Source organism: Hydrocarboniphaga sp. FW305-C-57, assembly GCF_058783045.1.
The window spans coordinates 1-55330 of record NZ_JBYSYG010000007.1; the positions used below are offsets into that span (position 1 = coordinate 1).

Consider the following 55330-nt stretch of genomic DNA (forward strand, 5'->3'; position numbering starts at 1 on the left):
GCCCTGGTCACGCGGCGCAATCAGTTGGTGAGCATGCTCACGGCCGAACGCAATCGACTGAGCATCAGTCACGCCAGCGCGCGCAAAAGCATCCGAGAGGTCATCGAACTGCTCAAGCGACAGCTCGAAGTGGTGGATCGGCAGATGCAACGGCACGTCAAAGCACATCACGAAGACAGCGCGCAGTTGCTGCAGTCGGCCAAAGGTATCGGAAGCGTGGTCAGTGCCACGCTGCTGGCAGCGCTGCCGGAATTGGGAACGCTGTGCCGCCGCAAGATCAGCGCGCTAGTCGGTGTCGCGCCGATGGCATGCGACTCCGGCATGATGCGTGGCAAGCGGATTTGCTGGGGCGGTCGGGCCGATGTGCGGACGGCGCTCTACATGGCGACGCTGTCCGCCGTGCGAACCAATCAGGCCATCAAACCGTTCCATGAGCGCCTGATCCGCGCCGGCAAGCCACCCAAGCTGGCCTTGGTCGCCTGCATGCGCAAACTGCTCACCATCCTCAACGCCATGGCCCGAGACGGCAAAGCTTTCGAACTCCAACCAGCCTCAGGCATCTTGACCTGAAACACAGTTGCTCTCCCGCACGCGGGAGAGGGGGCGGCAGGTGCAGGCGCTTGCGGCGGATGGTTCGTTGCCGGCTCTTCCCCAACTTGCACCCCGTTCCGGTTCCCGATACAACGCGCCCCTCTTGCCGCAAGCGGATCGTCGATCAGTGGAATTCCAGCTTCTCAGTACCTCGGGGGCCGCTCGTCGTGGCCGATTGACGTTCGAGCGTGGCGTGGTAGAGACGCCCATCTTCATGCCGGTGGGCACTTACGGAACGGTCAAGAGCGTGTCGCCCGAGGAGCTGCGCGCGGTCGGCAGCCAGATCATCCTCGGCAATACCTTTCACCTGATGCTGCGGCCCGGTGAGCAGCTCATTCGCGATACCTTCGGCAGCCTGCACGGCTTCATGAACTGGAACGGGCCGATCCTGACCGATTCGGGCGGTTTCCAGGTCTGGAGCCTGGCCGAGCTGCGCAAGATCAGCGAGGAGGGCGTGAAGTTCGCGTCGCCGCTCAATGGCGATCGCATCTTTCTGACGCCCGAGCGCTCGATCGAGGTCCAGCATGCGCTGGGCTCGGACATCATCATGCAGTTCGACGAGTGCACGCCGTACCCGGCAACGGAAAAGCAGGCGCGCAGCTCGATGGAGCTGTCGGCGCGCTGGGCGGCGCGCTGCAAGACGGCGCACGAAACGCTCAAGGCGAACGGCCCGGGGCCCCATCCCCGGGCGCTCGGCGGGCAGGAACCGCCACTGGCGGTTCCTGAAATCCCCGCCTCGCTGTTCGGCATCGTACAAGGCGGCATGCACGCGCATCTTCGGCTCGAATCGCTGCAGCATTTGACCGGCATCGGCTTCGATGGCTATGCGGTCGGTGGCCTTTCGGTCGGCGAGCCCGAAGTCGAGCGCCTGCAGGTGCTCGATGCGGTGGGGCCCAAGCTGCCGGCCGATCGTCCGCATTACCTCATGGGCGTCGGCACCCCGCGCGACATCGTGCAGGCGGTCGGGCGTGGCATCGACATGTTCGATTGCGTGATGCCCACGCGCAACGCGCGCAACGGCCATCTGTTCACGAGCCAGGGCGTGATCAAGATTCGCAACGCGGCGCATCGCATGGATCCGGCGCCGCTCGATCCGAATTGCGATTGCTACACCTGCCGCAACTACTCGCGCGCTTACCTGCACCACCTCGACCGCTGCGACGAAATGCTCGGGCCGCGGCTCAACACCATTCACAACCTGCACTATTACTTGAACCTCATGCAGCGCATCCGCAAGGCGATCGAGGATGACCGCTTCGAGGCTTTCGCTGCTGATTTCCTGGCTTCACCCGAGGGGCGGCCGGCCAAGTCCAAGTTGTCGGTCGCGGTGGCGGACGCAGCAAACGGCGATACAGCTCAGACGGGCGACACTGGCGATCGTTGATCTTCTGACGTTGATCTCTTCGGGAGGCCGGGCATGAAATGGCGTGAAGGCAGGCGCAGCGACAACGTCACCAGTGGTGGAGGCGGCGGTGGTTTCAGGCTCGGGCTCGGTGGCGTCGCGGTGATCGTGGTGCTCGGGCTGTTTTTCGGCAAAAGTCCGATGGAAATGCTCGGGCTCGTCGCCCAGCTCGAACAGGGTGGCGCTCCGACGCAGCAGCAGCCGCTGCCCGACAACGAAACCACCGACTTCGTGCGCGCCATCCTCGGGTCGACCGAGGACGTTTGGGGCGGTTTGTTCGCGCAGAGCGGGGCGCAGTACCAGCCGCCGACGCTGGTGCTGTTTTCGGGCTCGGTGCAGACGGCTTGCGGTGGCGCGAGTTCGGCGAGCGGGCCGTTCTACTGCCCGGGCGATCGTCAGGTCTATCTCGATACGAGTTTCTTCGACGAAATGCGTCAGCGGCTCGGCGGCGGAGGGGATTTCGCCAACGCCTACGTGATCGCGCACGAGGTCGGCCACCACGTGCAGACGCTCACGGGCACCACGCAGAAGGTCCAGCAGGCGCGTGCGGCCGGGCAGAGCGTGGAGGGCGACGGCGGCCTGCTCGTGCGCCAGGAATTGCAGGCCGATTGCTATGCGGGTGTCTGGGCGCATGTGGCCGAGCAGCGCCTGCACTGGCTCGAAGCAGGCGATGTCGAGCGAGCGCTCGCCACTGCGAGCGCGATCGGGGACGACCGCCTGCAGCGCGAAGCGCGCGGCACCGTGGTGCCGGATGCGTTCACGCACGGTACGTCCGAGCAGCGCGTGCGCTGGTTCCGCCAGGGCTTTGATTCCGGCGACCCGCAGCGCTGCGACACGTTTGCGGCGGCGGACCTCTAAATCAGCGAAATGGAAATGTAGGGCGGGTTAGCGCGAAGCACGTAACCCGCCGGGTGTCCATCGACAGCATCGATTGAGTATCGAATGATGAGCGTGGCTTACGGCCTCCGGCCTGACCCACCCTACGATTGAGCGATCGAGGCTTGAAGTTTCCTACTGCTTCAGAAGCCCGATGAACGAATCGACCTTCTGGTCGATCAGCGCTTTCACGTTCTTTTCGAGCGTGAACTGCAGTGGCTTGGTGAACGGCTCGGGAATGTCGTTGGGCATGCCCGGAATCTCCGCATAAAGCCGCTCGCCGGGTGCTTCGACGGGCGCCTGCAGCTTGCCGGGCAAGCCGACGATGCGATGGAAGCGAATCGTCGAGAACGCGGCGTTCTGCGTCTTGCCGAGTCCGCTGTAGTTGTAGAGGCCATTGCCGCGCAAGGTCTGCGAGGTGCCGGTGACACCGTCGTCGAGCTCGTACGGCGATACCACGATCAGCATCTGCAAGCGGTTCTGCTTGATGATGGCGTCGAACTCGTTCTGCCAATCGCCGAAGTTGCCGGACTTGCCGTTCCAGCTTTTCTGCCATTCGGACTTGTAGCGCAAGAGCCGGGCGCTCGGGCGGATCAGCACCGGCTGGTAGGGCACGCCGCTCAGGATGCGCTTGCGCAGGGATTCGGTGACGTAGCCCGGAAGATCGAAGCTCGGGATCAGCGTGCGGCGAAAGTCACCGCGGCCCAGCGTGCCCGCGTGCGTCAGTGCGATCTCGTTGTCGAGCGCCACCATCAGGCCCACGCGGCTGCCGTTGGGCAGGCGGGTGCTGACGGGCGGCTTCCAGGCCGGGTTTTTGATCGACGCCTGGTCGTAGCCTTGCTCGGCCGAGCTGAAGATCTTCACGCTCCCGATCTTGTCGTCGGGGCTCGGCGTCGACGAGCAGGCCGACAGCAACAGGCACAGCAACGCGGCAACTACACCGTAGCGTTTCAGCACAAGCATCCATTCTCTCCCGGGGGCGTGGGCGACATCCGTCGCCCGGTTCAGGTACTGATGGCCCGATTGTGATGAGGCTCGGGCTCTGCGATCGTCGCCAAATGACCAAGGGTCGAACTCGCCGCCCGGATGGTCCCGAGGCCATCTCGAATGAGCTTTTTGCTCGCTTGCGGAAAGACTTGTCTCTGGCTTGCGGGCGACGTTATCGCACGTTCCGACGCCGGCGTCAGCATTTCTGCGTACGAAAAATCCAGACAGGAGTATCGGCTTCACAACGAAGAAGGCCCGCGCGTGAGGCAGGCCTTCGATGGCGCCGATGGATCGGCTGCTACGGCTGCTACGGCTGGTGCGGCGGCTTGACGATGAGAACCGACTGCTTGCCGTGGCTCAGCAGATGCTCGCTCGTGCTGCCGATCAGAAAGCGCTCGAACGCGCCGCGCGGATGATGGCCGGCCACGATCAGCTCGGCCCCGATCTGTTCGCTGAGCTCCTCGAGCGCGATGTCGACGTTCCCGAACACCAGATGGCGACGCGGCTCCGGTACCCGATAGCGGTCGGCGATGCTGTTGAAGCGCTCGCGATGCAGGGCCTGGAGCTCCTCGGTCAGCACCGGCGTGGCCGCGACGCCTTGCAGACCGGCGTCCTCGGGCATGTTGATCACCGGCTCGACTGCATGGGCGATGTGCACTTCGGCGCCCGTCGCGGCGGCGAGCCGCTCGGCCTGCGAGATGACCAGCGCGTTGAGATCGTCGGCTCCTTCGGCCTCGACGGTGTCGACCGCGGCGAGCACCCGACGCGGCAGCCGATCGCCCTCGGTGCCGACCACCAGGAGCGGAACCGGACACTGGCGCGCGAGTGCCTGGTCCTCCGGCGTCGAGAACAGCCGGCGCAGCGCACTGTTCTTGCCGGGCTGCTTGATGACGAGATCGGGGGCGAACGTGCCGATATCCGCGAGCAAGGACTCGGGCCTGGCAGGGCCGGCGATCAGATGCCCACTGGCTTCGATGCCCTCGCTCCGCAACAAGGTCAGCGTCGAGGCGAGCCAGCTCGCGGCGTCGGCATCGGCTTCGCCGCTCTCTGTGACGGCTTGCAGGACGATGCTGGCCTGGGTCCGCCGGGCCAGCGCGATGCCCTGCGCGAGCGCCGGGCAAGGACCGCTGCCGGCCGGAACGATGAGCAGAATGCGTTGGTAGGAAGCGCCGTTGTTCGTCATGACCCGTTCTCCGGTCTGGGAGTCACCGCACCATAGGCGCGGGCAACTGTCTGCCGACGGAATGAGCGCTCGCCGGTGCACGGGGGATTTACGCCCATTTGCGTCTGCAAGGGTGGGCAAGATCACGATTTCCCATTAGCCTTACCGGATGCATCCAGTTCCGACCGGCCGCCGAAGAGCCCAATGACATCCGAGCTGTCCGACAAGCTGCTCGATCGTGTCGCCAGAGGAGACCGTTCGGCGACGCAGGAATGCATCCGCCGACACGGTGCGTTGGTTTGGTCGCTGGCCCTGCGCTCGACGCACGGCGACAGGGCCGAAGCCGAGGATGCGGTCCAGGAGATTTTCATCGAAGTGTGGCGCGCGGCAGGCAAATACGATCCGGCGAAGGGCAGCGAGTCGCTGTTCGTGGCGATGATCGCCCGGCGTCGCCTGATCGATCGTTTCCGCGCCAAGGCTCCCGAGACCACCGACATCGACGAGGTCGAGATCGTTGCCGACGACGATCCGGCGCAGGCGGCCGAACTCGGCGCCGACTTCCATGCGGTGCGCGCCGGCCTGGCGCAGCTCAAGCCCGAAGAGCGCAAGGTGCTCGACCTGGGTTTCGTCTACGGCATGACGCAGTCGGAGATCGTCGAACGTACCGGCATGCCGCTCGGTACCGTCAAGTCGCACATGCGCCGAGGGCTGATCCGGCTGCGAGAATGGCTGCAGGTCGGCCCGGACGGCCAGACGGGCGGGGGAGTCTGATCATGAATCAGAAACCTGACCGCACCGAGCAGGACGACGAGCTGCTGAGCTGGCTCACGCAAGACAAGCGCAAGACGCTCGACGTCGACAGCCTCGACGACGAGCAGCGCGAGCTCGAAGCCGCCGCGGCGCTGTATGCGCTCGCAGGGACCGACATCGAGCCGATGCCGGCGCATCTGCAGGACAAGCTCTTCGCGCTGGCCGATCAGCATCTCGACCCGGCCGCGGTGCGCCCGGCTGCGTCGCAGCCGAAGCAGCAAAGCTGGTGGAGCAGCCTCAGGTTGGCCTGGGGTACCGCGGCATTCGCGACCGTGGCGGCGGTTGCGCTCGGCGTGAGGCTCGCGAGCCTGCCGGTGGCCGAAGCGCCGCCGAAGCTGGCCGAACTCAAGGGCACGCACATTCCGCTGCAGCCGGGCCCGGACCAGGCCGGCCAGGGCGTGCACGGTGAAGTGATCTGGGATGCGCAGCGCGGCGGCGGCTATCTGAAGCTGGCGGGCCTGCCGGTCAACGATCCGCAGCGCGAGCAGTACCAGCTCTGGATCTTCGACGGTACGCGCGACGAGCGTTATCCGGTCGACGGCGGCGTGTTCAACATCGTGCGCAACGGCGAGGCCGAGCTCTGGATTCGCGTGCCGATTCCGGTGCGGCAGGCCGCACTATTCGCGGTCACGGTCGAGAAGGCCGGCGGCACTGTGGTGTCGGATCGCGGCCGCATCGTCGCGATCGCCAAGCCGGGGGCTTGAGACGCGGGAGACGCGAGACGCAACAGCGGTTTGTTCAGCACTGCTCTTCTTGCTTTTGCTTCTACGTCTCCCGTTCCCTGTCTCCCGGCTTATCAGGGAGCGCCCAGCGTCAGCGACTGGATCAGCGAGCTGAGCCGGTCGAAGCCGACCGGCTTGGTGACGTGCGCGGTGAATCCGGCCTGGCGGCAGCGCTTGACGTCGTCGTCCATGCCGTAGCCGGTCATCGCGATCGACGGGGCGTTCTGATGCGTGAGGAACACCTTGACCACGTCGGTGCCATCGCCGTCGGGCAGGCCGATGTCGCTGATCAGCAGGTCGAAGCGGGCGCCGGCCGATTTCTCGTTGGCTTCCTCCACGTTGGCGGCCGATTCCACCGTGTGACCCGAGAGCGTCAGCAGCGTGGTCATCGCCAGCGTGGTGTCCTCGTTGTCTTCGACGAGCAGGATGTTGAGCGAGCGGTTGGCGGCGGGTTGCGACTCGACCGGCTTGGCCGCGCGCTCGTCGAGCCGCTCGGTCAGCGGCAGCGTGAGCGTGAAGCTCGCGCCCAGACCTTCACCCTCGCTTTCGGCGACCAGTGTGCCGTTGTGCTTGACCGCGAGCGCATGCGCGATCGCCAGGCCCAGCCCGAGGCCGCCGAACTGGCGATTGATGGTGCCGTCGGCCTGCTCGAACGCGGAGAAGATGCGCGGCAAGGCGGCTTCGGTGATGCCGATGCCGCTGTCGGACACGCGCAGGGCGAGCGTTCGCGAATCCGGGTTGAAGGTCTCGACGCTGATGCGCCCGCCGGCCGGCGTGAACTTGATCGCGTTGCGCAGCAGGTTGGAGGCGATCTGCTGCAGCCTCGCCGAATCGCCGTCGACCTTGGCCGGATCGGCTCCGAGCCTGATCTCGAACTGATGGCGCTTGTCGGCCGCGTCGACCTGAGCGCCGGCCAGGATCGGCTGCAGCGTCTCGTGGAAATCGAGCGGACGCAGCTGCAGGCTCATCTTGTCGTGCGAGATGCTCGTGAGATCGAGCAGATCGTCGATGAGCCGTGATTCGAGCTCGATGTTGCGGCGGATCAGCGGCAGCAGCTCGGCGAGCTTGGGCGGCAGGTCGCCACGCTGCTCGATGAAGCTGGTCGCCGCGAGGATCGGCGTGAGCGGAGTGCGCAGCTCGTGCGAGAGCATCGCCAGGAAGCGGTCCTTGGCCGCGTTGGCGGCTTCGGCTTCTTCCTTGGCGGTGCGCAGGGCATCGGCCGCGCGCCGGGCTTCGGTGGTGTCGCGGATGATCTTCGAAAAGCCGATCAGCTCGCCGGCGTCGTTGCGAATGGCGGTCGTGACGATGCTGGCGAAGAACTCCTCGTTGTCGCGGCCGCGCATCCAGGTTTCGCGCACGTGGCTGTCCTGGTGCTCGGCGATGCCGATCGAGGCCATGACCTCGCGATCGCCGCTGCCGTCGGTCCCGAACAGTCGGCCGGCCGATTTGCCGACGACGTCGTCGGCGCGAAAGCCCAGCAGGCGCTCGGCCGCGCCGTTCCAGCTCAGGATGCGGCCATGCCGGTCGAGGCTGATGACCGCGTAGTCCTTGAGCGCGTTGACCAGCAGCCGAAAGCCGGTTTCGTATTCACGCAGCGCGCTTTCGGCGCGGATGCGGTTGCGGCGCTCGTCGGTTTCGGTAACCGCGCGGCGGACCGTCATCGGCAGTCGCTGCAGGCGCTGCTTGATGACGTAGTCGGTCGCACCCTGCTTGAGCATTTCGACCGCGTGTTCCTCGCCGAGCACGCCCGACACGAAAATGAAGGGCGTCTCGGGCGCTTCGGCACGGGCGATCGACAGCGCCTCTGCGCCCGAGAACGTCGGCAGCATGAAGTCCGACAGGATCACGTCGAAGCGTTTGCTCGCGAGCTGGGCGCGAAACGCGGCTTCGGTGTCGACGAGCGTCAGCTCGAGCTCGCAGTCGAGCATCGCCAGCCTGGCTTCGTTGAGCTCGGCGTCCAGACGGTTGTCCTCCACCATCAGGACGGACAGACGCCTGGGCCAAACCGCTGAAGACGGAGGGTTCATCGGGTCCGATGCCTTGGCCTTAGCTCACGCCCTTGCGCAGCACGCGGGCCGAGCCCGGCGGCGGCTCGTTGAGCACGGCCCAGAAGATGCCCAGATCGGCGATCGCCTCGACGAAATCGCGAAACGCGACCGGCTTGACCACGTAGGCGTTGACGCCGAGCTCGTAGCTGCGCAGCAGGTCCGGCTCTTCGCGCGAGGAGGTCAGCATGACCACCGGAATGCTCTTGAGCGATTGGGTCGAGCGCACCGTCTGCAGCACTTCGATGCCGTCGACCTTGGGCAGCTTGAGATCGAGCAGGATCACGGCCGGGTTGCCGGCGACACGGTTGGTGTACTCACCGCGGCTGTGCAGGTAGTCGAGCGCTTCGGCGCCGTCGCGGGCGACGATGACTTCGTTGGCGAGCTGGCTCTTGGCCAGCGCGATCAGGGTCAGCTCGAGGTCTTTTGGGTTGTCTTCGACGAGCAGGATGGGTTTGAGCATGGAGGTCATCCACTGAGTCCGGGAGGCGTCTTGGCTTCCGGCGGGCTTGAGCCGGAGGCCGTATTCTTGTTTGTTTTGGGCAGCGAGAACGAAAACGTGGCCCCTTGATCGGGCTCGCCGACGGCCCAGACGCGGCCGTCGTGCCGCTCGATGATACGACGCACGTTGGCCAGGCCGATGCCGGTGCCTTCGAAGTCTTCCATGCGGTGCAGGCGCTGGAACACGCCGAACAGCTTGTTCGCATACTTCATATTGAAGCCGACGCCGTTGTCGCGCACATGAATGACGTGATGGTCGGGCTGGTCCTCGGCTTCGATGCGGATCTTGGTGGCCGGGCGCTTGCGCGTGTACTTGAGGGCGTTCGACAGCAGATTGCGCAGCGCCAGCTGCAGGAAGGCGGGGTCGGCGTTCACGGTGGGCAGTTCGCCGATCTGCCACTGGACATCGCGACCCGCGGTTTCCTCGCTCAGATCGTCGATCGTGCGATCGATCAGCGATCTGAGCGGAAAATCCGATCGGCGCAGGGCCGAGCGCCCCATTTGCGAGAAGCTCAGCAGGTTGTCGACCAGCGTGCCGGCGAAGTGGGCGGACTCCTCGATGTTGTGCAGGAACCGAGTGCCGCGCTCGCTGAGCACATCGCCTTCGAATTCGCGCAGCAGATCGGCGTAGCCGACGATGTGCCGCAGCGGAGCGCGCAGGTCGTGTGAAACCGAATACGAAAACGCTTCGAGCTCGCGATTGGAACGCGAGAGCTCTTCGGCGAGCGAAGCCAGTTCTTCGGCACGGCGCAGCACCACCGCGAGGATCGCGCCGCGGAATTCGAGTGCGCCTTCGAGCTCGCTGCGCCGCCACGGCAGCGAGCGGCCGCGCACGGTTTCCGCCCAGCTTTCGAAGCTGCTGCGCGGGCGCAGGCCCCGCACGGGCTCTGATGACGACTCGGGGTCCATCGTTTTGGCCGGGTTGCCGGCCCAGCGCACGGTCTGCACGACCTCGGGACGGAACCAGATCAGGAAGTGCCGGTGCAGCTGCGAGATCGAGATGGCGAGCACGCCCGAGATGTGATGCCCGAGCGAGGCGGCATCGGGGTATTCGCTGGCCAGTTGATGCGTGCTGAAGATGCCCTCGACGGTTCGATCGCCGATCCAGTCGATCAGCGCGAAGATCGCCGGTTCGTCCGGTGCATCGCCGAGCCGCAGGCAGCGGCCACCCGAGACGATCGCGGCGCCGCTGGCTTCGGCGAAGCCCAGAAAGGCTTCCGCGTTCGCGGCCAGACCATTGACGAAGTTGTCGCTCTCGGCCATCGAGGACAGCAGCGACACCATCTTGCGGCGCAGGTCGAGGCTATGCGTGGCCTCGCTGCGCTCCTCCTTGGCTTCGATCTGCAGCGACAGGATTTGTCCGAGATGTTCGCAGGCGGTGCGGATGTCGAACGGCGTCTTGCGCGCGCTGTGGTGGTGGCAGGAGATCAGGCCCCAGAGCTCGCCGCGCACGATGATCGAGATCGACATCGAGGCGAGCGTGCGCATGTTCTTGAGGTACTGCACGTGCACAGGCGAAACGCTGCGCAGGCCCGAGTAGCGCAGATCGGTGGGCTTGCGGGTGATCGGATTGAGCGCCGGAACCAGCGGTGAGGGCAGGTAATGGGCGTCGGCGATCAGGCGGATGTGATTGCTGCGATACAGTTCGCGCGCCTGCCTGGGGATGTCCGACGCCGGAAAGTACAGGTCCAGGTAGGAGTCGTACCCGGGCTCGATGCTTTCGCCGAGCACGTGGCCGTGCCCCTCTTCGTTGAAGCGGTAGACGAGTACCCGGCCGAACCCGGTGATGCGGCGCGTTTCGCGGGCCGCGAGATCGCAGAGCTCGATCACCGAATCGGTCTGCTGCAGGCTCGCGACGAACGAGCGCACCAGCGGATACATCGAGGCGAAACTGCTTTCGCTGTCGGCGGACGCGGGCTCGAGTTCGAGGATCAGCAGGCCATCGTGGCGATGCACGATCGCATCCATGAGCCGTCCGTGGGCGTCTACATGGCCGAGGTAGAGCGGCTTGTCGATCAGGCCACCTGCGGTCACCGCACGCTGCAGGCGATCGACGCCCGATTGCGCAAGCAGATCGGCGATCGGCCGGCCGAGCAGCTCGTCCGGCGCCTTGCCGGAGAGCTCGCGGACGTTCTCGCTGAGCTGGACGATGGCGAGCGTGGATTCATCGAGACAGAACCAGTAGCCGTGCGGCTGGATGGCGCCCGGAACATGGATGGGCTCGCGATCGCAGGCCTCGAGCAGGTCCTGCGGCAGCGCATCGACCGTGGCCTGCGGCCCTACACTCACGCAACGCTCCGCAGCGGCTGGGCAAACCACTGGCCGAGGTCGGCGAAGCAATCGCGTGCGGCGGCGATGGCGGCCTCGTATTCGGCGGGAAGCAGACGGTCGGCCATGCGATCGCGGAAGGCTTTCCACATCGGTCCGGTCTGGGTTCCGTGGCCCAGAAAGTAGGCATTGCCTGCACCCGGCGCGAGATTGAGCTGGCGCGCGATGTGCGGGCCCAGCACACGGCCACCGAGCGTGGAGCCTTCCATCACGTAGAAGCGGCCGAACCAGCGCGCCTTGCTGCGCATGTCGTCGAACGCGGCATGGCGAGGCACTGCGTCGATCGTCGCCGGACTCACGCCGAGTTGCAGCAGGTCGGCGACCAGCTGCGAGCAGCGCAGGCGCGGCTTGACGAGATCTTCGAGTCCGGCCGGGGCGAACTGCTGCAGCGCGCGTTCGTAGGGCTCCACGTAGCCGAGGAAATGCTGCAGCGTCTCGACGTAACGCTCGCGCGTCAGCCCGGGCCGCATCAGATCCAATTGATCTTCGAGGGCCTGATGCTCTACTGCCGTTTCTTCCTTGAGACTGGCAAACAGGTCCATGCACGGGCCGAAAGCAGGTGTCGTCTGAATGATAGCTGTCCAATGTTCCTAATACGAATTCGATTGCCGCAAGGATGCAAAGTGCGCTGTGTCGAGCCTTTGTCTATCGCGAAAAAAGCAGAAAGGCCGGCGTGGCCGGCCCTTCGTTCAGCACATCGATACCGCAGGGTTTCAGTCTTCTTCCGGCGGCTTCGGCGGTTCCGGGCGCTTGGCGAGCTCTTCGGCGAGCTCGGTACGCTGGGCCGGCGTCAGCACGCCGTAGACCTGGGTGCGCAGGCTGGCCATCTGCTGCACCCGGTTGCGGGCCTCGGCGGCCTCGGCATCAGCGAGCTGTGTGGTCAGCGTCTGGTACTGCGCGGTGCCCGGCGTGGCGAGCTCGAAGCTGCGGCGCAGTTCGAACTGAGCCTTGCGATCGGTCTTGTCCTGCTCGCGCTGACTCTTGAAGAAGCCGCGAATCTGCTCGCGCTGCGAATCGCTGAGATCGAGATCGCGCAGCTCGTGCATGAACGGGCCGCCGCGATGCGGCCCGTGACCGGGACCAGGGCGGCCGGGGTCGCCGTCCTTGCCGGCGATGGCGGCGGAAGAAAGGGCAAGACCGGCCGCCAGAGCGGCGATGGTGATGGAACGGCGCATGATCGAACTCCGGTTGTTGCGGGATGAGAGCCTGGCTGCGCTCGCAAGCGGCGATGGCCTTGGCTGCGGAAGCATTGAAGCGCGCCTCACCATCGAGAAACGTTGCGAGCGCGTAAAGATGAGTAAACGACTGGCCCTGCGCGGGCTTTCGTCTTGCGACAACGGCAAGACGCAGCAAAAGTAGCCGCATGAACCGAATACTCATCGCAGACGACGACCGCGAACTGTGCCGCCTGCTGGCGGATTATCTGGGCCGCGAAGGCTTCGACGTCGACATGGTGCACGACGGCCAGAGCGCGCTCGCCCGCCTCGCCGATCCGGCGCGTCGTCCGGATTTGCTGATCCTCGACGTGATGATGCCGGGCCGCGATGGCCTGCAGACGCTGGCCGAGCTGCGTGCGCGGCATGCCTTGCCGGTGATCATGCTGTCGGCACGCGGCGAGCCGGTCGATCGTGTCGTCGGCCTCGAACTCGGAGCCGACGACTATCTCGCCAAGCCCTGCCTGCCGCGCGAGTTGCTCGCCCGCATCCGGGCGCGCCTGCGCCAGTCGACGCCGAGCGTGCCGGCGGCCTTGCAGATCGGGCTCATGCGTTTGCAGCCGGCCGAACGTCGCGGCTTCTACGGCGATACCGAGCTGGAGCTCACGGGTGCTGAATTCTCGCTGCTGCTCGCGCTGGCGCAGCGGGCCGGGCAGGTGGTCGACAAGGCGGTGCTCACGCGCGAGGCGCTCGGGCGCGAGATCGAACGCTTCGATCGCAGCGTCGACGTGCATCTGTCGCGCCTGCGCCGCAAGCTGGGCGATGTCTCGGGCCAGCAGATCCGCATCGAATCGATTCGCGGTGTCGGCTATCAACTCGTGGTGCCGAGCGCCGAGGAGCGCGGGGCGTGAGCCGGCTCTATCTGCGATTGCTGCTGTGGTTCTGCATCGCCAACGTGCTCACGCTGCTGATCAGCGTGTTTTTGACCGAGCGGCTCACGCGTCATGCCTACGGCGTCGAACCCGATTGGCCGGCGCTCGCCGCGCAGGCCAATCGTGCGTATGAGCGCGGTGGGCGCGAAGGGCTCGAGCACTGGATCAACGAGCGCCGCGAAGCCGGTTTCGAAGCGACCCTGTTCGAAGGCGAGCGCAATCTGTCGGGCCGCCGTCCTCCAACGCCGCGTCTGCTGCACGAGCTGCTCGCTTCGGACAACGTGGAGATTCGACTGCGCCCCGATATGCGTGTGATCGGTCAGCGTGTGGTGGGCCACGATGGTGTGGCGCGACAGTTCGTCGCGCTGCGCCGTCCGCCGCCGCCGCCGCGTCTCGATCAGCTGCTGGCGATGCAGATCGGCCTGTCGGTGCTCGTGATCGGCGTCGTCGGCTGGTGGCTTGCGCGCTCCATCGCCAAGCCCGTCGCGGCGGTCGGCCAAGCGGCCCGGCTGGTGGCGGCCGGCGATCTGTCTGCGCGTGTGCCGGCGCGCTTTTCGCGCGGGGCGGACGAGGTCGGCGATCTGGCTCGCGATTTCGATCGCATGGCGGCGCGCATCGAAGCCTTGGTCGCGCAGGAACGCGGCGTGCTGCAGGACGTGTCGCATGAACTGCGCTCGCCACTGGCACGGCTGCAGCTGCTGATCGATCTCGCGCGCGGTGCTCCGCCGGACGAGGCCGAAGCGCATTTCGCGCGCGCGGAACACGAGATCTCGCGCCTCGACAGGCTCATCGGCGATGCGCTCGCGCTGTCGAGGCTCGAATCCGACCTGCCCGGAGCCGAGCGCGAATCGGTCAATCTCGGCGATCTCATCAACAGGCAGGTCGAGGATTTTCAGCTCGAGGCCGATGCCCGCCGCATTCGTCTCGACGCCGATCCGGCGTTCGGCGTGTTGGTGTCGGGCAGTGCGGTCTTGCTCGGCCGGGCGCTCGACAACCTGATCTCGAATGCAATCAAGTTCAGTCCGGACGAAGGCCGTGTACGCGTCTCTTTGCGCACGGGTGGGGCGCACGCCGAGCTGTCGGTGCGCGACTGGGGCCCGGGTGTTTCGGACGATGAACTCGCGACGCTGTTCCGGCCGTTCTTTCGCGGCAGCAATGCGGCGCGCGCCGAAGGCCACGGCCTCGGCCTTGCGATCGTCGAGCGCATTGCGCAGGCGCATCGCGGCAGCGTCGAGGCCGTCAATGCCGAAGGTGGCGGGCTGGAGGTGAAGCTGCGGCTGCCGCTGCCGCTGTGAGGCGTGAACGCTCGATCGAGCCTCACATCATCGGCAATTCGAAATGCAGCGCCGCGCCGTGCGGCTGGACGTTCTGCGCCCAGATGCGACCACCGTGGGCCTCGATGATGCCCTTGGTGATGTAGAGCCCGAGCCCGGTGCCGCCGCGACGGTCGGCCGTCGTCGAGAAGTAGGCGTCGAACAGGCGCGGCAGATCGGACTCGGCGATTCCGGGTCCGGAATCCTCGACGACGAAGTGCAGCACGCTGGGGCCAGCCTGGCCTCTGACGCTGATGCGGGAGCCTTCGTCGCAGAACTTGATCGCGTTGCCGATGAGATTGCCGAAGACCTGCAGCAGACGCTGGCGATCGCAGCTCAGCAGGCTCGGCATTTCGCCGAGCGTCACCTCGAGTGCGAGCTTCTTGGCGGCGGCGCGGCGCTGCTGATGTTCGGCCGCTTCGAGCACGATCTCGCGGATGCTGCAAGGCTGGCGATTCACCGACAGACGGCCGGTGCGCAGCGTGGCCATGTCGAGCAGATCGCTGATCAGCCGCTGCATGCGGTCCACCGAGCGATTGAGGATGCCCGCGAGTTCGAGCGACTGCGCGTCCTGGCGAACTTCGCCGACTTTCTGCAGCAGCTGTGCGGTCATCGCCACGGCGTTGAGCGGATCACGCAAATCGTGCGAAACCACGGCCAGCACGTCGTCACGCAGCTGCACGGCGCGGGCGAGCTCCTGCTTGCGGCGGTACAGGCTGAAAAAGGTGTCGGCCTTGTGCCGCAGGATGTTCGGGTCGATGGGCTTGAACAGAAAATCCACCGCACCGCTTTCGTAGCCGCGAAACACGCGCTGCGCTTCGCGCGAGGCCGCGGTGACGAAGATGATCGGCACGTGCCGTGAGCGTTCGTTGCCGCGCATGAGCTCGGCGAGTTCGAAGCCGTCCATCTCGGGCATGTGGACGTCGAGCAGGGCGAGCGCGACGTCATGCTTGAGCAGCAGTTCGAGCGCCTCGTAGCCGGATTGGGCGCACAGCACCTCGATGTCGTCGGCCCGCAGCAGGGCCTCGAGCGCGACGAGATTTTCGGCTACGTCATCGACGATCAGGCATTTGATCGGCGGCAGCTGTGGTTCACGCCGGAGCGGAGTCATTCGCTTGGCGAGCTCCGCAACACGGCTGTGAGGGTGAACGAACGGAATCGGATCAAGGCCTTCCCACGCTGGATTTTCACGATGGACGAGGGGCGGCGGATGCGCCCGCTCCGTGATGGTAACGCGCGGGACCGAATAAATCGTCCCGTCCGCCGCATCCGCGGTCGTCAGCGAAGGTGTGATCAAGGGCAGTAGAAAACGTAGCGCCCACGCCGGCGGCAGCGTGGCAATCCAGCGCGGACCGAATGAAGCACGCCGAAGCTCAGGTCGCGTACGTGAAAGCCCGGCCTCGAAGGCGGCAGACGCGGCTGCGCAGGCGCGGTCTGTTCGGTGGGCTCCTCGAACTTGCGGTCGGCGACCAGCCTCAGCTCGCGCGCGGCGGTCCCCTGATATTCGGCTTCTGTGCTCATGGAGCCCCTTTGAGTGCTAGCGGGGCGGTCTCAAATTCCGTGCCGCCCGACCGAGGGCCCAAATGGCAATTAATTCAATGCGTTTTGGTGAAGCGCCGCGGTTCCGACCTTGCAGCTTGCGGGCAATCTGCATGGCACTTTGCAAATTGCAGGAGAGTCTTGAGCCGGGAGTCTCCGCGTCGAAGCCGGCGTCCGCCCGGTGTCCGGCGAGGTGTCCGCGGACACCTCGCCGGACACCCCGGCACCGCGATTCGGCCGACTGCGCTCAGTGGCGATGGTGATGCCGATGATGGTGGCGACGGTCGTGATGGCGATCGTGACGATGGTGGTTGTGGTGACGATCGTAATGACGCGGCGCCGGACGATAGACCACGACGTCGCGGTGACGATGGGGCGGCGGCGCATAGTAGTAGCGCGGGCCGCGATCGTAATGGCGGTCGTAGCGATGATCGTGACGATAGTCGTAGCGACGGTCGTAACGGCGGTCGCGATCGCGGTCACGGCTGTCCGCGACCGCGACACCGAGCGCGGCGCCCGTCACGGCGCCGACGACGGCACCCTGGTTGCCGCCGACGGTGTGGCCGATCACACCTCCGACACCTGCCCCGATGAGGCCGCCGGTGGTCTTGTCACCGGCCAGACCCGGCATCGCAACGCCGGCGAGCATCGCTCCGGTGATGAAGAGAATCTTCCTGTCCATGTGAATTTCTCCGTCTCTAGGCCTCGGTCGAGGACGGTTTCAGGCTGCGCGTCCAGTGTGCAAACACTGTGAAGTAATCATGGAGTTTCACTCTTGCGAAGAGCGCTCCAAGCTGTCTAGCTGAGCGCTAAATGAATCCAGGCGCGTTTTGTGCCTGCTGACGCCCTGTCCGCTGTTTTCTGCAATCCCAACGTCCTCATTCGAAGGAGCACGCATGCTCAGACGTGATTTCATCAAGATGGGCAGCGCCGGCATCGGCGCGCTCATGCTGCCGATCTACGGCAATGCCGTCGCCGCCGATGTTCTCGGCACCAAGATCGACGTGGCGCTCAAGAAGCGGCTCGCCGACGTGGCGCTCAACACCGCCAAAAAAGGCGGCGCGAGCTATTGCGACGTGCGCATCGGCCGCTATCTGCGCCAGTTCGTGATCACGCGTGAGAACCGCGTCGAGAACGTGGTGAATACCGAGTCGATGGGTACGGGCATCCGCGTGATCGCCAATGGAACCTGGGGTTTCGCGGCGACCTCGGACTTCAGTGAAGACGGAATCGCCAAGGCGGCCGCGCAGGCCGTTGCGATCGCCAAGGCCAACTCCAAGTTCCAGGGCGAGCCCGTGCAGCTCGCGCCGACCAAGGGCGTCGGCGAAGTGTCCTGGGCGACGCCGATCGTCAAGAACGCGATGGAGGTGCCGATCAAGGAGAAGGCCGATCTGCTCATGGAGGTCAACGGGCAGGCGATGAAGGCCGGTGCGGACTACATCAATTCGATCCTGTTCCTCGTCAACGAGCAGAAGTATTTCGCGAGCACCGACGGCTCGTACATCGACCAGGACGTTCATCGCATCTGGGCGCCGATCGAAGTCACCGCCATCGACAAGGCGTCCGGCAAATTCCGCACTCGCGAAGGCCTGTCGGCGCCGATGGGGATGGGCTTCGAGTATCTCGACGGCAAGCCCGCCGGCAAGATCGCGCTGCCGGGCGGAGCGGTGGCGTATTCGAGCTCCTACAACATGGTCGAGGACGCGGTGGCCGCGGCCAAGCAGGCGCGCGCGAAGATCAAGGCGCGTTCGGTGAAGCCGGGTCGCTACGACCTCGTGCTCGATCCTTCGCATCTCTGGCTCACGATCCATGAATCGGTCGGCCACCCGACCGAGCTCGACCGCGTGCTCGGCTATGAAGCCAACTACGCGGGCACGAGCTTCGCGACGCTCGACAAGTGGCGCAGCAAGACCTTCAAGTGGGGTAGCGACAAGGTCAATATCGTCGCCGACAAGACGCAGCCGATGTCGCTCGGTGCGGTCGGCTACGACGACGAGGGCATCAAGACCAAGCGCTGGGATCTGATCAAGAACGGCATCCTCGTGAACTACCAGGCCATTCGCGATCAGGCCCACATCATCGGCGAGAAGGAGAGCCAGGGCTGCTGCTACGCCGATAGCTGGTCGAGCGTGCAGTTCCAGCGCATGGCGAACGTGTCGCTGCAGCCGGGCAATGCCAAGCTGTCGGTCGAGGAGATGATCTCGAAGGTCGAGAACGGCATCTACATCATCGGTGACGGCAGCTTCTCGATCGACCAGCAGCGCTACAACGCGCAGTTCGGCGGCCAGCTGTTCTACGAGATCAAGAACGGCAAGATCACCGAGCAGATCGAGGACGTGGCCTACCAGATCCGCACGCCGGAGTTCTGGAACGCCTGCTCGGCCGTCTGTGATGATGGCGACTACCGCTTCGGCGGCTCGTTCTTCGACGGCAAGGGGCAGCCCGGTCAGGTGTCGGCGGTCAGCCACGGCTCGTCGACGGCGCGCTTCGACGGCATCAACGTCATCAACACGGCCCGCAGCCTCGGCTGATTCCGCTCGATCACAAGGAAACCAACATGACAATCTTCACCGAGCAGGAAGCCAAAACCCTGCTGGACAAGGTCATCAAGCTGTCGAAGGCCGACGAATGCACGGCCACGCTCGAAGGCGCAGTCGACGGCAACGTGCGCTTCGCCCGCAACAGCGTCTCCACCAGCGGCATCGTCAGCAATTGCGATCTCGCCGTGCAGGTCGCGTTCGGCAAGCGCGTCGGCACCGCGACGATCAACAAGTTCGACGACGCGTCGCTCGAGCGCGTGGTGCGCCGTGCCGAAGAACTCGCCCGGCTCGCGCCCGAGAATCCGGAGTTCATGCCGGCGATCGGCAAGCAGGCCTACAAGCCGACGAGCACTTTCGTGCAGGCCACGGCCGACATCACGCCGGATTACCGTGCCCAGGTGTCGGCCGATTGCATCGCCCCGTGCAAGAAGGACAAGCTCACGGCCGCGGGCTTCTTCTCCGATGGACAGCGCTTCTCGGCGATCGCCAACAGCAAAGGCAACTTCGGCTATCAGAAATACACGGTCGCCGACTTCACCTGCACCGTGCGCACCGACGACGGCAAGGGCTCGGGCTGGGTGGCGCGCAACGTCGCCGACGTGAAGCAGTTCGACGCCAGGAGCGAAATCCAGATCGCGATCGAGAAAGCCAAGCGTTCTAGCGATGCCAAGGCGCTCGAGCCGGGAAAGTACACCGTCGTGCTCGAACCGGCGGCGAGCGCGGGTCTGATCTCGTTCATGATGATGGGCTTCGATGCGCGTCAGGCCGATGAGGGCCGCAGCTTTCTGACCAAGAAGGGCGGCGGCAACAAGGTCGGCGACAAGGTGTTCGACGAGCGCGTGACGATGTACGCCGATCCGGCCGACGCGAACGCGGCCGTGCTGCCCTGGGACGAAGATGGCCTGCCGCGCGAGCGCACGCCCATCGTGACCAAGGGCGTCGTCGACTACCTGCAGTACTCGCGTTTCTGGGCCAAGAAGCAGGGCAAGAAAGCGGTTGGTGCGGTCGGCAACCTGATCATGGTCGGTGGCGACAAGTCGACGATGGATCTCGTCAAGAGCACCAAGAAAGGCGTGCTCGTGACGCGCACTTGGTACATCCGCATGGTCGATCCGCAAACCGTGCTGCTGACCGGGCTCACGCGCGACGGCACGTTCTACATCGAGAACGGCGAAATCAAGTATCCGATCAAGAATTTCCGCTTCAACGAATCGCCCGTGATCATGCTCAACAACGTCGAAGAGTTCGGCAAGCCGGTGCGCGTGGCGGACGACGAGTCGCCGTTCATCATGATGGTTCCGCCGATGAAGCTGCGCGAATTCACGTTCACCTCGCTGTCGGATGCGGTGTAGCTTGCAACTGGGCGGTCGGATCGGCGCCTGCGGTTCCTCTCTCCCGCTTGCGGGAGAGAGTGCCCCGACAGGGGCGAGAGAGGGGCTGTAAATGAAGAGGCGCGAGCTTCTTCGCTCCTCTCTTGCGACGATGGCAGGCGCGCTGCTTCCCAAGCTTGCGCGTGCCGAAGAGTTGGCTGCCCCCTACGACTTCTGGTTCACCCGCCTCATGTACGAATCGGGCGACTGGGACGTCGACCAGCGCATGCCGTCGAACATCATCGACTCGCTGCTGCAATACACGACGCTGCGTGTCGACGCCACCGAACATGTGATTCCGCTCGCCGATCCGCGCATGCTGTCGGCGCCGTTCTGCTATCTGGCCGGACACAAGCTCGTCGAATTCAACCCGGAAGAGCGGGCGAACTTCGAGCGTTACGTCCGCAACGGCGGCTTCGTCCTCGTCGACGACTGCAATCACGACATCGACGGCTTGTTCGCCAAGTCCTTCGAAGCCGAAATGGCGGCGATCTTCGGCGCCGACGTGCTCGTGAAGCTGCCGAAGACGCATGCGATCTACAGCAGTTTCTTCCGCTTCGACGGCCCGCCGAACACCGCCTTCGAACTCAACGGCTGGGGTGACGACCTCGTTCACGACTACTTGAAGGGCATCGAGATCGGTGGTCGCCTGGGCCTGCTCTACAGCAACAAGGACTACGGCTGCGAATGGGATTTCGACTGGCGCAACAAGCGCTTCCAGGCCGAAGACCTCACACGCTTCGCGGTCAACATCGTCACTTACGCGCTGACGGCTTGAACGCGCCGGCGCTCATCGAACGCTCATCAGAACTGGCACTCATGGCTTCCGATCACGCATCGCTCACAGAATCCGAAATCCAGCAGCGCCTGGACAAGCTCGCGCAGGTGCGCAGCGCCATCGGCCAGGCCATCGTCGGCCAGCGCGAGACGGTCGAGCAATTGCTCATCGGCCTGCTCGCAGGCGGCCATTGCCTGCTCGAAGGCGTGCCGGGGCTCGGCAAGACCTTGCTCGTGCGCTCGCTCGGCCAGGCTCTTGCGCTCGAATTCCGCCGCGTGCAGTTCACGCCCGATCTGATGCCGAGCGACATTCTCGGCACCGAAATCCTCGAAGAGGACCACGGCACCGGCAAGCGTCATTTCAAGTTCCAGAAAGGGCCGGTGTTCACCAGCCTGCTGCTCGCCGACGAACTCAACCGTACGCCGCCGAAAACGCAGGCCGCGCTGCTCGAAGCGATGCAGGAGCATACGGTGAGCTACGCGGGTACCACTTGGGCGCTGCCCGAGCCTTTCTTCGTGCTCGCGACGCAGAATCCGCTCGAGCAGGCCGGCACCTATCCATTGCCCGAAGCGCAGCTCGACCGCTTCCTGCTGCACGTGCGCGTCGACTATCCGAGCGAAGCCGAGGAGCAAGCGATTCTCGCGCAGACCACGGGCGCATCGAGCGCGCGTATCGCAGCGGTGATGAACGCCGACGAAGTGCTCGCCTTGCAGAAACTCACGCGCCAGGTGCACGTCAGCGATGACGTGCTGAGCTGGATCAACCGGCTCGTGCGTGCGACGCGCCCACAGACCAGCGAGCTCAAGACCGTGCGCGAATGGATACGCTGGGGCGCCGGCCCGCGTGCCGGGCAGTCGCTCGTGCTCGCGTCGAAGGCACGCGCCTTGCTGCACGGCCGTTTCGCGATCACGCGCGAAGATGTGCGTGCGCTCGCCGCTCCGGTGCTGCGGCATCGGCTGCTGCTGTCGTTCGCGGCCGAAGCCGAGCAGCGGTCGACCGACGATGTCGTGAGCGCCGTGCTCGACGCGGTGGCGTTCCCATCCTGATTCGATCGCGCGCCGCCCTCGCATGCTGATTCCACCCGATCTGCTCGCCAGCCTCGCCGGCTTGCGTGTGCGCTCGCGCCGGCTCGGCCTCGGGCAGGGGATCGGCCAGCATGCGAGCCGCAGCCGGGGCGCTGGGCTCGAATTTGCGCAATACCGAGCCTACGAGCCCGGTGACGAATTGCGTCGCATCGATTGGAAGCTCTATGGGCGCTCGGATCGCTTCTTCGTTCGCGATGCGGAGCGCGACAGTCCGCTGACGCTCTGGGCGATCGTGGATGCGAGCGGCTCGATGGGGCAGGCCGACGCGCTAGCACCCGAACGCACGCGCCTGGCCGCGGCGCGGACGCTCGCGGCCTGCCTGTTCGAGCTCGCGCTCAGGCAGAACGATCGCTTCGGCCTCGTGCTGATCGCGCAGGATCGCGTGTTCGCGACCGAAGCGGCGAGTGGCCGGCGTCATCGTGATCGCCTGCATTTCGAGCTTGCGCGCATCGAAGCCGCCGGCGGCTGGCCGCTGGCATCGTCGCTGCGCCCGCTCTGGCAAGCGATAACGCTGGGCGCCGTCGTGATGATGGTGTCCGACGGCTTCGACGAGCGGGGGATCGCTTTCGCCGAGCGCTTGTCCGCGGCGAACCGCGATGTTTCGTTCGTGCGCCTGCTGACGATGGAGGAGCGCGAGTTCCCGTTCGAAGGCGGGCCTCGCTTCCGCGATCCGGAGTCCGCGCACGAACAACGCGTCGACGCGGCTCGTGCGCGCGCGGATTTTCTGCATCGCTTCGGCGAGTCCCGGCAAGCCCTGCTCGCGCGACTCGCGGCATCGGGTGTGCGGGCCTGCGAAGCGTTTACCGACCAGCCACTCGAGCTTCCGTTGCGAAGACTGTTCGGCGGCCGGGACTTCGCCTGATGAGCGTTCTGCTGCCGTTCGGCTTGTTCGCGTTGAGCGCGCTCGCGCTGCCGATCGCGCTGCACCTGTTGCGCAGGCCGGAGGATCGCATCGTTCCATTCGCGGCCTGGCGATACCTGAGTCGTATGAGCCTGCCGCGCGAGCGACTGCGCATCCGGCGATGGCTGCTGCTGGTGCTGCGCCTGCTGCTGATCGCGACGCTCGCCTTGCTCGTCTCGATGCCGGTTCGCCACGCCGATGCGGGGCCGCAGGCGCATTGGGTCGTGGTGTCTCCGCAGCTTTCGGCCGAGGCCGCGCGCGCTGCATTGACCCGGCCGGATGCCGAATGGCATTGGCTGCAGGCGGGTTTCGGATCGCTCGACGAACCGCCGGCCCCTGCGCTCGATCTCGGCTTGCTGCGCGAGCTCGATGCGCGGCTCGCGCCGGCCGATACGCTCGCGGTCATCGTTCCCGAGCGCTTGTCCGGGCTCGACGCGGTGCGTCCCGCGCTGAGCCGCGAGGTCGAATGGGTCGTGGCCGGCGGCGATTCGACGCAAGCCCGCCGGGAGCCTTTGGTCGTCGTGCGTCATGATGACGAGTCCACCGCCGAACTCGGCACCATCGAGGCCTTGCGCTCCGCCTGGCTGGCTGCGGGCAAACCGGCGGATTTCGACATCGCGGCGCAGACGCAAGCGATCGATGCACGCGCGCAGCTGTTGATCTGGCTCGGTGGCGAGCCGAGCGCCGAGGCTCTGCGCTGGGTTCGCGAGGGTGGAAGCTTGCTGCGAACGCGAGCGGGCGATGGAGCCTGGCCGCTGCGAGAGAGGGCGCTCGGGCAGGGCCGGATCTTTTCGATCGCCACCGCGCTCGATCCCGCCGCGACGCCTGGCGTTGCGGACGCCGGCTTTCCGGCAAGGCTGCGTGAAGACTTTTTGCGCCCGCCACGTCCGCCCGACCGTGCCGATGCACGAAGCTTCGAGCCGATGCGAGCCGAGCTGTCTCCGATTCCACGTAACGAACCCATCGACGACTGGTTGATCTGGATCGCGCTGGCCTTGTTCGTCGCAGAGCGCGTCTGCGCCGCGTGGCCGCTCAGGCGGGCGCATGGCTGAGCCGACCGTCGCTCGCTTGCTCGGTCTGCTGAGCGCTGCGCGTCGTCGCAGGCTCATGGAGACCTTGCTGTGGGCCTTGCCTGCATGCGGTGCCGTGTCGTTCGCGGCGTGGCGATCGGGCTCCGCGATCCTGCTCGGCTTGTCGATCGCCGTCTTCATCGCATGCGCCGCGTTGGGCTGGCGGCGATTGAAACCGCTCGATCGCCATTGGCTCGTGCGCCAGCTCGATGTGCGCATTCCCGACGCCGACGACAGCCTCGATCTGTTGCTGCTCGCGCCTGAAAATCCTGGGCCGCTCGTTCGCCTGCAACAGCAGCGCTTGCGCGAACGGCTACGCGAGGCGCCACTGCCCGATCTGCGCGACGCTTACCCGTGGAGCCGCCTCGCGCTCGCATGGCTCTCGGCCGCGATCGCCGGTGGCTTGCTGTCGTCGCAGCCCTGGCAGGCGTCTTCGTTGCCGGACCATGCGAAGGACGCGAACGCTGGCGCGGCCGATATCGCGCGAGCTTCGTTCGAGGCTCGCCTGCATATCGAGCCGCCACGCTACACAGGCTTGCGAGCATCGGACGACAGCAGTCCGGAAGTGCGTCTGCCCGAGGGCAGCCAGCTGCGCTGGACGCTGCGCTTCGGCACCGAGCCGAGTGTGGTTTCGCTGCGTTTTCACGATGGCGCTTCGCTCGCCCTGCAGCGCCAGGGAGAAGCCTGGATCGGCGAGCGTCGGGTCGAAGCGTCCACGCTGTACCGCGTCGTGGCCGCAGGCGCGGGTATCGATGAGCAGCAGCTTTATCGGCTCGACGTGATTCCGGATCGCGCTCCCGAGATCGTCGTCCGCGCGCCGCAGCAGACGCTCAATCAACTCGGCGCCGAGCAGTCCGAGTGGGCGCTGGCGTTCGAAGCGCGCGACGACTACGGCCTGGGATCGGCCGAGCTGTCGATCTCGCTTGCGCAAGGCTCGGGCGAGCAGATCGAAGTCAGGGAGCAGAAACGCGTGCTCGAAGGCAAGGGCGACTCGCGCGAGCGCCGCTACGGGCAGACGCTCGACCTGAAGGCGCTCGGCTTCGCGCAGGGTGACGATCTGATCGTTCGCCTGAGCGTGAGCGACAACCGCGAGCCTTCGCCCAATGTGAGTCGCAGCGCGAGCTTCATCCTGCGCTGGCCGGCCGAAGTGAGCGAGCTGGGCGAGGGCCTGCAAGGCGTCGCGCAGAAAGCGATGCCGGCCTACTTCCGCAGCCAGCGCCAGATCATCATCGATACCGAGGCGCTCATCGCGCAGAGGTCCGGGCTCGGCGAATCCGAATTCGAGAAGAAGGCCGACGCGATCGGCGTCGATCAGAAGATGCTGCGCCTGCGCTACGGCCAGTTCCTCGGCGAGGAATCCGAAAGCCCGGGACACGACGCCGAGCATGAAGAACACGCGGGCGAGCAGCACTCCGCGGGCTCGCAGGCCGACGAGGTGATGCGCGAGTTCGGCCACACGCACGACATCGCCGAAGCCGCGACCCTGCTCGACGATCAGACCAAGCAGCTGCTGCGTCGCGCGCTGGCCGCGATGTGGGCCGCCGAAGGCCAGCTGCGCACGGGACAGCTGCAGGCCGCGCTTCCGCATGAGCACGAGGCGCTCGAAGCGATCAAGCAGGTGCAGCAGTCGACGCGCATTTACCTCGCGCGCATGGGGCTCGATCTGCCTGCCGTCGATCCGGCGCGACGCCTGACCGGTGATCGCGCCGGACTCAGCGATCCGCAACCGATCGCGCTCGACGACGATGCGGCCGATTCGGCGCCGATCGTCGAGGCCTGGCGGGCAGTCGGCGATGGCGCACCGCCGGATATCGGCGCGCTGCGCGGCTGGCTCGATGCGCACCCGCAGCCGGGCGATCGCTCGCTCGCGCTGTTGCGCAGTGCCGACGAGCTGCGTCGCTCGCCGGCCTGCGTCGAGTGCCGCGAACGATTCCAGGCGCAGCTCTGGCCGCTGTTGCCGGCACAACGCAGCGCCGTGCAGGCGCGCAGCGCGCCCGATGCCGAAGCGCAGGCCTATGCGCGCGGGCTACAGGGCGTGCCGCGATGAGCGTGCAGACGCTGATCGCTGCCGCGCTCGTGCTTGCGACGCTCGCGGGCGGTTGGCTTTGCTTTCGCCGCGAAAGCGGCATCGCGGCGCGCTGGTTCTGGAGCGCGGTGCAATTGCTCGCCGCGATCGCGTTCTGGTGCCTGCTTTATCCGCCCGAGCGAACCTGGCGCGAAGACGCCCTGAGCGTGATCGTTCCAGGCGGTGAGAAAGACGTATCGAAGCTGCCATCCGCTCAAGGCGCCGTCGCCCTGCCGGGAGCCGATGCGCCTGCACGCGTCGAGCGGGTTCCCGATCTGGCGACGGCCTTGCGGCGCCATCCGCGCGTGCGCGAACTCGACATCGCCGGTGACCGCCTGCCGCTGCGCGATCGATCGGCCGCGGCCGCGCTGCGGCTGCGTCTGCATTCGACAGCCGACGCGACGGGATTCACCAGTCTTCATTGGACGCAGCGCAGCGCCGCCGGACAGCAGTGGTTCGTCGACGGCAGCGCAAGCGCGAAGGACGGCGTGGTCGAATTGCGCGATCCGGCCGGCGAACTCGTGGATTCCGTCGCGCTCGACGCCGAAGGACGCTTCAGCTTGTCCGCCCCCACGCGCATTCCCGGCCTCGTCCGATTCGAACTGAGCTTGCTCGATGCGCACAAGCAGCGCATCGACAGTGCGAGCCTGCCGCTGCAAGTCGAAGGCGGTGCCGCGCTGAGCGCGATCGTGCAGGCCGGTGCGCCGAGCCCCGAGCTCAAGTACTGGCGGCGCTGGGTCGGCGACGCCGGCCTGCGTGTCGGTGCGCACATCACGCTGAGTGATCAGCTCGGCATGGGCGATGCGGGCGCGACGCTCGATTCGGCAACGCTCGCGGCAGCGGACTTCGCGGTGCTCGATGAGCGCAGCTGGCTCGCGCTCGCTCCGGCCCAGAAGGCCATGCTGCTTGCGGCTGTCGAGCAGGGGCTCGGACTGCTGCTGCGTGCCAGCGGTCCGATCGATGCGAGCGTCCTGGCCGATTGGCGCGAGCTGGGCTTCGCGCTCGATTCGGAGCAGGTGCTAGCGAGCGTCGCGCTCGCCAGCGCGCTGTCGATGCGCGATCGTCTCGATTTCCACGCCGCACCGCTCTCGATCGCGAGTGGTTCCGCGCTGCCGCTGCTCAGCGACGATCGGGATCGCATCCTGATCGCCGCGGTTTCGCGCGGGCAGGGGCGCATCGTGCTGTCCACGCTGCTCGATAGTTTCCAGCTCGTACTGCGCGGAGATGCAGGGCGCTATGGCAGCCTCTGGGGCCCGCTGATCGCCGAAGTGGCCAGACCCCAGCTGCGCAGCGCGCGCAGGCCGCCGATTCCGGTCGCTTGGGTCGGCGAGCGGCAAGTGCTCTGCGATCTCGGCGACCAGGCCCGCGTGATCTCCACGGGCGGCACCGAGACCCGCCTGATCGTCTCCGAGCGTTGCGCCGCTTACTGGCCCGAGGAAGCGGGTTGGCACCGACTGATCGACGGTGATGCGCGCGAGCCGTTTTACGTGCGGGCTTCGGGTGATGCCGAAAGCCTGCGCAACCAGCGCGACCGCGTCGCCAGCCAGGCACTGGCTTCCGCCAACGAGGCCATCGGCGCTCCGAGCTTCGAAGCAGGCCGCCGGCCGATGGACCGCTGGCCGCTGCTGCTCCTGTGGCTGCTCCCGACGGCCCTGCTCTGGTGGCGAGAGCGCCGGACGCTAGCGGCCCGATGAGCCTGCTCAGTGGCGAAAATTTGATCGTTTACGCTGCAGCTTCAATCGTTTATGATGCGCGCCCCCAAGATGGTGATGTAGCTCAGACGGTTAGAGCGCGGCACTCATAATGCTGAGGTCGCTGGTTCGATTCCAGCTATCACCACCATTTTCTCGATGTCCTTCAACGGCTTGGAAGCGACTTTCTGCGCTGACGCGGATCGCACTAAAAGCACTGTGGGGCTTTTGCGGAAGCTGGGAGCGGAAATCTGCTCCACAGCCGCCAACAAGTTGCCAATTTCCGCAGCGGAATAGTGACTCGTGATCCGCCCGGATTTGTGCCCCAGCAAGTCCTGCCGGTCCTCGAAGGACACGCCCACGGCCCGTAGTCTGCGGCCGAAGGTATGACGCAGGTCCTGCACCCGGATGCAGCGAAACAGGTCCGGACACGACCGCCCCAGTTTCTCCTCGTAGCACCCGGCGGCTTTGCGCCGGGCGGTCTTCCACGCCGTGTTGTAGATGCGCGTGGTCGGCTCGTAGGTCGTCCTGACGATCTTGCCCTTCTTGATCCGCTTGCCGTCTGGCCCGGTCTCACGTTCGTGGACTGCATACGTGAAGACCCGTTCCGGATGCTTGCCGCGCTGCGCTTCGACGACAGCCCGAGCTACCCGATTCAGCACCACCACCTTCTGCTCGCCATTCTTGGTGTGCTCACCCGGAATGATGAACAGCGAAGTGTTGAGGTCCGGAGCGTCCCACTCCCATTGCCAGCTGAGTTGAATGATCTCCTGCTCGCGGCAGCCGGTGTTCGTTCCGAACAGGGTCATCGCTTGCAGATGCTGGGGCAGTTTCGAGAGCAAAAGCTCCTGCTCGTCCCAGTCCAGCGGATGCGGTTTGCGCTTGCCCGAATCATCCAGTTCGGTGATCTGCGGTGCGACTTCCAGCCAGGTCAGGTTGTGGATGTCGCGCCACTGGGTCGCATGCTTGAGGACGTTGTGAACGACACGCAGCGTGCGATTGATCGTGCCATGCGCTCTGCCATCTTTCAGCCGGTCTTGGACGAACCGCTCCAAGGTGCCGTCGTGAACACACTTCAGATCGAGAGCGCCGATGTAATGATCGACGAGCTTCAAGTCCTGAGCGTCGCGATCAATCGATCGCAGGTGCATCCGCTTTTCGAGGAAGCGGGTTGCCGCTTCGCGAAAGGTTCGGGTTGGCCGGACCCCATAAACACTGGCCTGTCGAATTTCCTCTAGTCTGCGTGCGAGGTACCTCTCCGCTTCTTCGAGCTGGCTTGCGCCAGTGCTCTCTCGAAGGCGTCCGTACCCGGATACTTCTTTTTCAACATGCCAGACCTCACCACGCTTTGTGAGGCCGGCAATGCGCTTTCGTCCCATGTGGACCTCCTAATTTCGGTTGGAGGTGCAGGCGGACGGCCGTAGCGGTCACGAGTGTTATCCACCCAGGCATCGAGTTCAAGGCGGTCGAAAGTAACGTGGCCGGCCGATGTCTTGCGCTTGGTCACGTACGGCTCAACCAGCTTCTTGAACAGCGATCGATCCATGGCCAAGTACGCGGGCGCGTCCTTGGCCCGGAGGAGCCGGGGCACGATGCTGGGATTCGAATCGATTTTCTGAGTCACGCTGTTAGCTGCGGTTTTCCTACACCGCAGAGACAGTGTTCAGCAGCGGAAGCTCTTCGTTTTTAGCCGAGGGGCCCTCGGCTAAAGGCAAAACTATCCACAGGCGCCACGAGCCCGCTCAGGCGCTAAAGGTCGGCCTCTTTGAAGACCTGCCAAAGCGGGACGCCGAGCCCGGCGCAGACTCGCTGCAGCGTGTCGATCTGGAGATTCTTCTCGCCCCGCTCGATCGCGCTGTAGTACGTGCGGTGCATTTCAATCTGGTCGGCAAACGCCTCCTGACTAACCCCGAGCGCTGTCCGTCGCGCCCTAAGAGCGTTGCCCAGCCTTTCCGCCGCCTTCGATTCCATGACCGGAACGCTAGGCGTAGAACTCTTTTAGCTCTACATAGTCATAGGTAGACTACTTAAAAGTAGCTTTTCAGGTCAGTGAAGGCGCCAGGTTCCGGCGGGCGCTTCTCTCAAAATTCTTGCGTAGAGCCGAGGTGTCCATGCGCCGAGTTTGCGTTTGGCTGTTCTTTCTATGCTGCATGGCCGGCTGTGCCGCAACTACCCCGGTCAGGGCTCCTGCGCCTTTTTCGCCTCCGATCCCAGCCGGCATGGATTTTCACCGTCTGACTTTCGACGAGAAGATGGACTACTTGGCCGCTGCCTTGAAGGCCCGGTCTGGGTTGATGGCACGAGCTGATCAGCAACTTGTGGATGGAGAGACGAAGCGCCTGCTTGAGGCAATGGCTTCCGATCAAGGCACATACACGGCGGCTGCCGTTTATGTGCTGCTCCAGAGGGGACCGGGACGGCCGCCGAGTCAGGCGGCACAGGATTTCTGGGAATCCGAGATGCTGCCGGTTGCCCAGGCCGATCCTGCGCTCACGTCCGCGATTGCCCGGCGGAACTTCGTTCCCTTCCCGCTGTTCGGCGGCGGGCTACCCGGGCCAACCTCCCAGTTGCCGGACTCGCTCGGAAAATGGCTGTTGGTCGATGCCAGGAACGGTGATCTCAAGGCATGCACGGCGCTGGCGAATTTCGATTATGTGAAACTCAGCGAAAGCAAGTTCAACCGCGAAAAGTGCGCACAGACTCCGGGCACGCCCGCCATCTACCGGACCGAAGTTCAAGCCAAGGCGGCGGCGCTACGGCGGGTGGATCAAATCGACCAGGGGCTACGCGCCGAAGCGACGCGGCAGGCTCAGTATTGCGCTTCAGTCGGCGTATTAGTCTCGTCGTTCAACAACCCGGACAGAGGGCGCTCTGTTGCACGCTTCTACGCAGCGGCGCCGCCCGATCGCAACCTGCTCAGGACCAACCCGGCTCGGTTCACGGAGGAGCTGGCGCAGAACTATTCCTCCAATGCAGAGGGGCAGAAGCTGTATGCAGGCAGCATGATCACGCCCGTGCTGACACCGCGCGCGTTCATGGGTATGGCCAAACCGATGTGCGGCGGCTGAGCCTCTAACAGCGATCGTCGATCAGATCGACGAAGCTTGCGAACTCCATCGTCGGCCGGTCCAGCCAGAAGATTTGACGGCGGAGGATGTCGTTGCGGGTGACGAAGACGACCTGCACACGGCGTTCGAATGGGACGACTGCGGCACGTAGCGCGCCGTAGATGTCGTCGGCCTTCTCTGGTGTCGCTTCGAGATCGTCGACCGGACCGACGATCAGCACGAACTGATCGTCCGACATCCCTACCACCGCGTTGAACAGCCTCTTGAAGGCGAGCGCCGGATGTTCATCGCGTGGCCGAACGGGCGCCTCCCGATCGATCAGCTTGAAGATCGCCGTACCGACGCGCCAGAGCACATCGGCAGGCGCGACGCCCGTGAGGTCGGCTGCCACGATGTTCAGGCCAGCCAGACTGGTATCTGTGCGGAGTCGATCGACGATCGGCGCCAGCGGGCGGCGGCCGACCTGCAATGCGACGTGCGGCCGGGGCAGTTCGCGGTAGTACAGAATCTGCGCGCCGAGTTGATCGAGCGTGGACTTACGGGTTTGCAGGCTCATGTCCGACTCCCGATCAGGGTTCCCAATGGTTGAAGGCACGGTCATCGATTCGCGAGTCAGCGTATGCGTCATTAACCCGCCAGTTCGTCTGATTGTCGTGCTCGAAACCGGTTCCGTAACTGTGTCCGCTGGTGTCGAATCCGCCAAGGCCGCCGACCATCGGTAAGCCGGTAGCGGGATTGATGGCGGGGATGTCGTCCGGCCCAAGGTTTGATTGCGCCCGGTTCGCGAGATGTCCGCAGACGTAGGTCTCGACCTGCCATTCGCGTCGGAGGCGATCGACCTCGTCATCGACCGTGGCAGAAATCGGCGCCTGAACACTGTTCAACTGCCATTTCCGTCGCTGCCGCCCGGCCCGGCCACGGGAGTAGCGGCGCTCGAACTCCCTATCGGAAAGGCAGAGCCATCGGATTGCATCAATCACTCCGAGATACAGGGATAGGCCAAAGAGCCCGAGCCCGACGTAGAGAAGCCCACGGCGGAAACGCCCCAGATAGAACCACTGAAGGCCAAACACTCCGAGCAACAGGGCCAGGCCGATGGCGAACCAGCGGCGGCTCATCGCCATGCTCCCGGCACCATGATTGATCCAGCGAGTTCGCCGCATCCACGCACCTCAGAGAAGCGAGAGCTGGCCATAATGGGCGGCCTCCGCAGCAGTCAGACGGACAGACGAAAAGCTCCGGAACCGCTGCGCGATTGGTGGGCGGTAGACGACGATCACGATCGGGCGCCGGAACAGGCGCATTGCCGATCGCAATGCGGAAACAAGTTTTTGAAGTAGCTTCATGTGGCCTCCTGATGGCACTCGCGAAGGGGTGGCGCGAGATGTCAACGGCGGCCGGGAGGCCCGTGGGAGGACGGGGTCAAGTATCGACGCGGAGCGCGCCGCGCTTCTGCGGCGCCGTCGGCTCGTGCGCAGCGCGAGGCGTCGGGCGGTACTTGATGCCGGCCAGCGCTCACCGTCAAACGAGAATGAGCGAGCCCACGCTCCCTACAATGTGCCGAGAAGACACGAGTGCCGCTCAGATGGGATCGTGCGCGCGAGCATGTGCCGTTTTGCTGATGCAGTGGAGATACGGATGACAACGAAGCTCGATCGCGATCTGAAGAGGGAAATCACGGTCGAGCGGACCGTCTACACGGTGTTGCTGACGCCATCCGCGCTCAAGCTCACCGAGAAAGGGCGACGCAAGGGTTTGGAGATCGGGTGGAAAGACCTGCTCTCAGGCGACGCGGGAATGGCAGCAGCCTTGCAGGCATCGGTCGCAGCAATGCCGGAACGGAGGGATGCGCCAGCGTTACGCCAGAAAGAGTTGCACGCTTCGAAGGTCAAGATAAAACAGAAGCAAACTCGTATACCCAAGGTTCGCTAGGCGTAACGGGTGTACCGTACTAACGGTACGGTACACCTGTGCTCCTTGGACCCGCGATTCGCGTGGGCTGTCGTGGACGATGCCCGCCATAGAAGTCTGCATACGGAAATGGGGCCCATTTTGCAGAAGAGGCCGAAATTGATATGAACGCTGCCGCGCCAACGGCGTGACCGATTCATACCGTACCGTACCGGGAGTACGGTACGGTACACCCGGTACGGCATGCCGACGCCACCTTGCTTAGTGAGGATGCGGGTCGCGTAAAGCTAAAGCGCCGCTTCCGAATTTCACTGAAGAACGATTTCGTAGCTGGTGCTGCGGCCACCGGCCTCTGCTTTCTTGAGCACTCCCAGATCGATAAGCGCATTGATGTCTCGCAATGCAGTGTCGCCCGAGCACTTCGCGATCTTCGCCCACTTGCCGCTGGTCAGCTTGCCTTCGAATCCGCCGAGTAGCCGATTGAGCAGATCGATCTGGCGGGAGTTGAGCGGCACGGCCGACCAGCGTTTCCAGAATCGAGCCTTGACCAGTACCTCGTCCAGAATCACCTCGGCCCGTTCGACCGCTTTGAGCAGGCTCGCCAGGAACCACGCCAGCCAGGCCGTGACATCCATCGTTGCCTTCTGGGTCGACTCCAGTAGCTGGTAGTAGCTGTTGCGATCCCGCTGGATTTGGGCGGAGAGGCTGTAGTACCGGTTCGATGAGCGTTCTGCGCGGGCCAACGCCATGTCGCCCACTGCGCGTGCGATCCGGCCATTGCCATCGTCGAACGGGTGAATCGACACGAACCACAGATGCGCCAGGCCCGCCCGGATCACGGGATCATCCGTGCTCTCGGCTTCGAACCAGCGAAGGAAGGCCTCCATCTCTGAAGCCATCCGGTCTGCGGGTGGTGCTTCGTAATGCACGCGCTCGCGGCCGTAGCGTCCTGACACGACCTGCATCGGTCCATGACGATCATCTCGCCACTGGGCCACTTGGATCGTCCGCATTCCGCTGCGGCCCGTCGGAAACAGGGCAGCGTGCCAGGCCCAAAGGCGCTCGGGCGTCAGCGGCTCTGCGAAGCGCTGCGTAGCGTCGAGTACCATCTCGACGACGCCCTCGACACTGCGATCGACCGGAGCCAGAGCGCCCGTGTCCACGCCCAGCCGCCGAGCGATAGAGGATCGAACGGATTCCGCATTGAGGTGCTCACCTTCGATCTCGCTGGTCTTGAGCACGTCGTCGGTGAAGGTCCGCAGGGATGCTTCGTCACGTTGCGGGTCGCCGAATTCGGCCATGCGGCCCGCCAGATGACCTTGAGCGCGATGCACCGCTGCTAGCGGACCGGCCAGGGTGGCGGCGTCGAATCGCCAGTTCGGCCACTCTTCGGATTGCCACAGATAGAGCTTTTCACCGCTGTCCATGCGGTGAATATTGGCCCTAATCGCCTCATGAGGCAACTCAATCAACGCAGAAATTGCGGCAATTGGTCATCCATTCGCCGCAAGGAGGTGCCAGACACTTCAGCACCCCCTTGGCAAGCCCCCCGGGTGGGGGCCTTTGAAGCCACCCCCGGACTCCTTCGAAGCCCCCCATGGGGGCCCTTGGTAAGCCCCTCCCGGGACCCTTCGAAGCCCTGCTTACGTTCTCCCTAGATGAACGCGATGGCGGACAGCGTCCTTCAGGGCTTCACCGCAGCCGCAAGGTTTCGCAGTGAAGTCGCTGCCGGGGCGGCTGATCCGGCGGCAGGCCGTTTGTCCCGTACCGTACCGCTCGTACAGTACGGTACACCCGGTTCGAGCCCGCAGTCGTGGACGATGGCCGTAACAGCCCGGCCACCGTGTGCATTTCACCGTGGACGAACGCCCCGCCGAGTTCCGCTCGCTCGCGTGGACGGACAGGCCGCCCACCCGTCGCCCACCGCGAACTGCACACTTCGGCCACAACGGAAAAGCCTGCTGCTGCAAATCTTGATCGATTCAAAAAAGTGAAAGCTGGCCGAACGTGGCGGCATCGGCCCGGCTGATGCGAACGCCGGGCGACTTCAAACTCAGCGCTCGTGCGATATACACCGTGCGAACGACGACGATGACGGTCGCCCTGCGCATCCGCCGGGGGCGAACCCTGTTCGCCATCTGCCGCAACATTCCGTAGACCGATCCCATGCATCCTCCGCAGACATCGCGCTCGGATTGGTGGCGCGAGATGTCGACGGTGACCGGCACGGTTTCAGGGGATGGAGGGGGGCAGTATCGGCGCGGAGCGTGCCCCTGTAACCAGATTTTCCCGGGCGCTTCGAGCACGTCCCGCAGAGCTGACGGTCAGCGTGCCGTCGTTGGCCTTCTGAACAGAACGTGCCAGCATAAACGCGTGAAGTCCCTTTTCCTGCCGCTGGTTTTTATCCTGTGCGCCCTTCTGGTCTTGGCCAGGGGGCTGGGACTGCATGTGCATCACGAGCATTCGGACCATCACCATTCGGCTTCGGCCGAAACGGCTCCGGCGCATTCGCACTATGACCTGACTTCCGAGATCGCCGGTGGTCACCTCGCGGAGCACATGGCGCACGGCGAGGTGGATGCGGATTCTCCGGACAAGACCACTGGCAAGTTCCAATCCGTGCTCGCGATCGCGCTGCTGTGCGCGATCGTTGCCCTGCTGTTCCTGCCGCGGCCACTGCCGCAATACTTCAGTGTCAGGCGCGAGCATCGCCCGCGCCGACGCTGGACGCACTTCAAACCTCTTTCCCACGCACCGCCCCTCGCAGGCTGAGTCCAGTCCTGCCCTGAGGGGTTTGCCGCGTTTGCGCGGCGTTCGTTGCGTTGGGAGTTCTACTCATGCGGCACCAATTTTTGCGCGCCATGGCGATGGCGTGCTGCGGTCTGGCGTCGGTGGTCGCCGGAGCGGCCGAGCCTGACACCACCTCCGGCATTCCGCTGTCGATCTTGGCCGGTGTCGGCTTCATCGCACTGTCCGGCATCGCTGTGCTCAACGGTCTGGTGATGGTGAGCTTCATCCGCGAGTTGCGGGCGAGCGGTACATCGCTCGACGACGCGATCCTGCAAGGCGCTCGGACGCGTCTGCGCCCAGTGCTGATGATGGCGCTGGTCGCGGCACTCGGCTTCATCCCGATGGCCTTCAACACCGGCATCCGCTCGGAAGTGCGGCGGCCGCTGGCGACCGTCGTCATCGGCGGCATCGTGTCATCCACGCTGCTGACCCTGCTGGTGTTGCCCGGCCTTTACCGACTCTTCGGCAGCCGAGTAACCGCGCCGACAGATGCCGGCTCACCGCAACACTCCCTCGAAGCGAGGTTCATATGAGTTTCGAGAGCGTGCAGTTCCCGGCCATGCTGCCGAAAGACCCGCGCAAGCGATGGCTGAAAATACACCTCGGCCAGATCGTCAGCTTGTTGCAGCCGGCGTACGCCAGACGAATCGCTGCAGGCGATCTGCCGGAACGCCTCGGCACGCGCGAGCGCTTGATCATCGCAGCGCTGGTCCATCGGCATCAAACTCGAGGAACGCTCGACGCCTTGGCGCCGTTGCATGCGTGGCTCTGGCAAGGCCGTCAGGCATTAGCGTTCCATGAAGCGGCGAAAGCCCGCTTCGATAAATGGTGGCTGCAACATCACTCGGCAATCGTCGAGCCGTTGCAGAAGCTGATCGACACGCCGCAGTCACTGTATCGGACGCTTTGCGAGATCGGCTGCGGTTCGGGGCTGGTGCTGGAAGACCTCGCCAAGCGACTGACCCAACTCGATGCCTTCATCGGTCTGGACCTAAGCCCGGATCAGACACAGCGCAACCGCGAACGCGCGGTCGATCACCGCATCCGCTTCGAAGCTGGCGACGCAACGGTCTGGATTCCGGAGCATGCGAGCAGTGGCACGGTATTCCTGACCGTGGCCGGCGTATTGGAGTATCTGCCACGCCACAAGCTGAGTCTCTTGTTCGAGACGATCGGACGGACCTTGGCGCCGTCCGTGATCGCCGTCATCGAGCCCATTCCGGCTGATTACGATCTGGAGAAAGAGATCGATTCGCGGCCTTATGGTCCGGAGCATTCACTCGGACACAACTATCCGCACCTGCTGCGGGCGGCTGGCTTCGATATCCGCTTCCAGCAGGTGCAGAAGCTTGATCGCAGCACCCACCTTCTGGTGGTCGCCGAGTATGTCGGGCGACCGCATTCCGTTTCATCCACCCAAGGAGTTGCTTCATGAAATCTTTTGTAGCTTTGCTGCTGTCCCTCGCTTCGCTGACGACCTACGCACATCCCGGCGGTCACGATGACGAGGGTGACGATCGCCCTGCCGGAGCGCAGCCGGCACCCAAGCCCGGTGAGGCGGCTCCGAAAAAGCCCGCGGTACCACCCGTCCATAAGCACAAGAAGACCGATGCGCCTGCGGAGCAGAAGTCCGGCGCGCAGAAGGCCGAAGAAAAGAAGCAGTAGCATGAAGAGAATGCCAGGATGCGGATGTGTCCCGGCATTCTCCGAACACTTCGCGTTCAGACCCTCACAGGGAGGGCCACGGCGTTAGCTGACCGGCATGGATGGTATAGAGGATATCGTCTCTCCCGGCTGCAGGCCGGGCATAGGCGATGCCTTCAGCAGCCGGGCGCTCGCTTGCCAATCTCTTTAGGGCTTCCGGCGTGACATGCCCTTCGAGGAAATAGCCCATATAGCTGCCAAGATGGCAGCCGTGGAGACGACGCGGTACCTGCATTCGACTGCGCTGAACGCCCAGGCCGTCCTGCTCGAAGTCATGGACGATGAATCCCGCCTTTCGTAACTGAGCGACCCAAGGGGCCACGCAGTCGCACTCATGGGTCCAGTAAACCGTCACCACGCGCTCGGGCAGATCAGGGAAAACGATCGGCCAGAGCAGCGTGATGACGGCGACGATTGCGAATACCGCCCCGAAAAGAACGACCCGGCGAGCTTCACGCGCACTGAAAGCGGCGCGGCCCAAGCGGTTGGGTCGTGAGCGGCGATTCACGGGCTACTTGAGACCAGCGCTCAGGGCTACTTTTTTTCCGCGCCCTTCACTTTCGCCGCAGCGCAGCGCTGCTTCAGCTCCTTCATCGCGGGCTTGTCGGCTTCCTCCTTGCTCAGCTTCTTCAACTGCTCGCACTCCTTCGGGGTCGGTTGATTTCCGAAGTCGTGGCCTTCGGGATGAGAGAACGCGGGCGCGCTGGCGCCCATGAGCAGTGCGGATGCAACGAGAATACGAAAGTTCATTTGAAGCTCCTTGGGTTTTACGGCGATGAGAGAGATGCGTAATGAAGCCGATTACGGCATGTACAGCTTTTCGAAGTAGCCACTCACCGTGACCGTGACGGTGACGGGCTCGGAACTGCGATTGCGCCAGTACCAGCCATGCGTGCCGCCGAACGGGGCGGTGAAGGCCCCATGTGATTCAGACTTGAGCACGTCCTTCCAGTAGCTGGTGAACTCGTTGTTCTTGGCGCCGAACGGCTCGCCGTGCATATCGAAATTGACCGGGCTGTCGCTCTTCCAGTTGAAGACGAAAGCATCGCCTTCCTGCATCACCGCCTTGATTTCCGCGCCCTTGTTCGGCGCCAGCGTGATCGACTGCTCTTCGGTCTTGTAGACGCTGTCGCGACGGCTGACCGGTTCGCGTGCCAGATTGCTTTCAGGGGTCTTGGACTCGGTCTCTGCTTCTCCGCCTGCTGAGTGCAGCTTGGAAAGGCCCAGTGCCTTGCCGGTGCCGAACGGATCAATGCCGTACTCGGCAGGCAGCACGGCAACGGCAAGGACGACGGCTGCGACGGCCGCCGCAATGCCGCTAGCCTTCAGCAGCTGCTGACTGCTGGGGACGGGACGAGAGGTTTCAGTGGACATGGTGGTGAATTCCTAGATGGTCGGAGGGGCGAGGAAATAGCCTGCGAGTTGATAGCCGGTGAGGATCAGGCCGGCGCTCATGAGAACGGTGTTGGCCGCGACGGCGTGTCGCTCGAAGCTGGGATTGCGTCGCCAGAAAGAGATCGCGATCAGGATGATTCCCAGCGCCAGCATCTGGCCCAACTCGACGCCGACGTTGAACGAGATCATGTTGGTGACCAGGCCGTCGCGGGACATCGTGAAATCCTGCAGCTTGGTTGCCAGGCCAAAGCCGTGGAACAGGCCAAAGATCAGCACTGCGGCCTTGGTGTTCGGCTGGTAGCCCATGCGCTGAAAGGCGCCGAGGTTGTCGAGCGCCTTGTAGACGACCGAGAGTCCGATGATCGCATCGACGATGTAGGCGTTCACATGCGTGCCGCTAAGAACGCCGTACAGCAATGTGATGCTGTGTCCGACGGCAAACAACGTGACGTAAGCACCCACGTCACGAAGCCGGTACAGGAAGAAGATCACCCCGAACAGGAACAGCAGATGGTCATAGCCAGTGACCATGTGCTTGGCCCCCAGGTAGATGAAGGGAATGATCTGCGGCCCCGTGCTCTCCTCGATGAAAGCCTGATCGCCGGCGGCGACGCCGTGGCCTTGGGCTTCTGTGGCTAGCAGCGTCAACGCGCAGCTCATCAGGACCCAGAGCCAAGACTTGAACTCCGGCTTTGGTGATCGGCGATGCCGGGCGTCAGCGAGCATGACACCCTCCGTGCGCGGAATTCCGGCGCGATCTCGTTGTTCTATGCGGGTGCGACGAGGCGACAGCCGAACCGGCTGCTGCCTTTGAAACGATAGGTTGAGACACTGGTGATCCTTTTATCGGTATTGCGGAACTGCGCCGCGCCCGAAGGGACGCAGCGCCTAGCCGGAAGGCAGAAAATGTGGCGGCGCTTGGCTCGGCGGGCGCATGCGGCGTGTTGGTCCGGGACGAGGCGATCCGCTGCCGTTCCAACGAATCGAGACCGGCGTTGGCCATGCGAGTGAGCACGTCGCTGCAACGGGAATCGCGCTGTGTGAAGACCAGGATCGGTTGCGGATCGCGTGTTGGCGACGGCAGTGGCTGGCGTCGGAGTCGCCGCGATGGACCGCAGACAAGTTGTCGAAACTCGCGACGGCCTGAGCCTGCTGCAGGCTTTCGTCGGCCGGCGGGTCCGCGCGCACAGCCGACGCCTGCAGCCCGGCGAGGAGCCACATCGACAGCAGGATCAGCAGTGCGCGCAAAGGCATCGGGATGTCGTCAGGCCGCGTCGATCAATACGGCCAGCGCGGGTGGTGATCGTCGATCGTGAAGGCGTGCGAGTGCCGGTAGGTTCCAGAGGTTCCGGCTTCGCCGTCCGCATGCTCATGTTCGATCACATCGGGATCGTTCGCGGGCCACATCAGCATGGCGGCCGCGATCGCCGATGCAGCAACCGCAGCGAGGATCGCGAAGACGGGTGCCAGTCCGATCTTGGAGCCCAGCCATCCTGCAAGCGGATAGGTGGCCAGCCACGAGGCATGCGAGAGCGCGAACTGCGCGGCGAACAGGGATGGACGATCGACCGCCTGAGACGAGCGCCGCAACAAGCGGCCCGACGGCGTCTGCGCCGTGGAGTAGCCGAGCCCGAGCACGAACCACAGTGCCAACAGCTGCCAGTAGGCGGTGACCAGGCTACCCAGCAGCAATCCGACCACGAGAATTGCGGCGCCGCCGAGCATCACCGGGCGATCGGGCCAACGATCCAGAAAACGCGGCAGCGTCAGCGCCGCCAGCATCGATCCCGAACCGAACAGGGCCAGCGCCAAGGCAGTGGACCGCTGCGGCAAGCCGAAGTGCGCCTGCACCAGCACTACTGTGTTGACGATCACCATCGCGCCGGCTGCGGCAACCGCGATATTCAGCACCATCAAGCCGCGCAGACGCGGTGTGCCGAGATAGATGCGGATGCCGCGCGTGGTGCGCTCGTAGATCGCGCGCTTCACCGGCGCGGTCGCGCTGGGCAGTGCCAGCGACACCACCAGCGCGGCCGAACCGAGAAAACCGATCACGGTTCCCGCGAACAGCGTGTGAAAGCTGATCATCGTCAGCAGCGCGGCCGCCAGCATCGGGCTGATCACGCTTTCGAGATCGTAGGCCAGCCGCGACAGGGACAGGGCGCGGGTGTAATCGCGCTCTTCCGGCAGCACGTCCGGGATCGTCGCTTGGAACGTCGGTGTGAACGCCGCGGACGCCGATTGCAGCACGAAGATCAGGATGTAGACCTGCCAGATCTGATCCACGAACGGCAGCGCCAATGCCACCGCAGCGCGTACCAGATCGAGTGTCACCAGCATCGCGCGGCGCGGCAATCGCTCGGCGAAAGCCGAAGCAATCGGCGCGACGCCGATGTACGCCGCCATCTTGATCGCGAGCGCAGTGCCGAGCACTTGGCCCGCGTTGGCGCCGGCCAGGTCATAGGCCAGCAAGCCGAGTGCGACGGTCGCAAGGCCAGTCCCGACCAGCGCGATGACTTGCGCCAGAAACAAATGCCGGTAGGTTCGCTGTTTGAGGATTTCGAGCATCACTGCCTCCCATGGCTCCATGTCGGCATGGCAGCCCACGCGGCTGCCATGCCCATGCTTCTCTCTACTCGTGGTCGAGGTCCCACACCCAATGCGCATCGACCACCAGCGTGTAGTACGTCTTCAACGCCGCCGCCTGCGCTTGCAGCGCACTCAATGCCGAACTCGCCGCCTGACGCCGCGCGATCAACAGGTCCTGCAGTCCGGCTTCGCCCAGGGTATAGGCCCGTTCCGTCAGCGCTGCGTTCTCCGCCATCGCACTCGCGCCTTCCGACGCGATGAGCCAGGAGTCGTAGGCACCACGCGCTTCGACGAAAGCCGATGCGATCTCCGCGTCGAACTCGCGTACCGCCAGTTCGGCCTGCTGCGCCGACGTCTCCGCATCCGCACTCGCCCGCGCCGCCACGGCACTGCGATAGCCGCCGGGCATGCCGAACGGCAGCGACACCGAGACGCCGGTGTAGCGCTCGCGCCCGCCGACTTCCGAGGCGGTGAAGACCCCCAGTGTGGGATCGGAGAACCGCTCGGCCTTGGCACGCGCCGCCATCGCCTTGGCCTTCTCGGCGGATAGCAGCGCAAGCTTGAGTTCGTCACTCTGCTCCTTGATGCGCTGGGTCCAGCCGGCGACATCGGCGTCCAACGGACTCACCGCGGGCAGCGGCTGCGGTGCCCGCTCCACGCCGGGAAAACGAACCGACAGCCGCGTCCAGGCGGTGTCGGCCGCGACGCGGGCCTCGTTCTCCAGCCGCCGTTGCTCGACCAGCTCGGCCTTGGTGGTACCGAGTTCCAGCCGCGAGGCGTCGCCCGCACGCACGCGCTTTTCCACCGCGGCCAGGCTGCCCCCGAAGGATTCGAGGCTGGCGCTCGCGAGTTCGCGCGCCTTCTCGGCGGCGAGCCAGTCCACCCAAAGGCTCACGAGTGTTCGCGCCGACTCGTGCAGGGCTTCACCGACATTCGCCTCGGCCCACTCGACCGTGGTTTCGCCGAGCTGGCGATCAGCAGTGGCCTTGCCGGGCAACCGGATAGGCCGCTCGATACCGGCCATCCATTCGTCGTACTTGTCCGAGCCACGCACGTCGCGCTGCTGGCCTGTCATCTTGGCGTTAAAGTCATACGGCGAAGCTCTTAGGGCACGCCGCTCCGCTTCACCCGCGGTCAGACCGGCGCGTGCCGCAAGCACGCCGGGGTCCTGTTCCAGCAGCGGCCGTGCCTGTTCCGTCGGCAGCAGCCCAGGTGCGGGCTGCGGCGTGATGGCGCTCGACTGCGTGGCGTTGAGCAGCGCCACTGCGAACAGGCTTAGCCGAAAAATGGAGCGCCCGCTCATTGCAGGTCTCCCGATTCCAGCACCGGCGCCAGCCAGTAGCGCAGCCCGGCTCCAGCGTAGCGTTGCCGCAGCTCGCCTAGCAGCGCCGCGCTGTGGCCGTGCTCTAGCACCGCCTGTACCTGCACCGCGTCCGTGCGGCCGAGCACCTGCTCGTTGGAACTCAGGAGCCCGAAAGCCAGACCATGTGCCGCCGTCGGTGCGCTGGTGAACACTTTCACGTCGGGAGACAGCAGCAGGTGATCCAGCAAAGCCTCTTCCAGGCTCGGCGGCGACAACAGCGTCAATAGAACATCAGACATTGGAAGACTCCCGCTTCGTCGCGACAAAGCGCAGATAGAGAATGGGCAGCACCATCAGCGTCAGTGCAGTAGCAGTGATCAGCCCGCCGATGACGACGATGGCAAGAGGGCGCTGGATTTCAGAGCCCGGGCCGGTAGCGAACAGCAGGGGGATCAAGCCGAAAGCCGTGATCGACGCGGTCATCAGCACGGGCCTCAGGCGTCGTTCGGCACCCTTGGTGACGATGTCGATGGGGCTCAGGCCCTCGGCTCGCAGTTGGTTGAAGTAGCTCACCAGCATCACGCCGTTGAGCACTGCAATACCCAGCAGCGCGATGAAGCCCACCGAGGCCGGCACCGACACGTACTCGCCGGTGATCCACAGCGCGAAGATGCCGCCCACCAGCGCGAACGGAATGTTACTGAGGATCAGCACCGCTTCCTTCACCGACCCGAAGGTCGCGAACAGCAGGATGAAGATCATGCCCAGCGCCACCGGCACAACCACACCCAGACGCGCCGCGGCACGCTGCTGATTCTCGAACTGTCCGCCCCAGGCGATGCGATAGCCCGACGGCAGTTGCACGTTCTTCGCGACCAGCGCCTTAGCTTCTTCGACAAAGCCGACGAGATCGCGGCCGGCGACATTGGCGATCACCACGCTGTAGCGGCTGCCCATCTCGCGATCGATCTTCACAGGGCCGGCTGCACGCTCCAGCTTGGCGACGCTGCTCAAGGGCATCGTTGTCCCGTCACGCGCAGTGATACGCACCGCACCGAACTCGGCCGGCGATACGCGCACATCGTCGCTGGCGCGCAGCACGATGGGCGTGCGGCGATTGCCTTCGATCACCACGCCTGCACGCTGGCCTTCGATCTGTAGTCGAAGCGCGTCCTGAATCTCTTCGACGTTGAGACCGAAGCGGCCCGCAGCGAGACGGTCCACGGCGACGCGCAGGTACTGAACACCCTCGTTCTGCACCGTGTATACGTCCTGATTGCCCGGTACGGTCTTGAGCAAATCCACGATCTTGCCGGCGAAAGCATTTAGCTGGTCAAGATCGGGACCGAAGATTTTCACTGCCAGGTCGCCGCGCACGCCGATGATCATTTCGGACACACGCATCTCGATGGGCTGGGTGAAGCTGTACTCGATGCCCGGCATCGGGTCGAGCACCTTGCGCACCTCGTCCATCAGCGCCTCCTTGCTCTTCATGCGCCATTCCTTCGATGGCTTGAGCAACAGGTAAGTGTCGGTCTGGTTGAGGCCCATGGGGTCGAGGCCGATTTCGTCCGAACCCGCGCGTGCGACGATGCCGGTGACTTCCGGAATCGCCTTCATGATGGCTTGGTGAATCTTCATGTCGAGCGCGGCGCTCTGCTCCAGACTCACCGACGGCAGCTTCTCGATGCCGACGATCAGGTCGCCCTCATCCATTGTTGGCAGGAAGGTCTTGCCGACAAGCGAATAGACGACACCCGCCGCGACCAGCAGCCCGACGGCGGTGATCGCGACGATCTTCTGACTGCGCAGGCCCCAGGCCAGGATCGGCTCGTAGAAACCGAGCAGCTTGCGCGGCAGCCAGGGCTCTTCGTGGCTGACTTCGCGCAGCAGATACGACGCCAGCACCGGAATCGCCGTCAGCGACAGCACCAATGAGCCGGCGAGCGCGAACACGATGGTCAGCGCAACGGGTACGAAGTATTTGCCTTCAAGGCCCTGCAAGGTCAGCAGCGGCAGAAACACCGTGATGATGATCAGGATGCCCGAGGTCACCGGCGCAGCGACTTCGCGGACCGCGCGATAGATGATGTGCAAGCGTGGACGCTTGCCGCCGGTCTCATCCGTCGCAAGCCTCTGCACGATGTTCTCGACGACGACGACCGCCGCATCGACCAGCATGCCGATGGCGATGGCCAGGCCACCGAGGCTCATCAGGTTGGCCGACATGCCGAACAGCCGCATCATGATGAAGGTGATCAGCGCCGCCAGCGGCAGCACCAGCGCCACGGTCAGCGCCGCACGCAGGTTGCCCAGGAACAGCACCAACAACACGATTACCAGCACGGTCGCTTCGAGCAGGGCCTTCGACACCGCGCCGACGGCCTTGTCGACCAGCGAGGCGCGGTTGTAGAAGGGCACCAGCGTGACGCCTTGCGGCAAGGTCGGTTGCAGCTCGTCGAGCTTCTTCCTGACGCCTTCGACGACTTCGCGCGCATTGGCGCCCGCCAGACCCAGCACCAGACCTTGTACAGCTTCAGCCTTGCCGCTCTGCGTGACCACGCCATAGCGTGTGACGGTGCCGATGCGCACTTCGGCGATGTTGCCGACCATCACCGGCGTACCGTCCTTCGACGTCACGACGATGCCGCGCAGATCTTCCAGCGAGGTGATGCTGCCCTCGGCGCGCACCAGCAGCACTTCATCGCCTTCACCCAGGCGACCCGCGCCATCGTTGCGGTTGTTCGACTCGATAGCTTCGCGCAGGTCCGCGACCGTGATGCCGGCCGCCGCCATGCGCACCGGATCAGGCACGACCTCGAAGGCACGCACGACACCGCCGAGCGAGTTCACGTCGGCCACGCCGGGCACTGTTCGCAGCGCCGGGCGCACGACCCAGTCGAGCAGGCTGCGGCGTTCGGCCAGCGACATGCTGTCGGCTTCCACCGTGAACATGAACATCTCGCCCAGCGGCGTAGTCACCGGCGCCATGCCGCCGGTGATGCCGGACGGTAGGCTTTCCGTGAGACCGCTCAGTCGTTCGGCGACCTGTTGACGCGCCCAATAGAGATCAGTGCCGTCGATGAAATCCAAGGTCACATCGACCAGGCCGTACTTGGTGACCGAGCGCAAAATCTTGGTCTTCGGAATGCCGAGCATTTCGACTTCGATCGGCACGCCGATGCGGCTTTCGATTTCCTCCGGCGTCATGCCGGGGGCTTTCATGATGATCTTCACCTGCGTGCTCGACACGTCCGGGAACGCGTCGATCGGCAGGCCTGTGTAAACCACCCAACCCGCACCGGCGACGATCAGCGTCGCGATCAGTACGAACAGCCTTTGGGCCAGGGAGAACTGTATGAGTCGCGTGAGCATCACTCGGCTTCCTGACTGGCGAGCCAGGCGCCCTTGAGCGCCACGACGCTGGTGACGGCGACGGCTTCACCGGCTTTCAGCGGACCATCCACGCGCACGCGCTGACCGGCGCTGGCGGAAACCGTGACGGGTCGCGCGTCGAAGCCGTCCTTGGTGCGGACGAAGACCACGGTCTTGTCGCCGTCATGCGCCACTGCGGCGAGCGGCAATTCCCAACCACCTTTGCCCGTGCCCACCGGCAACTCGGCCGCGACGACTTCGCCCGGCCGTAGATCGGTTGCTGCACCGTCGATCTGCGCGCGCACGAGAATCGTCTGGCTGTCGGCCGAGACCGTCGCTCCGCTGCTGAGCACGCGGCCCGTCGCGGTGCGGCCTTTCAGGCTGATCGGCGTTCCAACCGGCCAGCCGGCGTTGTCGCTCGCCGGCACTTGGATGTCGGCCCACAGCAGGTTGGGCTGCACCACGCGCATCAATGCGCTCGCCGCATCGACGCGCTCGCCGAGCTTGGCATCGACTTCCACGACGATGCCGCTGACCGCGGAGACCAACGTCAGCTCGTCTTGCGGCGTACCCGACGCGATCACGCGCTCGATGGCAGCGGCCGGCATGCCGCTCAGGCGCAGCGCCGCCTTGGCTTGCTTGAGCGTCGCTTCGGCTTCGCTCAATGCAGCCTGCGATTCCTGCTGGCGACGCTGGGCGACGATGCCTTCTTCGAACAACTGTTTCTCACGCTGCGCGCTCTGGCGCGCCAGCGTAGCCTGCGCGCTCGCTTGCAACAGCGTCAGCTGCAACTGACCGAACTCGGGGCTGGCCAGGCGCAGCAGCGGTTCGCCCGCCTTCACCGTCTGGTTCTGCTCGACCAGCAGTTGCTTGACCATGCCGGCGACCGAAGAGCTGACGATCTGCTCGGCGTTCGGTGGGACGCGGATGCGCGCCGGAAAGCTCTTGCGCACCGAGCCTTCGCCGGTCTGCAGACCAACGGTGGTGATGCCCAGCGCCTTGATCTGTGCTTCGGGCACGGCGAACCGGGAGTTCGCCTCGGCCGAAACAGCGACGGATGCGAACGCCGAAAGCGCGGCGGAGAGAGCGAGGGACAGAAGGGGTTTGGTCATGGTTTTCGGCCGGACAACGCGAACGGATCGACGGCCAAGGCGCGAGCGCGCGGAGGCCAGCGTCGGGATTGGAGAAAGCACGTCGATCCCGACCCGATCGGAGGGCCAGAACGAGAGCGGAAAGGAAGGCAAAGCAACGCGCAGCCGAGGCTGGTGACGAACAGCAGACATCGGGAATCTCCGTAACGAGAGCCGAGCGCAAAGGCTCAGGCCCGGATGCCGGCGCGTCAGCGCCGGGCGTTCAGGTCACGGAAATGCAGGAGGGCCGCGCAGCAGCGGCCGGAGATGAATCGGCTTTGAACTTCGCGATAGCGTTCGCAGGGGCGGACGCAGGCTCAGCGGTGCTGGCAAAGCCAGCACTAGGGCGAGAGCCCCGATGAAGATCAGCGGCAGGTCGAGATCGAATCCGGCACGCGGATGATGGCGATCGGATGCACCGACCGTTTCCACATCCACGTGTCTGGAGTCCTCCTGATGGGCATAACCGTGGTCATGGTCATGATCATCGCCGGCATCGAAGGCGGACGTGTTGAAGTGTCCCTGCATGCCGATGGCGCTTTCGAGCGAGGCTGGCACGTCGGCGTGCGCGTGCAGGCCGCCGATGCGAATCACCATGACCAGCATGGCGATCCACAGCAGCACTCCGCGACCTTTGCGCAAACGTTCCAGCATGGCGGCGCTCTCTAACTCTCCATCATCCGGCCGGCAGAGTCTGCCAGCCGCTATAGCCTACATAAAGTCCGACCAGCAGGATCAGTGACCCCGAGAAGAACGGTGCCTTGCGGGCGAATTCCCCGAAGCCGGTCCACCGCTTCGACACGTGTCTAACGCTCAGCGCGGCCAGTGAGCCCGAGACGACCATCGTCATCGCCAGTCCGATGCTGAAGCACAGGACCAGCGCCGCGCCGAGCGTGACCTCCTTGAGCTGCAGGCACAACAGCAGCACCGTGATCGAAGCCGGACAGGGAATCAGCCCACCCGTCAGTCCGAACATCACGATCTGGCCCGTCGTCACCGTGCGGTTGGCGAAGCGCTTCTGAATGTCCTGCGCATGGGCACGCTCGTGCGCATCCTGATAGCTCTGCGACAGGTTTTCGACGCCTTCGAGCGCGGCATGTTCGTGGCCGTGATCATGTTCAGTGAACGCGACCTCGTAGTCGTGCTGGTGCCCGCCATGCCCGAGCCGGACCACGGCCTTGAACTGGTGCGGCTCCGGAATCTCGTCGATGGATTCGACGTAGCCGTCTCGCGAGACAAAGCCAAAACTCTGACGCGCGCCGTCGGGGCGCACGGTCTCGATCGTCACGTCCTCGGCAGCCCAGGCGTGGCCGGTCTGGACGAAAAGGCGAAACCGCGGCGGCACGTCGTCTTCGAAGACTTCGAGCAGAATCGTACCGTGACCGGTGTCGATGACTTTATCGTCGTCGTGTGGATGGTCGTGAGTGTGGGCACTTTCGCGCTGCTCACGCCAAGTCCGCCACAGCATCCAGCTGGCGATGCCGACGATGAGCGCCGCCGACGCAAGCTGGAAGTAAGGCTCTGTTGTCTCGGCGCTCCACTGGCGGCCGAAGTACATGCCCAGCAGCGCCACCGCCCAGACCACCGCAGTGTGTGACAAGGTCGCCGACAGCCCCAGCAGCGCGGCCTGACCGACGGTGCCGCGGACCGCGACGATGAAGGCTGCCATCATGGTCTTTGAGTGGCCCGGTTCCAGGCCATGCAAAGCGCCCAGCAGGATGGCGCTGGGCACGAAGAGCCAGGCGTTGCCCTGCTGTAGCAGTGTCGAGAATTCGGTCATCGAAGCGAATCAGAGGTACTTTGTGATTTCTTTGAATTCACGAATGTTCTGGTCGGTGGAGCTGCCGCCTTCGCGGATCGCATGCTCCAGGCAGTGGTCGATGTGATCGTGGACCAGCGCCTTCTTGGCGCTGGCAACTGCGCTCTCGACCGCATGAAGCTGCTGGGCGACATCCACGCAGGCGCGCCCTTCCTCCATCATCGAAACGATTCGTTTCAGATGACCTTCGGCGCGCTTGAGGCGCTTGATGATCTCGGGATGAGAGGTATGAACTGACATGCGTATATCCTATGGGGGGGGATAGGATATGTCCAGTCCGGGGTGGCGGGTAAATTTCACTAGCCTTCGACCCCGTTGCGGAGCAGGCTGCCGTTGCGCTCTGCTCCCCGACGCCTGCCGACGACTAGGCGTAGCCCAGCATCTTCGCCGCCACGCCGAGCCCCGCGGCCGCCGCCAGAATCAACATCAGGTTCGCATGCAGCCTGAGCAGGGCCACCATGGCGCCAGCGCCCAGCCCCATCGCCACGACGTTGAGTGATTCCAGCTTTGGCAGCGGCAGATGCAGCAGCCCGAATCGGAACTCGCCGACCTGAGAGAACAGCACGTGGATGGCGAACCAGATGGAGAGGTTGAGGATGACGCCGACCACCGCTGCCGTGATGGCGGTGAGTGCTGCGCCGAGCCAGACATTGCCGCGCAAGCGCTCGATGTACGGCGCGCCGAGGAAGATCCACAGGAAGCACGGCACGAACGTCACCCAGGTAGAAAGTGCCCCGCCCAGGATGCCGCTGAGCAGTGGCGGCAGCGCACCCGGATCGCGATAGGCGCCCAGAAAACCGACGTAAGTCAGCACGAGGATCAGCGGTCCCGGTGTGGTCTCCGCCAGCGCCAAGCCCTGCACCATCTCGCCCGGCATCAGCCAGCCGTAGCGCTCCACCGCCTGCTGCGCCATGTAGGCCAGCACCGCATAGGCGCCGCCGAACGTGACCACGGCCATCTTGCTGAAGAACACCGCTTCTTGCGTGAACACATGCTGCGCGCCCAGCGTGACGAACAGCAGCAGGATCGGCAGCCCCCACAGCGCGGCGCCCGAGAGCAGGATGCGCAAGGTCCAGCTCCGGCTGGGATGCGCATGCTCGGGGATGAGGTCTTCATCCTCGCCGACGCCACCGGCTTTCGCCTTGGGCCGGAAGATGGACGGCGCCCACCGCACGCCAGCCAGGCCGATCAGCGCTGCCGCCAGGATGATCAGCGGGAACGGGATGCCGAACGCGAAGATCGCGATGAACGCCGCGGCGGCGAGACAGTACAGAGCGCGGTGCTTGAGTGCCTTCTTGCCGACACGGACCACGGCCTCGATCACGATCGCCAGCGTCGCCGCCTGCAGGCCGAACAGCAGGCCCTGCATCCAGCTCAGATCGCCGTACACCATGTAGGCGATGGCGATCAGCGTCATCAGCACGAAGCCCGGCAGGATAAACAGCGTGCCGGCGACGATGCCGCCCCAGGTCCGGTGCATCAGCCACCCGATGTAGGTGGCGAGCTGCTGGGCTTCGGGGCCCGGCAGCAACATGCAGTAGTTGAGTGCATGCAGGAACCGGGTCTCCGAAACCCAGCGCTTCTCATCCACCAGCAGCCGGTGCATCAGCGCGATCTGCCCGGCAGGCCCGCCGAAGTTGATGAAGCCGATCTTGAGCCAGACGAAGAAGGCTTCGCGAAAAGGGACGGACGTGGCAGGCATGGGCGCGCTAGACGGAGAAGCGGCGGGCGTGCTGGAAGCGGCGATCCACCGCCTCCCATTTCACGTTGGCCAGGAAGGCATCCAGATACTTGGCTGCGGCCGAGCCGTAGTCCATGTGGTAACTGTGCTCGTACATGTCGAGCACCAGCAGCGGAATGCCGCCGACGCTGCCGTGCATGTGGTCCCAGGCCCACTGGTTGCGCAGCTCACCGGTGGCCACGTTGTAGGTCAGCACGCACCAGCCGGAGCCGCCTGCGAGCGACATCGCCGTGCGGCGGAACTCGGCCTCCCAGGCCTCGGTGCTGCCATAAACCTGCGACAAGGCCTTGGCGATATCGCCGCCGTTCTTGCCGTCGCCGCCCAGGTTGTCGAAGTAGTGCTCGTGCAGCACCACCGACCCGACGCGATGCAGTTCCTCGCGCTTGAGCCCGCCGTACGCGATCGGCGGGAAATCCTTGTCCTGCATCGCGGCGGCGAGCCTGCCTTCGATCAGATTCAGAGTCTTCACCGAGCCGATGTAGTTGTTCTCCCAATGCGAGCGGATCAGCTTCTCCGAGAGGCCCGTCAGCTTGGCCGGATCGAAGCCGAGCGGCTTGGGCTGGTGCTGCCCGGCAAAGGCGGGCGTGAGGGTGGGAGTCAATGCGGCAGCGGTCATGGGGCGGGCCTCGGCGATGGAAGCAGGAGGGAACGCGGCAGCCGCAACGCCGGCGCCGATGAGGCCCAGCGCATCCCGGCGGCTGATGCCGTCCACAGTTTCATCAGTCATGCGAATCTCCGGTTTAATGGGCGCTTCAATGTCATGATACGAATGTATCAAATTAAAGATACGAAATGGACGAGACCCCCGACTGGCTTCTGCTCATCCACCTGTTGCCGCGCGTTGAAAACTGACCATCAAAACGGGGTTCTGCTCACTGAAAATTGACCAGGGTGTTCTTCATTAGCCTGCGGGGTTTCGACCCAGCAGGAAGACGAGGTGCATACCATGGCGATGTACGCGAAAGTGCGGCGAATGCGGTTCCGGGACGGCCTGTCGATCAGCGAGATCGCACGCCGGACCAGCCTGACGAGAAACACGGTCAAGAAGTGGCTGAAGGAGCCACCTCGCAGTGAGATGAAGTACGAGCGGCCTGCCGGGCCGCGCAAGCTCGATGGCTACATCGAGTGGTTGCGCCAGGCACTGGAGACCGATGCGCGACGGCCGCGCAGCGACCGGCGCACCGGGCTTCGGCTGCACGCTCAGCTGCTGGAGCAAGGCTTCACCGGCAGCTACAGCCGGGTGACCGAATTCATGCGCCGGTGGAAGGCCGAGGCCGGCGCGGTTACTGCCCGATCAGCGTACGTGCCGCTGACCTTCGATTGGGGCGAAGCCTTCCAGTTTGATTGGAGCGAGGAAGGGCTGGTGATCGGCGGCATCTGGCGCAAGATCCAGCTGGCACACATGAAGCTGTGCGCCAGCCGCGCCTTCTGGCTGGTGGCGTATCCGAGCCAGGGTCACGAGATGCTCTTCGATGCCCACACGCGCTGCCTGACGGGCCTGGGCGGCGTGGCCCGCCGTGGCATCTACGACAATATGAAAACGGCGGTGGATCGCGTGCCCGGCCGCGGCAAGGCTCGCATCGTCAATGCTCGCTTTGCCGCGATGACGGCGCACTATCTCTTCGATCCCGACTTCTGCAATGTCGCCTCGGGCTGGGAGAAAGGCCGCGTCGAGAAGAGCGTGCAGGACACGCGCCGTCGCATCTGGCAGGCCGCGGCCGATCAGCGCTTCGCCAGCTTCGGCGAATTGAATGTGTGGCTGGCGACGCAGTGCATCGAAGCTCGCAAAGCACCGCATCCCGAGTTTCCCGGCATGAGCATCCAGGAAGCTTGGGAGCGCGAGCAAACGCAGCTGATGCCGGTGCCGACCGCCTTCGATGGCTACATCGAAGCCCCGGCCCGCGTGTCGAGTACAAGCCTCATCTCGATTGCCCGCAATCGCTACTCCGTTCCCTGCGCTCTCGCCGGGTATCGCGTCAGCGTGCGGCTGTACCCGGAGCGCGTCGTGATCGTCGCCGATCAGCAGATCGTGGCGGAGCATGTCCGCGCCAGCGATCGTGATCACGTCGTCTACGACTGGCAGCACTACGTGCCGCTGATCGAGAGGAAGCCCGGCGCGCTGCGAAACGGCGCGCCCTTCGCCGATCTGCCGGCGCCGCTGCAGCGGCTCAGCCGCGCCCTGCTGCGCCGCGACGGCGGCGACCGCGTGATGGCGCAGGTGCTGTCGTCCGTCCCCGTCTTCGGGCTGGAAGCGGTGCTGGTCGCCGTCGACCTGGTGCTCGAAACCGGACGGCCCAGCGCCGAGCACGTGCTCAATGTGCTGGCTCGATTACGAGAAGGGCCGCCGCCCGAATCGGTCGATACCGCCCTGACGGTGACGACGGCGCCCATCGCCGACACCCGTCGCTACGACAGCCTGCGTGAGGAGATCGGCCATGACTGATCTGATCGCGGATCTGAAAGCCCTTCGCCTGCACGGCATGGCGAGCTGCTATGCCGACTGGGTCGAGCAAGGCAGCGCCGGTGCCCTGACCACCTACGAGTCGCTGCTGACGCACCTGGTGCAGGCCGAGAGCACGGACCGGGCGCTGCGCTCGATCAAGTACCAGATGCACAGCGCGCGTTTCCCGATCCATCGCGATCTCGCCGGCTTCGACTTCGAGCAGTCGAAGGTCGATCGCCGGCAGATCATGACCTTCTCCACGACGGCCTTTACGGAGAAGGCGGAAAACATCGTGCTGATCGGCGGCACCGGCACCGGCAAGACGCATCTGGCCACGTCGCTCGGCGTCGAGTCCATTGCTCGCCACGGCAAACGAGTGCGCTTCTACTCGACGGTGGAGCTGGTCAATGCGCTGGAGCAAGAGAAGGCGGCCGGCAAGGCCGGCCGCCTGGCTCATCAGCTGATGCACCTCGATCTCGTGATCCTCGACGAGCTGGGCTACCTGCCGTTTTCACAGGCCGGCGGCGCACTGCTGTTTCACTTGCTCTCGAAGCTCTACGAGCACACCAGCGTGATCATCACGACCAATCTGGTCTTCTCCGAGTGGAGCAATGTCTTCGTCGATCCGAAGCTCACGACGGCGCTGCTCGACCGGCTCACGCACCACTGCCACATCGTCGAGACGGGCAATGAGTCCTATCGATTCCGGCACAGCAGCAGCACCGCCAAGGCCCGCATCAAATCCCGCGAACAGACCAAAACCCAGGAGGCAATCGACGAACCGATCTGACAATCGATAGGATTAAACAACGCCGAGGGCTGTCGCCCTCGGCTTCCACCCCTGGTCAATTTTCAATGAGCAGAGGTGGTCAGTTTTCAACGCGCGCCAACACCCATCTGGCCTGCGTTGCCTTTAAACGTGTCGCCAAGGCCCTCGATTGCCGCAACGAAGACGTTTTTGCCTTCAGGTGTAGTCAGCGCCTCGGTCATCCGTTGTTCCAGAGCGTCTGCGAGCTGAGCGGCGAAGTCGGTGTTGAACCGCTCCATGGCCAGCGTCAGCTTTTGTTGCTCGCGTAACTGTTCCAGAGCGACCCACTCCGGGGCCACGAATGTCAGTCGCTTCTCCAGTGCATTGCAAAAGCGATCGAGAACGCCTTGAAGCAGTTGGATTTGTGTCCGAACAAATATTGATAGGCCAAGAGATGCAAGGACGCCGGCGATGGAGGTGAGAAATTTGAAGGTTGCCGATTCAAGCAGCAGCTTTAAGGATGCCCGCGCTTTGTCCACATCGACATCGGCGACACCGCCTGCAGCGAAGTGCAGGCCTGAGACGAGCCCGAGAAACGTGCAGAGCAACCCGAAACCGACAAAGTAGTTCGGTAGCGCCTGCCAGAATGGGAGATGGAAACCTGCTTCAACTGTTGCTTGGATGTTGAAATAGGCTGACGGTCGAACTGTGTTGCGTACGACACCACTGTCGCCGGTGCGACTAGGTTCCGGGTAGATCAGAGTGTCGCCAAACTCTGACCAAGCGTGCTCAAGCGGAGCATGTTCGGTCGAAATTTTCGCCGAGAATTCCTCTCGGTTTTCCGCAAAGACTTTGGGGGTGGGTGCGTGTTCGTCGAGCCAGCGAATCAGGAGCGCGATCGGGCGCCGACGGCGCCATGAGACCCATGCGAAAGCGAAGCCCGAGATCATCGCCGCAACCAGAATCGAGAGCGTCAAAGCGATTGCAAAGGAATGGCTTGTAAATAGCCGAAAAATCGCTTCTAGCTGCCCGGGCTGGCCGAGCAGGTCTTGGCCGAGCACCACCCCCAACGCCAAGGTAGCGAGCACGAAGAAGCCCAACAGCAGAATCTGCATCCCTATCCCCAACTGACAGAGCTAAGCGGTCTGGTCCCCCGACCTTCACCGAATGCTGCGAGCGCCAGAATCCCCGACTGTTATTCCGTGTTTGGCGCAGTAATCCAGAAGCAAAACTTCAATCAAGTTCGCCTGAGACCGGCGCTCTCGTTCGGCGGCGACCTTTAGTAAGTCCTTGAATTGTTTAGAGACGCGAAAACTGACAGCGACTGTCTTGTCGGCCATCTATCGCCCCATGCCCCTGTATTGCGTTTTACCATACGTGACAGCCGGGCGTGCCGGTAGGCCATTGAGCCGGCCCAGCCCGCCTTTCATCTTTAAGGCTGGCAACCTGTAA

The 55330-nt window shown here is 64.6% G+C and carries 55 protein-coding genes, 1 tRNA gene and 1 pseudogene; 25 read left to right on the forward strand and 32 right to left on the reverse strand.

Annotation, left to right across the window (positions count from 1 at the left end; translation table 11 throughout):
- The 3 genes from AC3WUM_RS14745 to ypfJ all read left to right on the forward strand — a co-directional run.
- Positions 1–570 (forward strand): transposase (locus AC3WUM_RS14745; RefSeq protein ID WP_492411099.1); only part of this gene is annotated, 570 nt, incomplete at its 5' end.
- A 148-nt stretch (positions 571–718) separates the two neighbouring features.
- Complete coding sequence (locus AC3WUM_RS14750; RefSeq protein WP_492411100.1) at positions 719–1975, forward strand: tRNA guanosine(34) transglycosylase Tgt; 1257 nt, start codon at positions 719–721, stop codon at positions 1973–1975.
- Between the two features lie 33 nt (positions 1976–2008).
- A complete protein-coding gene (ypfJ, locus tag AC3WUM_RS14755) occupies positions 2009–2851 on the forward strand; it encodes a KPN_02809 family neutral zinc metallopeptidase (RefSeq protein ID WP_492411101.1) in 843 nt (280 codons plus the stop codon).
- A gap of 153 nt (positions 2852–3004) precedes the next feature.
- Here the strand turns inward: ypfJ and AC3WUM_RS14760 are convergent, their stop codons facing one another.
- Both AC3WUM_RS14760 and AC3WUM_RS14765 read right to left on the reverse strand, forming a co-directional pair.
- Positions 3005–3832 carry a hypothetical protein gene (locus AC3WUM_RS14760; RefSeq protein WP_492411102.1) on the reverse strand — a complete coding sequence of 276 codons (828 nt, stop codon included), beginning with the start codon at positions 3830–3832 and terminating at the stop codon, positions 3005–3007.
- Between the two features lie 331 nt (positions 3833–4163).
- The gene (locus tag AC3WUM_RS14765) at positions 4164–5039 is read right to left on the reverse strand and encodes a universal stress protein (protein WP_492411103.1); all 876 of its coding nucleotides are present in this window, start codon (positions 5037–5039) and stop codon (positions 4164–4166) included.
- A 183-nt stretch (positions 5040–5222) separates the two neighbouring features.
- Here AC3WUM_RS14765 and AC3WUM_RS14770 point away from each other — a divergent pair, with 183 nt between their 5' ends.
- Together AC3WUM_RS14770 and AC3WUM_RS14775 are read left to right on the forward strand one after the other, a co-directional pair.
- Positions 5223–5789 carry an RNA polymerase sigma factor gene (locus tag AC3WUM_RS14770; RefSeq protein ID WP_492411104.1) on the forward strand — a complete coding sequence of 189 codons (567 nt, stop codon included), beginning with the start codon at positions 5223–5225 and terminating at the stop codon, positions 5787–5789.
- 2 nt (positions 5790–5791) lie between these two features.
- Positions 5792–6532 (forward strand): anti-sigma factor domain-containing protein, encoded by a 741-nt coding sequence (locus AC3WUM_RS14775; RefSeq protein ID WP_492411105.1) that lies wholly within the window; start codon positions 5792–5794, stop codon positions 6530–6532.
- A 92-nt stretch (positions 6533–6624) separates the two neighbouring features.
- Here AC3WUM_RS14775 and AC3WUM_RS14780 read toward each other — a convergent pair whose 3' ends face one another.
- From AC3WUM_RS14780 to AC3WUM_RS14800, 5 genes are all read right to left on the reverse strand, one after another.
- Complete coding sequence (locus tag AC3WUM_RS14780) at positions 6625–8529, reverse strand: response regulator (RefSeq protein WP_492411106.1); 1905 nt, start codon at positions 8527–8529, stop codon at positions 6625–6627.
- Between the two features lie 67 nt (positions 8530–8596).
- Positions 8597–9058: a response regulator gene (locus tag AC3WUM_RS14785; RefSeq protein WP_492411107.1), complete on the reverse strand. Its 462-nt coding sequence runs from the start codon at positions 9056–9058 to the stop codon at positions 8597–8599.
- Positions 9059–9063: 5 nt separating this feature from the next.
- On the reverse strand, positions 9064–11385 hold the full coding sequence (locus tag AC3WUM_RS14790) for an ATP-binding protein (protein WP_492411108.1): 2322 nt from the start codon (positions 11383–11385) through the stop codon (positions 9064–9066).
- Positions 11382–11966: a biliverdin-producing heme oxygenase gene (locus AC3WUM_RS14795; protein ID WP_492411109.1), complete on the reverse strand. Its 585-nt coding sequence runs from the start codon at positions 11964–11966 to the stop codon at positions 11382–11384. The genes AC3WUM_RS14790 and AC3WUM_RS14795 overlap by 4 nt, the downstream gene beginning before the upstream one ends.
- A gap of 171 nt (positions 11967–12137) precedes the next feature.
- Positions 12138–12599 (reverse strand): Spy/CpxP family protein refolding chaperone, encoded by a 462-nt coding sequence (locus AC3WUM_RS14800; RefSeq protein WP_492411110.1) that lies wholly within the window; start codon positions 12597–12599, stop codon positions 12138–12140.
- Between AC3WUM_RS14800 and AC3WUM_RS14805 the strand changes: the two genes are divergently transcribed.
- Genes AC3WUM_RS14805 through AC3WUM_RS14815 form a run of 3 tightly spaced genes read left to right on the forward strand, consistent with a single transcriptional unit; the run spans position 12598 to position 14805 of the window.
- Positions 12598–12783, forward strand: a complete 186-nt coding sequence (locus tag AC3WUM_RS14805) for a hypothetical protein (RefSeq protein WP_492411111.1) — start codon at positions 12598–12600, stop codon at positions 12781–12783. The two genes, AC3WUM_RS14800 and AC3WUM_RS14805, sit on opposite strands and share 2 nt — an antisense overlap.
- A gap of 4 nt (positions 12784–12787) precedes the next feature.
- On the forward strand, positions 12788–13489 hold the full coding sequence (locus tag AC3WUM_RS14810; protein WP_492411112.1) for a response regulator: 702 nt from the start codon (positions 12788–12790) through the stop codon (positions 13487–13489).
- Positions 13486–14805, forward strand: coding sequence for a sensor histidine kinase (locus tag AC3WUM_RS14815; protein ID WP_492411113.1), 1320 nt, complete (start codon positions 13486–13488; stop codon positions 14803–14805). The genes AC3WUM_RS14810 and AC3WUM_RS14815 overlap by 4 nt, the downstream gene beginning before the upstream one ends.
- A gap of 22 nt (positions 14806–14827) precedes the next feature.
- On the opposite strand, the gene AC3WUM_RS14820 is transcribed toward AC3WUM_RS14815, so the two are convergent.
- From AC3WUM_RS14820 to AC3WUM_RS14830, 3 genes are all read right to left on the reverse strand, one after another.
- Entirely contained in the window at positions 14828–15934 is a 1107-nt protein-coding gene (locus tag AC3WUM_RS14820; RefSeq protein ID WP_492411114.1) for a hybrid sensor histidine kinase/response regulator, read from the reverse strand.
- A 182-nt stretch (positions 15935–16116) separates the two neighbouring features.
- Positions 16117–16344, reverse strand: coding sequence for a hypothetical protein (locus AC3WUM_RS14825; RefSeq protein WP_492411115.1), 228 nt, complete (start codon positions 16342–16344; stop codon positions 16117–16119).
- A gap of 265 nt (positions 16345–16609) precedes the next feature.
- Positions 16610–17044 carry a YMGG-like glycine zipper-containing protein gene (locus AC3WUM_RS14830; RefSeq protein WP_492411116.1) on the reverse strand — a complete coding sequence of 145 codons (435 nt, stop codon included), beginning with the start codon at positions 17042–17044 and terminating at the stop codon, positions 16610–16612.
- Between the two features lie 214 nt (positions 17045–17258).
- Here AC3WUM_RS14830 and AC3WUM_RS14835 point away from each other — a divergent pair, with 214 nt between their 5' ends.
- The 9 genes from AC3WUM_RS14835 (at position 17259) to AC3WUM_RS14875 (ending at position 28013) form a co-directional block, all read left to right on the forward strand.
- On the forward strand, positions 17259–18893 hold the full coding sequence (locus AC3WUM_RS14835) for a TldD/PmbA family protein (protein WP_492411117.1): 1635 nt from the start codon (positions 17259–17261) through the stop codon (positions 18891–18893).
- Positions 18894–18919: 26 nt separating this feature from the next.
- On the forward strand, positions 18920–20254 hold the full coding sequence (locus tag AC3WUM_RS14840; protein WP_492411118.1) for a TldD/PmbA family protein: 1335 nt from the start codon (positions 18920–18922) through the stop codon (positions 20252–20254).
- 91 nt (positions 20255–20345) lie between these two features.
- Entirely contained in the window at positions 20346–21050 is a 705-nt protein-coding gene (locus AC3WUM_RS14845; protein WP_492411119.1) for a DUF4159 domain-containing protein, read from the forward strand.
- Between the two features lie 41 nt (positions 21051–21091).
- Positions 21092–22096 carry an AAA family ATPase gene (locus AC3WUM_RS14850; RefSeq protein ID WP_492411120.1) on the forward strand — a complete coding sequence of 335 codons (1005 nt, stop codon included), beginning with the start codon at positions 21092–21094 and terminating at the stop codon, positions 22094–22096.
- A 22-nt stretch (positions 22097–22118) separates the two neighbouring features.
- Entirely contained in the window at positions 22119–22997 is an 879-nt protein-coding gene (locus AC3WUM_RS14855) for a DUF58 domain-containing protein (protein ID WP_492411121.1), read from the forward strand.
- Complete coding sequence (locus tag AC3WUM_RS14860; protein ID WP_492411122.1) at positions 22997–24088, forward strand: BatA domain-containing protein; 1092 nt, start codon at positions 22997–22999, stop codon at positions 24086–24088. Before AC3WUM_RS14855 ends, AC3WUM_RS14860 begins: the two co-directional genes overlap by 1 nt.
- Entirely contained in the window at positions 24081–26153 is a 2073-nt protein-coding gene (locus AC3WUM_RS14865; protein ID WP_492411123.1) for a DUF4175 family protein, read from the forward strand. Before AC3WUM_RS14860 ends, AC3WUM_RS14865 begins: the two co-directional genes overlap by 8 nt.
- Positions 26150–27865, forward strand: a complete 1716-nt coding sequence (locus AC3WUM_RS14870; RefSeq protein ID WP_492411124.1) for a hypothetical protein — start codon at positions 26150–26152, stop codon at positions 27863–27865. The genes AC3WUM_RS14865 and AC3WUM_RS14870 overlap by 4 nt, the downstream gene beginning before the upstream one ends.
- Before the next feature lie 71 nt (positions 27866–27936).
- Positions 27937–28013, forward strand: a tRNA-Met gene (locus AC3WUM_RS14875).
- On the opposite strand, the gene AC3WUM_RS14880 is transcribed toward AC3WUM_RS14875, so the two are convergent.
- Together AC3WUM_RS14880 and AC3WUM_RS14885 are read right to left on the reverse strand one after the other, a co-directional pair.
- Positions 27970–29241: a tyrosine-type recombinase/integrase gene (locus AC3WUM_RS14880; RefSeq protein WP_492411401.1), complete on the reverse strand. Its 1272-nt coding sequence runs from the start codon at positions 29239–29241 to the stop codon at positions 27970–27972. The genes AC3WUM_RS14875 and AC3WUM_RS14880 overlap by 44 nt on opposite strands.
- Before the next feature lie 370 nt (positions 29242–29611).
- On the reverse strand, positions 29612–29833 hold the full coding sequence (locus AC3WUM_RS14885; RefSeq protein WP_492411125.1) for a helix-turn-helix domain-containing protein: 222 nt from the start codon (positions 29831–29833) through the stop codon (positions 29612–29614).
- A 248-nt stretch (positions 29834–30081) separates the two neighbouring features.
- Between AC3WUM_RS14885 and AC3WUM_RS14890 the strand changes: the two genes are divergently transcribed.
- Positions 30082–30930 carry a hypothetical protein gene (locus AC3WUM_RS14890; RefSeq protein WP_492411126.1) on the forward strand — a complete coding sequence of 283 codons (849 nt, stop codon included), beginning with the start codon at positions 30082–30084 and terminating at the stop codon, positions 30928–30930.
- Between the two features lie 4 nt (positions 30931–30934).
- Here AC3WUM_RS14890 and AC3WUM_RS14895 read toward each other — a convergent pair whose 3' ends face one another.
- Genes AC3WUM_RS14895 through AC3WUM_RS14905 form a run of 3 tightly spaced genes read right to left on the reverse strand, consistent with a single transcriptional unit; the run spans position 30935 to position 32276 of the window.
- Entirely contained in the window at positions 30935–31486 is a 552-nt protein-coding gene (locus AC3WUM_RS14895; RefSeq protein ID WP_492411127.1) for a hypothetical protein, read from the reverse strand.
- A gap of 13 nt (positions 31487–31499) precedes the next feature.
- Positions 31500–32048 carry a TM2 domain-containing protein gene (locus AC3WUM_RS14900; protein WP_492411128.1) on the reverse strand — a complete coding sequence of 183 codons (549 nt, stop codon included), beginning with the start codon at positions 32046–32048 and terminating at the stop codon, positions 31500–31502.
- A 54-nt stretch (positions 32049–32102) separates the two neighbouring features.
- Positions 32103–32276, reverse strand: a complete 174-nt coding sequence (locus tag AC3WUM_RS14905; RefSeq protein WP_492411129.1) for a hypothetical protein — start codon at positions 32274–32276, stop codon at positions 32103–32105.
- A 292-nt stretch (positions 32277–32568) separates the two neighbouring features.
- Between AC3WUM_RS14905 and AC3WUM_RS14910 the strand changes: the two genes are divergently transcribed.
- Positions 32569–32862 (forward strand): hypothetical protein, encoded by a 294-nt coding sequence (locus AC3WUM_RS14910; RefSeq protein WP_492411130.1) that lies wholly within the window; start codon positions 32569–32571, stop codon positions 32860–32862.
- A gap of 287 nt (positions 32863–33149) precedes the next feature.
- On the opposite strand, the gene AC3WUM_RS14915 is transcribed toward AC3WUM_RS14910, so the two are convergent.
- Together AC3WUM_RS14915 and AC3WUM_RS14920 are read right to left on the reverse strand one after the other, a co-directional pair.
- The gene (locus AC3WUM_RS14915) at positions 33150–34268 is read right to left on the reverse strand and encodes a Fic family protein (RefSeq protein ID WP_492411131.1); all 1119 of its coding nucleotides are present in this window, start codon (positions 34266–34268) and stop codon (positions 33150–33152) included.
- Positions 34269–34823: 555 nt separating this feature from the next.
- Entirely contained in the window at positions 34824–35009 is a 186-nt protein-coding gene (locus AC3WUM_RS14920; protein ID WP_492411132.1) for a hypothetical protein, read from the reverse strand.
- Positions 35010–35214: 205 nt separating this feature from the next.
- Here AC3WUM_RS14920 and AC3WUM_RS14925 point away from each other — a divergent pair, with 205 nt between their 5' ends.
- The 4 genes and pseudogenes from AC3WUM_RS14925 to AC3WUM_RS14940 all read left to right on the forward strand — a co-directional run bounded on the left by AC3WUM_RS14925 (position 35215) and on the right by AC3WUM_RS14940 (position 37296).
- The gene (locus AC3WUM_RS14925) at positions 35215–35613 is read left to right on the forward strand and encodes a hypothetical protein (RefSeq protein ID WP_492411133.1); all 399 of its coding nucleotides are present in this window, start codon (positions 35215–35217) and stop codon (positions 35611–35613) included.
- 107 nt (positions 35614–35720) lie between these two features.
- Positions 35721–36164: pseudogene (locus tag AC3WUM_RS14930) on the forward strand (efflux RND transporter permease subunit); the annotation flags it as partial.
- Positions 36161–37066 carry a class I SAM-dependent methyltransferase gene (locus AC3WUM_RS14935; protein ID WP_492411134.1) on the forward strand — a complete coding sequence of 302 codons (906 nt, stop codon included), beginning with the start codon at positions 36161–36163 and terminating at the stop codon, positions 37064–37066. The pseudogene AC3WUM_RS14930 and the gene AC3WUM_RS14935, both read left to right, overlap by 4 nt.
- Complete coding sequence (locus AC3WUM_RS14940) at positions 37063–37296, forward strand: hypothetical protein (protein ID WP_492411135.1); 234 nt, start codon at positions 37063–37065, stop codon at positions 37294–37296. The genes AC3WUM_RS14935 and AC3WUM_RS14940 overlap by 4 nt, the downstream gene beginning before the upstream one ends.
- A gap of 64 nt (positions 37297–37360) precedes the next feature.
- On the opposite strand, the gene AC3WUM_RS14945 is transcribed toward AC3WUM_RS14940, so the two are convergent.
- The 14 genes from AC3WUM_RS14945 to AC3WUM_RS15010 form a co-directional block, all read right to left on the reverse strand.
- Positions 37361–37816: a DUF411 domain-containing protein gene (locus tag AC3WUM_RS14945; protein WP_492411136.1), complete on the reverse strand. Its 456-nt coding sequence runs from the start codon at positions 37814–37816 to the stop codon at positions 37361–37363.
- Between the two features lie 53 nt (positions 37817–37869).
- Positions 37870–38085, reverse strand: coding sequence for a hypothetical protein (locus AC3WUM_RS14950; RefSeq protein ID WP_492411137.1), 216 nt, complete (start codon positions 38083–38085; stop codon positions 37870–37872).
- Between the two features lie 51 nt (positions 38086–38136).
- Positions 38137–38709 (reverse strand): hypothetical protein, encoded by a 573-nt coding sequence (locus tag AC3WUM_RS14955; RefSeq protein ID WP_492411138.1) that lies wholly within the window; start codon positions 38707–38709, stop codon positions 38137–38139.
- A gap of 12 nt (positions 38710–38721) precedes the next feature.
- Entirely contained in the window at positions 38722–39390 is a 669-nt protein-coding gene (locus tag AC3WUM_RS14960) for a HupE/UreJ family protein (RefSeq protein ID WP_492411403.1), read from the reverse strand.
- A 618-nt stretch (positions 39391–40008) separates the two neighbouring features.
- Positions 40009–41298, reverse strand: a complete 1290-nt coding sequence (locus AC3WUM_RS14965) for an MFS transporter (protein ID WP_492411139.1) — start codon at positions 41296–41298, stop codon at positions 40009–40011.
- A 64-nt stretch (positions 41299–41362) separates the two neighbouring features.
- Positions 41363–42622 (reverse strand): TolC family protein, encoded by a 1260-nt coding sequence (locus AC3WUM_RS14970; protein WP_492411140.1) that lies wholly within the window; start codon positions 42620–42622, stop codon positions 41363–41365.
- Positions 42619–42921, reverse strand: coding sequence for a DUF3240 family protein (locus tag AC3WUM_RS14975; RefSeq protein WP_492411141.1), 303 nt, complete (start codon positions 42919–42921; stop codon positions 42619–42621). Before AC3WUM_RS14975 ends, AC3WUM_RS14970 begins: the two co-directional genes overlap by 4 nt.
- Positions 42914–45997 (reverse strand): efflux RND transporter permease subunit, encoded by a 3084-nt coding sequence (locus tag AC3WUM_RS14980; protein WP_492411142.1) that lies wholly within the window; start codon positions 45995–45997, stop codon positions 42914–42916. Before AC3WUM_RS14980 ends, AC3WUM_RS14975 begins: the two co-directional genes overlap by 8 nt.
- On the reverse strand, positions 45997–47109 hold the full coding sequence (locus AC3WUM_RS14985; protein WP_492411143.1) for an efflux RND transporter periplasmic adaptor subunit: 1113 nt from the start codon (positions 47107–47109) through the stop codon (positions 45997–45999). The genes AC3WUM_RS14980 and AC3WUM_RS14985 overlap by 1 nt, the downstream gene beginning before the upstream one ends.
- A 246-nt stretch (positions 47110–47355) precedes the next feature.
- The gene (locus AC3WUM_RS14990; protein WP_492411144.1) at positions 47356–47781 is read right to left on the reverse strand and encodes a hypothetical protein; all 426 of its coding nucleotides are present in this window, start codon (positions 47779–47781) and stop codon (positions 47356–47358) included.
- A 22-nt stretch (positions 47782–47803) separates the two neighbouring features.
- Positions 47804–48907 carry a nickel/cobalt efflux protein RcnA gene (locus AC3WUM_RS14995; protein ID WP_492411145.1) on the reverse strand — a complete coding sequence of 368 codons (1104 nt, stop codon included), beginning with the start codon at positions 48905–48907 and terminating at the stop codon, positions 47804–47806.
- A gap of 9 nt (positions 48908–48916) precedes the next feature.
- Positions 48917–49186, reverse strand: a complete 270-nt coding sequence (locus AC3WUM_RS15000; protein WP_492411146.1) for a metal-sensing transcriptional repressor — start codon at positions 49184–49186, stop codon at positions 48917–48919.
- A 124-nt stretch (positions 49187–49310) separates the two neighbouring features.
- Entirely contained in the window at positions 49311–50648 is a 1338-nt protein-coding gene (gene chrA / locus AC3WUM_RS15005; protein WP_492411147.1) for a chromate efflux transporter, read from the reverse strand.
- A 7-nt stretch (positions 50649–50655) separates the two neighbouring features.
- The gene (locus AC3WUM_RS15010) at positions 50656–51414 is read right to left on the reverse strand and encodes a superoxide dismutase (protein ID WP_492411148.1); all 759 of its coding nucleotides are present in this window, start codon (positions 51412–51414) and stop codon (positions 50656–50658) included.
- Positions 51415–51633: 219 nt separating this feature from the next.
- Between AC3WUM_RS15010 and istA the strand changes: the two genes are divergently transcribed.
- Together istA and istB are read left to right on the forward strand one after the other, a co-directional pair.
- Positions 51634–53130, forward strand: coding sequence for an IS21 family transposase (istA, locus tag AC3WUM_RS15015; protein ID WP_492411149.1), 1497 nt, complete (start codon positions 51634–51636; stop codon positions 53128–53130).
- Positions 53123–53920, forward strand: coding sequence for an IS21-like element helper ATPase IstB (gene istB / locus AC3WUM_RS15020; protein ID WP_492411150.1), 798 nt, complete (start codon positions 53123–53125; stop codon positions 53918–53920). The genes istA and istB overlap by 8 nt, the downstream gene beginning before the upstream one ends.
- An 86-nt stretch (positions 53921–54006) precedes the next feature.
- Here istB and AC3WUM_RS15025 read toward each other — a convergent pair whose 3' ends face one another.
- Positions 54007–54993, reverse strand: a complete 987-nt coding sequence (locus AC3WUM_RS15025) for a hypothetical protein (RefSeq protein ID WP_492411151.1) — start codon at positions 54991–54993, stop codon at positions 54007–54009.
- Between the last annotated feature and the right edge of the window lie 337 nt (positions 54994–55330).

Bases quoted from the DNA above. Each gene is read 5' to 3' on its own strand.
- ypfJ (WP_492411101.1), top strand. From the start codon at position 2,009: ATGAAATGGCGTGAAGGCAGGCGCAGCGACAACGTCACCAGTGGTGGA.
- AC3WUM_RS14760 (WP_492411102.1), bottom strand. From the start codon at position 3,832: ATGCTTGTGCTGAAACGCTACGGTGTAGTTGCCGCGTTGCTGTGCCTG.
- AC3WUM_RS14765 (WP_492411103.1), bottom strand. From the start codon at position 5,039: ATGACGAACAACGGCGCTTCCTACCAACGCATTCTGCTCATCGTTCCG.
- AC3WUM_RS14770 (WP_492411104.1), top strand. From the start codon at position 5,223: ATGACATCCGAGCTGTCCGACAAGCTGCTCGATCGTGTCGCCAGAGGA.
- AC3WUM_RS14775 (WP_492411105.1), top strand. From the start codon at position 5,792: ATGAATCAGAAACCTGACCGCACCGAGCAGGACGACGAGCTGCTGAGC.
- AC3WUM_RS14780 (WP_492411106.1), bottom strand. From the start codon at position 8,529: ATGGTGGAGGACAACCGTCTGGACGCCGAGCTCAACGAAGCCAGGCTG.
- AC3WUM_RS14785 (WP_492411107.1), bottom strand. From the start codon at position 9,058: ATGCTCAAACCCATCCTGCTCGTCGAAGACAACCCAAAAGACCTCGAG.
- AC3WUM_RS14795 (WP_492411109.1), bottom strand. From the start codon at position 11,966: ATGGACCTGTTTGCCAGTCTCAAGGAAGAAACGGCAGTAGAGCATCAG.
- AC3WUM_RS14805 (WP_492411111.1), top strand. From the start codon at position 12,598: ATGATCGAACTCCGGTTGTTGCGGGATGAGAGCCTGGCTGCGCTCGCA.
- AC3WUM_RS14800 (WP_492411110.1), bottom strand. From the start codon at position 12,599: ATGCGCCGTTCCATCACCATCGCCGCTCTGGCGGCCGGTCTTGCCCTT.
- AC3WUM_RS14810 (WP_492411112.1), top strand. From the start codon at position 12,788: ATGAACCGAATACTCATCGCAGACGACGACCGCGAACTGTGCCGCCTG.
- AC3WUM_RS14820 (WP_492411114.1), bottom strand. From the start codon at position 15,934: ATGACTCCGCTCCGGCGTGAACCACAGCTGCCGCCGATCAAATGCCTG.
- AC3WUM_RS14825 (WP_492411115.1), bottom strand. From the start codon at position 16,344: ATGAGCACAGAAGCCGAATATCAGGGGACCGCCGCGCGCGAGCTGAGG.
- AC3WUM_RS14830 (WP_492411116.1), bottom strand. From the start codon at position 17,044: ATGGACAGGAAGATTCTCTTCATCACCGGAGCGATGCTCGCCGGCGTT.
- AC3WUM_RS14835 (WP_492411117.1), top strand. From the start codon at position 17,259: ATGCTCAGACGTGATTTCATCAAGATGGGCAGCGCCGGCATCGGCGCG.
- AC3WUM_RS14840 (WP_492411118.1), top strand. From the start codon at position 18,920: ATGACAATCTTCACCGAGCAGGAAGCCAAAACCCTGCTGGACAAGGTC.
- AC3WUM_RS14845 (WP_492411119.1), top strand. From the start codon at position 20,346: ATGAAGAGGCGCGAGCTTCTTCGCTCCTCTCTTGCGACGATGGCAGGC.
- AC3WUM_RS14850 (WP_492411120.1), top strand. From the start codon at position 21,092: ATGGCTTCCGATCACGCATCGCTCACAGAATCCGAAATCCAGCAGCGC.
- AC3WUM_RS14855 (WP_492411121.1), top strand. From the start codon at position 22,119: ATGCTGATTCCACCCGATCTGCTCGCCAGCCTCGCCGGCTTGCGTGTG.
- AC3WUM_RS14860 (WP_492411122.1), top strand. From the start codon at position 22,997: ATGAGCGTTCTGCTGCCGTTCGGCTTGTTCGCGTTGAGCGCGCTCGCG.
- AC3WUM_RS14865 (WP_492411123.1), top strand. From the start codon at position 24,081: ATGGCTGAGCCGACCGTCGCTCGCTTGCTCGGTCTGCTGAGCGCTGCG.
- AC3WUM_RS14870 (WP_492411124.1), top strand. From the start codon at position 26,150: ATGAGCGTGCAGACGCTGATCGCTGCCGCGCTCGTGCTTGCGACGCTC.
- AC3WUM_RS14880 (WP_492411401.1), bottom strand. From the start codon at position 29,241: ATGGGACGAAAGCGCATTGCCGGCCTCACAAAGCGTGGTGAGGTCTGG.
- AC3WUM_RS14885 (WP_492411125.1), bottom strand. From the start codon at position 29,833: ATGGAATCGAAGGCGGCGGAAAGGCTGGGCAACGCTCTTAGGGCGCGA.
- AC3WUM_RS14890 (WP_492411126.1), top strand. From the start codon at position 30,082: ATGGATTTTCACCGTCTGACTTTCGACGAGAAGATGGACTACTTGGCC.
- AC3WUM_RS14895 (WP_492411127.1), bottom strand. From the start codon at position 31,486: ATGAGCCTGCAAACCCGTAAGTCCACGCTCGATCAACTCGGCGCGCAG.
- AC3WUM_RS14900 (WP_492411128.1), bottom strand. From the start codon at position 32,048: ATGAGCCGCCGCTGGTTCGCCATCGGCCTGGCCCTGTTGCTCGGAGTG.
- AC3WUM_RS14905 (WP_492411129.1), bottom strand. From the start codon at position 32,276: ATGAAGCTACTTCAAAAACTTGTTTCCGCATTGCGATCGGCAATGCGC.
- AC3WUM_RS14910 (WP_492411130.1), top strand. From the start codon at position 32,569: ATGACAACGAAGCTCGATCGCGATCTGAAGAGGGAAATCACGGTCGAG.
- AC3WUM_RS14915 (WP_492411131.1), bottom strand. From the start codon at position 34,268: ATGGACAGCGGTGAAAAGCTCTATCTGTGGCAATCCGAAGAGTGGCCG.
- AC3WUM_RS14920 (WP_492411132.1), bottom strand. From the start codon at position 35,009: ATGGGATCGGTCTACGGAATGTTGCGGCAGATGGCGAACAGGGTTCGC.
- AC3WUM_RS14935 (WP_492411134.1), top strand. From the start codon at position 36,161: ATGAGTTTCGAGAGCGTGCAGTTCCCGGCCATGCTGCCGAAAGACCCG.
- AC3WUM_RS14940 (WP_492411135.1), top strand. From the start codon at position 37,063: ATGAAATCTTTTGTAGCTTTGCTGCTGTCCCTCGCTTCGCTGACGACC.
- AC3WUM_RS14950 (WP_492411137.1), bottom strand. From the start codon at position 38,085: ATGAACTTTCGTATTCTCGTTGCATCCGCACTGCTCATGGGCGCCAGC.
- AC3WUM_RS14955 (WP_492411138.1), bottom strand. From the start codon at position 38,709: ATGTCCACTGAAACCTCTCGTCCCGTCCCCAGCAGTCAGCAGCTGCTG.
- AC3WUM_RS14960 (WP_492411403.1), bottom strand. From the start codon at position 39,390: ATGAGCTGCGCGTTGACGCTGCTAGCCACAGAAGCCCAAGGCCACGGC.
- AC3WUM_RS14965 (WP_492411139.1), bottom strand. From the start codon at position 41,298: ATGCTCGAAATCCTCAAACAGCGAACCTACCGGCATTTGTTTCTGGCG.
- AC3WUM_RS14970 (WP_492411140.1), bottom strand. From the start codon at position 42,622: ATGAGCGGGCGCTCCATTTTTCGGCTAAGCCTGTTCGCAGTGGCGCTG.
- AC3WUM_RS14975 (WP_492411141.1), bottom strand. From the start codon at position 42,921: ATGTCTGATGTTCTATTGACGCTGTTGTCGCCGCCGAGCCTGGAAGAG.
- AC3WUM_RS14980 (WP_492411142.1), bottom strand. From the start codon at position 45,997: ATGCTCACGCGACTCATACAGTTCTCCCTGGCCCAAAGGCTGTTCGTA.
- AC3WUM_RS14985 (WP_492411143.1), bottom strand. From the start codon at position 47,109: ATGACCAAACCCCTTCTGTCCCTCGCTCTCTCCGCCGCGCTTTCGGCG.
- AC3WUM_RS14990 (WP_492411144.1), bottom strand. From the start codon at position 47,781: ATGCTGGAACGTTTGCGCAAAGGTCGCGGAGTGCTGCTGTGGATCGCC.
- AC3WUM_RS14995 (WP_492411145.1), bottom strand. From the start codon at position 48,907: ATGACCGAATTCTCGACACTGCTACAGCAGGGCAACGCCTGGCTCTTC.
- AC3WUM_RS15000 (WP_492411146.1), bottom strand. From the start codon at position 49,186: ATGTCAGTTCATACCTCTCATCCCGAGATCATCAAGCGCCTCAAGCGC.
- chrA (WP_492411147.1), bottom strand. From the start codon at position 50,648: ATGCCTGCCACGTCCGTCCCTTTTCGCGAAGCCTTCTTCGTCTGGCTC.
- AC3WUM_RS15010 (WP_492411148.1), bottom strand. From the start codon at position 51,414: ATGACTGATGAAACTGTGGACGGCATCAGCCGCCGGGATGCGCTGGGC.
- istA (WP_492411149.1), top strand. From the start codon at position 51,634: ATGGCGATGTACGCGAAAGTGCGGCGAATGCGGTTCCGGGACGGCCTG.
- istB (WP_492411150.1), top strand. From the start codon at position 53,123: ATGACTGATCTGATCGCGGATCTGAAAGCCCTTCGCCTGCACGGCATG.
- AC3WUM_RS15025 (WP_492411151.1), bottom strand. From the start codon at position 54,993: ATGCAGATTCTGCTGTTGGGCTTCTTCGTGCTCGCTACCTTGGCGTTG.